Origin of the sequence: Cupriavidus laharis (genome assembly GCF_914271435.1) — a bacterium.
In the GTDB taxonomy this organism is placed as follows: domain Bacteria; phylum Pseudomonadota; class Gammaproteobacteria; order Burkholderiales; family Burkholderiaceae; genus Cupriavidus; species Cupriavidus laharis.
This window is the reverse complement of sequence record NZ_CAJZAI010000001.1, coordinates 1-56,457: the sequence shown is the minus strand read 5'-3', so window position 1 is coordinate 56,457 and position 56,457 is coordinate 1. Positions and strand designations below refer to the sequence as shown.

The following is a 56,457-nucleotide window of genomic DNA, read 5'->3' as shown; positions in this document are numbered from 1 at the left end:
AGGACTTCATCGACCTGGACTGGACCACGCACGCCGTGCACCCCGGCACGCCGCTGCTCGTGATGTTCCATGGACTGGAAGGCGACTCCGGCAGCCACTACGCGCAGGCGCTCATGCATGCACTGCAGCCACGCGGCTGGCAGGGCGTGGTCCCGCATTTCCGCGGCTGCTCGGGCGAGCTCAATCGCGCGCCGCGCTTCTACCATTCCGGCGATTCCGCCGAGATCCGCTGGGTACTCGAACGCCTGCGGCGCGAACACTGCGCCGACGGCAGGCCGATGCTGGTGGTGGGTATTTCGCTGGGCGGCAACGCGTTGCTGCGCTACCTCGGCGAACAGGGCAGCGCGGCCGGCTTCGTCACCGCCGCCGCCGCGATCTCCGCGCCGCTGGACCTGGCCGCCGGCGGCGCAGCGCTGTCGGAGGGCTTCAACATGCTCTACACGCGCATGTTCCTGCAGACGCTCAAGCGCAAGTCGCTCGCCAAGCTCGAACAGTATCCGGGCCTGTTCAACCGCGATGCCATGCTGGCAAGCCGCGACCTCTATGCCTTCGACAACATCGTGACCGCGCCGCTGCACGGCTTTCGCGATACCGACGATTACTGGAAGCGCGCCGCAAGCAAACCCGTACTGGGCGAGATTGCCGTGCCCACGCTGGTGCTCAATGCGCGCAACGACCCGTTCCTGCCGGGCCGCCATCTGCCGGGCCCTGCCGACGTCAGCCCGCAGGTCTGGTTGGAGCAACCCGAGCACGGGGGGCACGTCGGCTTCATGACACCGCGTGCGGGTCTGCTGGGCCAACTGCCACTGCTGCCGTTCGGCGGCCATATCGATTGGCTGCCTGCACGGATCCTGCGCTTCTTCGACAGCATGTCCTGAAGCCTGCACGGCACGCAACGAGGAGACACGACCATGGATGAATCCGTCCGACAAGCGATAGCGCGCTGGCCCAATGTGCCCAACTGCTACGGATGGCTGGCGCTCGACCGCCGTGGCCAATGGCGCCTGCGCAACGAGTTCGCCCAGCAGCACGGCCTGTCGGGCGATCCGATCCGGCATGAAACGCTGGTCGCGTTCATTGAGCGCAACTACCTGCACGACGACCGCGGCGCGTGGTACTTCCAGAACGGGCCGCAGCGTGTCTTTGTGTCGCTGGCCTATGCGCCGTGGATCGTACGGCTGCATGAAGGCAACCTGCGCACGACTACGCAGCGTGCGTTTGCCGTGCAGGCCTGCTACGCGGACGAACAGGGCAATGTGGTGCTGGCTGGCAAGATTGAAGGCGAGGACGGCGATTCGCACGCAGCGCTGCTGCATGACCACGACCTGGACCTTTTCAGCGGCGCATGCGAATGGCATGGCGACGCGTGCGGCACGGAACTCGGCGTGTTCCGCCATGATGGCCGCGACATCCCGATCGAACCGATTGCCGCCGGCGAAGTGCCGAAGCGCTTCGGCTTCGTGCGAGATCCCCAGCCGCCGGCCCCCTGACCAAGCCGGTCAGTTCGGCATGCCCTTGTTGTCCTGCCGTTCCTCGCGGTACTGGCGCTGGAGCTGGTGCAGCCGCGCGTCGACCTCGGACAGCGCATAGAAATCGCCGTCGCCGGCTTTGCGCGCGATCTGGAGCTGTTCGATGGCAGCCTGGAAAGCGCCGTCCATCGCATACTTTTCCGCCAGTGCCTGGTGCTGCTGCACGCGCTTGCCCTGGCCGGCATAGGCGCGGGCCAGCATCTCCCACCACTCGCTGCGCCCGGTTTCCTCCCGGGTGCGTTCGCGCAGGAACTTCACCGCCGCATCGTACTGGCCGGTACCCAGCAGCGTATCCGCATAGGCCAGCGCCACCGCGTGCGACAACGGGAACGCCTTCATTGATGCCGTGGCCTGGCTCATCGCCTCCGGCACGCGACCCTGCGCGCGTGCGAGTTCGATCGCCATCACGTCGAGCATCGGGCTGCCCGACGTGGCGCCGGGAATATTGCCATACAGGCGGCGCGCTTCGGCCAGTTCCTGCTCGGCAGCTGGGTAGCGGCCAAGGCGCTGCTCGACAAAGGCCAGGCCATAGTGCAGGGCCGGCAGGCGCAGCGCGGATGCACCGGCCAGCTGCGCACGCAACGCGGCGCGCAGGTTCTGCAAGTCACTGGGCGAGCTCTCCTGGATCACGCGGGCCCGCATGCGCGCAAACTCGTATTCCGGCGTGTTGGGGACCTTGCGCGCCGTCACGTGGCTGACGCGGTCCTGCATGTCGGCAATCCGCTCGGAGGTAAGCGGGTGGGTCCGTACATAGGAAGGCACCGAGTTCTCCGCCGTGCCCGAGGCACGCTGCAGCCGCTGGAAGAAATCGGGCATGCCTTGCGGATCGAACCCGGCCGCGGTCATGATCTGGAAGCCGACGCGATCGGCCTCGCGCTCGGCGCCACGCGAGAAGGACAGCTGGTTGGCGATCGCCGCGCCCTGCCCGCCCATCGCGAGCGCAGCGGCGGCATCGGGGCTGCGCGTGGCCGCCAGGCCGGCGAGCACCATGGAGGCCAGCGCGATCCACATCGACTGGTCCTGCTGGGTAATGCCGCGCGCGATATGACGCTGCATCACGTGGCCGATTTCGTGGCCGAGCACCGAAGCGAGCTCCGATTCGGTCTCCGACTGCACCAGCAGGCCCGTATGTACGCCGATGTAGCCACCCGGCAAGGCGAAGGCGTTGATGCTGCGGTCACGCACGGCAAAGAGGTCGAAGCCGGTGGCAAAGGTGCCGGCACCGGTCGAGCCCGAGATGTTCTGGCGCCGCGCGGCCTGCACCAGCCGGTAGCCGAGTGCATTGAGGTAATCCGACAGCAGCGGATCGGGCACGTACAGCGGATCGCGCCGGATATCGCGGATGATGCGGTCGCCCAGGCGCTTTTCCATGTCCGGCGACAGCGCCGCCGTGGACGGGTCGCCCATGTCCGGCAGCTGGACTCCGCCGACATCCACCACCGCGTTGTTGGTGCGCAGGCCAAATTCGGACTTCTGCCCCGCCTTCACGCTGCGGTTGAGGTTGTCGTAGACCTGGTCGCTGGTTTCTGCAGGCACGGTGGCGGCGGGCCTGGCCGCGGCACCGGATGCCGCAGCGGGCGCCGTGCCCTGCGGCCACGCAGGCGTCACCATGGTCAGCGCGATCAGCGCCACCAGCGAACGCCGCCACGGCCCCGCGTTCCGCGCAGGCGCATGTGATGCCAGGCCGGCAGGCGTGGCGCCTTGCCGCCCCGAAAGGCCGGCAGCGCCTGGCCTGCGAAGCAATGGAGTCTTGGGCATGTTGCTATGATAGCGGCCTCTGCAACCCGTTCCCATTGGCGGTTGCCGCACAGGATCTTGCCATGACCCAGCTCACCCATTTCGACACCGCCGGACAGGCCCACATGGTCGATGTCGGCGACAAGGCCAGCACCCATCGCGTGGCCGTGGCCACCGGCACCATCACCATGCTGCCCGATACCTTTGCGCTCGTGCGCGACGGCAGCGCGAAGAAGGGCGACGTGCTCGGCATCGCCCGCGTGGCCGCCATCATGGCGACCAAACGTACCGCCGACCTGATCCCGCTGTGCCACCCGATCGGCCTGACCAAGGTTGCGGTGGACTTCGCGCTGGACGAGGCCGGCGCCAGCATCACTTGCACGGTGCGCACCGAGACGCGCGGCCAGACGGGGGTGGAGATGGAAGCGCTGACGGGTGTACAAGTTGCGCTGCTGACGATCTACGACATGTGCAAGGCAGTGGATCGGGGGATGGTCATCGGCGGTGTGCGCCTGCTGGAGAAGCATGGCGGGAAGTCGGGAGATTGGGTGGCTGATTCGGGCAAGTAGTTCTTTTATAAGCCTGGCTATACCTATTCCGAAAAAATACTTGTACACCACTGGGACTCACAAGGAATGCCGTCACGGTCACCGTCCATCTCAGTGTCTGGACAGCTCTTCAGGAAATACTTGGCCTCCTTGCAAGAGGTCATCTGAGAACAATATTTCCGTCCGTCGCATTGAAATGGGCTAGACGCCGCCGATACTGGCGCCTGAGTCGAGACAGAAGCCAATGTTTCAAGCCCACCGAATTTCGGGGCAATGTACTTGTATCCGGCGCCAAAGAGGACGGCAACAGCGATCAATCCAGCCAGACGGGGGCCGAGCGTTCTCTCGTTCCGCACAGGCACCTGTTCGCGCCTTCTACGTGATACTGCCGGATTGACGCCGGGCCGTTGGACAAGGATGGCCTTCTTCTTGCCATCCTTGTTGAGCATGACAAGGAACGTCAATGACTCGCCAACCTTTGGCTGACCGCCCTGCCTAGGGTAGTCCGAAATATGAACGAAGATGTCCTGGCCACCATTCGACGGGGTAATAAACCCGAACCCTTTATCCTTGTTCCAGGTCTTGAGCGTGCCGCTGATACGCGTGTTCATGGATGATGATGAGCCAAAAATAACGACGTGTTCTCGCACGGTGGGGTTTACAAAGGCGATGGACCTTCCGCCACCCTGAGTCATCGCGTAAACCTGTCCGTCGGGGTCAACTGCCTCACTGGCTTGCCCGTCTCACGATCTGCGCCACTCTGATCAACGGTCTGACGACGAAGCAATAACCCGATGTCGCGGTCATCGATACTGGATCAGCGGCGCCTCTGCCCAATCGGCATCAAGCGGATGTCTGTCGGGCGACGCCGAATCGTAGATCGTCAGTGGAAGAGAGATGCCCGCACGCCCGACTGCTGCATCGGACCATTCGCTACACCGGATACTGTTGCGGCCAGCTTCCTTGGCTTCGTAAAGCAGGGCATCGGCAGCGGCAATCAAAGACTTTTCGGTTGCACCTTGCTTCGCAGCCGAAAAATCGACGGACAACACGCCAAAGCTGGCCGTGGTCGGGATGCTCCCGCTGGCGGCGTCGGCTGTCGGATGGTCCACAATCGCCGCACGCAGGCGCTCCGCAACGGACAAAGCACCGTCAAGGTCCGTCTGTGACAGGATCAGCAAGAACTCTTCGCCACCGTAGCGCACCACACTATCCACATGCTTGCGCGTCATTGCCTGGAGCAAGGCTGCAACATGTTGAAGCACGGCGTCACCAGCCTGGTGCCCGAAGGTATCGTTGATCCGTTTGAAGTGATCTATATCGCAAACCACGAGGGTCAACCAATGCTTGTACCGCTCTGCCCTCGCTATTTCCATCGGCAGCAGCGTTTCGTGCAAATGGCGTCGGTTGTAACAGCCGGTGAGATGGTCCCGGATCGACTGGTGCTTCAGTTCCGTCAGCGCCCGGTACTCGTCGCGCCATAGCCGATGGTAGCGACGGGCCGCCACCAGGCCGAAGCTGTTGGCAAGCAGCAAGAGCATCGACATGGTCAGGGCATCTGACCGGGTCAGCATGCCCTTCTCCACCGCGATCAGGATGAACCCCGCCGTGGAGGCGATAGCGATACCCTTTGCGATGATCAGCCGGTTAGGGATGAAGACATAGACGACGATCAGCATGATGCACAGTGACATCGCATGCCATGGAATTTCACTCGGACGGAACCAGACGATGAGCATGAAGGTTGCCATTCCCACGACCTCAGCGGCGCTTGCCACGAACCACTGGGCAACGATGGACTCCGACTCCGACTGGTCGCGCAAGAGATACAAACCCATGACTGCCGTGATCGCGACCAGCACGCGGGCAACAAAAAGGACCAAAGTCACGCGCCCATAGCCCAGAGCAGCCACATCCGTCATGGCAAAGGCCAGATAGAAGGCAGAACAGAACAGCAGTGTCAGGTGAAGGGACGACCGGCTGCGCATCAAATGATGGCGCTGGAATGCGAGTTCCGTTTCTGCATGGCGGAACTCCACACGCACCGGGTCAATGGCAAATTCGGATGGGGATTCGAGGTTCACGGCCTAGTGTGCCTGATTGCTTCGAAACACTTTATTACAATTTCCGCGACCGCGCCGTAAAGCTGAAAATGAAACAGGATTTTCTACTGGCGGACGAAAAAGAACACAGTGCCCCGAGTGATCGCAGCTAGTCGCCGTTCCCGACGATCCCTGTTTCTGTTCGCTGCGCGCTTCGAACGTCTGCTTCACAATACATAGTGCAACCAGTCTCTTCGGTCTGATCGCGGTCGCCCATGGCGCAAACGATGGGGTGTCTCTGGCAGTCGATCCGGCACTTCGATTCTTGCCGCCCATCCCCGCGCGTACGGTCGACGCACCGCGCCGTAATAAAGGTAACGCTGCATTTCACGACGCCGTGCGCCGCCGCCGGCAGGCGTAAATTGGTATTCAATACCAATCAGGCCGGCATGGCCGGACAGGCTGCGGCACCCCCAGTGCCGGCGCGGCCGGGCGCATTTGCATAGGGTGAGTTCCATGAACGGGCGCAAGCTTTGCCAGTTGGCGCTGGCGCTGGCGGCGGTCACCGCCAGCGGCGCGGCATTCGCCGGCCGGGCCTATTATCACGGCGGGTACTATCACGGCGGCTATTACCATGCGCGCGTCGGCGTGGGCGTGTATATCGGCCCGGGCTTCGTGTACGGCGGCTATCCCTATGGCTACTATCCGTACCCGTATTACTATCCGCCCGCCGTCATGACCGCACCGGCGTCACCCCCGCAATACATCGAACAGGGGCCCAACGGACCGGTTCCTGCGCCCGGACCTGAAGGCGCCGCGCCAGAAGCCCCGGGCCAGGCCTGGTGGTACCACTGCAACCAGCCCGAGGGCTATTACCCATATATCCAGGCGTGCCCTGGCGGCTGGCAGAAGGTGCCGGCACAGCCGCCGTCCGGTTCCGAAACGTCACCGACGAGGATGTCGTCATGAAGGTACATGCTCATCCGATCGGTCGTCCGCTCGTTATCGCCCTGGCTGCCACAACGCTGGCATTGGGCGCCTGCGCCGTCATGCCATCGGGGCCGTCGGTGATGGTGCTGCCTGGCACCGGCAAGACCTTCGACCAGTTCCGTGCCGATGACGGCAATTGCCGCCAGTACGCATTCGGCCAGGTGGGCGGCGTCACGTCCGCGCAAGCGGCCAACAATGCCGCCGTCGGCAGTGCGGTCGTTGGCACGGCCTTGGGCGCGGCGGCCGGTGCCGCATTCAATGGGGGCTCGGGCGCGGCAGTGGGTGCTGGCGTTGGCCTGCTGACTGGTGCAGCAGTCGGCGCCGGCAACGCGCAATACTCGGGCTATGGCACGCAGCGGCAGTATGACGCGGCCTACCTGCAATGCATGTATGCGAGCGGCCACCGCGTGCCGGTCTACGGAAGCATGGCAGTGGCACCGCGGCCGGCGCCGTACTATTACTATCCGCCGCCTCCGCCTCCGGGGTACGTGGTGCCATATTAAGCTGTCTACCTCATTCCGGCATGCGCTGCGCTTGGCTATTAATCCAGGCACAGAAGGCACGCGGCCGAGCGGCGTCCGCAACGTCGTGGCAAGCCTGATCCAGCGTCGCGTATTGCGCGGGCTCGTCGCCAAGGTAGTAGTAATGCAGGCGCTCCAGCCACGCGCGACCCCGTGTGGCATCGCCCGTGAGCGCCATCAGCCATGCCGTGCGTGCGATCATCGTCGGCGTCGGCAGCAGATGCACTGCTGCGACATGCGATGGCAGCAACTGCGCGGCATTGGCGGGCGTGATGACGGCACGCTCGGCGAGATCGGCCGCCGCATACTGGTGGAACCAGTACGCCGGCATCGGCAGCGTGGCACGACGCTCGCGGGTTGCGTATTCTCGCGCTTCGGCACGCCGGTAGTCTTGCCACATCGAAGCCAGCACGATCGCGCTGACACAGGCAAAACCCGCTAGCAGTCCCAGCGAGAGCCTGTGCGGCAGGCGCCAGTTCCCAAAACCAACCGGCTCCAGCCAGCCCAGCATGAAGCAGAATGGCAGAAAGAAGTACAGGTAGTGCAGCGGGTACTCTAGCATCGAGTGCGCACACAGCATGGCTAGCCACGCCAGCACGACGGTAGTCTGCGCCCTCTCCTCGCCCGCCCCCTGCCAAAGCCGGACACGCACCACACGCCACAGCCATCCCGCTAGCACCAGCGCCACGCCGGCCGTGCCGACGATACCTGTCTTGGCCAGCAGGTCGAGCACGGCGTTGTGCGCATGAAAGGCCATCTCGACCTTTACGCCAACCTGCGGCAATTGCTGGAACTGGACCCAGCCGAATTCACCCCAGCCCACGCCCAGCCATGGGTGGGCACGGAACATGGCCCAGGCGTGGGCCCACAGCGCACTGCGCGCCGACATTTGGTCTTCAGCCTGCAGTTGTGCGATGGTGTCGAACAGTCGCCAGTCGAATGCGTGCCCCGCCGCCTTGATGGCCTGCTGCAGGACCAGGAGCACGGCGACCATGGCGACCGCCGCGACCAGCAAGCCAATTGGGCGCTGCATCGGATCGGCATCGCGGCGCGTACCGCGCGCGAGCCATGCGGCAACTAGAGCGTACGCCGCAGCGAGTCCCACGTGCAGCACGCCAGTGCGCGACCCCGACAACACGATTCCACTTTCCAACAGCGCTGCGGCGACCAGCCACATCGGGAAACGCAGCTTGCCGCGCGACGCCAGCCACGTTGCCGCAACCAGTGCCATGCCCTCTACCGTGGCCTGATGGTTGGGCTGGTTCAGGTTGCCCCAGAGGCGTCGGTTGTCGTCGTAGAAATAAGACGAAACGAGGCCGAAGGTGCGGGGTTCGAGGTGGAAGAGCTGGATCCACTGAGCGAGGGTACCTAAGAGGCCCGCGAGGAGTAGTGCAGTGCCCAAGGGGGTGCTGCTAGACCACGAGCGAGTCAGCGTGGCAGCGTTGCGGCAAAACCAACCGGCAAGTATTAATGTCGCACCAAGTGCCAGCGACAAAAGTGTAATAACCCGGCTTCCAGTCTGATCGCTCAAACCAGCTAACGTTTGCATATTGCCGATTGCAATGAGCCAGAGAGGCATCATCGCGACCCAGGGGATCCATCCGGATTGCCGACCGCTGGTGGCGATTTGCTTTCCACCCAATAGCGATATGAGCCCAACGATGGCAAATAGCAAACCAGCCGCCCACTCGCCATAAAAGGTCGCCAATGGCAACGTATGCTTCGATACCAGCAAAGGGATCGCAGTCGCTATCAACAATAAAACTGCAATGAATCCAGCCAATGACATACACGCGCCCGAGAGCAAAGACCGGAAATCATGCCTTGCAAACTGACAAAAGAAAAGCGCCCATACGGGCGCTTTTTCATAGCAGAAAAATATGAGCCTTAGCCGCGGCATTCAGCCGGGGCATATTTCGATGGCAACGTAGCAGCTGCAGGTGCACTGGCAACGCCAGCTGTATAGCAGGTCCACTTCAGCGGTGCGCTCGGCGGCGTGCCGGCAGCAATTGCGGCGCCACCATCCGTCGGCACAAGCGAGATCGTATTGGTGGCAGCCGGAGCGACGTTCGTATTGTAAGAAATGTCAATTTGGCCGGTGGCAGCGGTAACTGCGATGGAGTTCACATTTTTCAGCGTACCAACACCCGGCGGGACATAGCCGTTTGCAAGTGATGCAGCACCATTTGCAGCGTTTTCCGCCACAGTCACTTTGGCTGCCGAAGCCAAGTTCAAGCCTTCCGTTACGCGAGCGCGGATCACGTAGTCTTGGTACGCAGGAATCGCAATCGCCGCCAAAATACCAATGATCGCCACCACGATCATCAGTTCGATCAGCGTAAAGCCCTTCTGAACCCGACGGCCCAGCTTCTTGATTTGTTGTACCCGTTGCATGAGATGACCCCTCGAAGAGATTTTAGGTTGATGCACTGCACGTCTTCGATTTGTGAAGTGCGGGGAGGATAGAGCAGATACTGTGCCAGGCTGCGATACCCCATGAGTAGGGGGTAACGCGACAAATTTCGTCACTCCAGCAAAGGCTGCGCGACGTGGGCGAACCAAAATTTGTCAGTTGTCTACATATGTCTCATGCTTCACCGACAAAATGTGCGATAACTCACATAAGTTAGTGGCCCTGCGGATTGCCCCCACTGCGCCAAAACAACAAGAGCGGCTCTCTCGGAGCCGCTCTTGCTTGACCACCACCTTGTCGTTCCCGCGAAGGCGGGAACCCAGCGTCTTTTGAGTGTGGCGCGCCCTAAAGACGCTGGATCCCCGCCTTCGCGGGGATGACGAAGATTGAAGGCATGGAGCCCGATCAAGCGCGTTCAGTGCACGCCAATCAGTAAGACGCCCTTCTTCAGGCCGTCTGCGCCGCCCGACGGCTCATCAGCTTGCCGATGATGATCACCAGGATCGCCCCAGCTGCGCCAAACACCAGGTGCGCGTGCGGGACGTGGACTTCGAACCAGGCGGCGTCGACCGGGTCACTCACCAGCATTTCGCCAGCCAGATAGCCCAGCAGTGCAGCGCCCAGCACGATGATGACCGGGAAGCGCTCCATGACCTTGAGCAGGATGGTGCTGCCGAACACGATCAGCGGGATCGACAGGCCCAGGCCCAGGATGAGCAGCATCAGCTGGCTGCCTTCCGGGCCCTTCTGGGCCGCTGCGGCAACTGCCACCACGTTGTCCAGCGACATCACCAGGTCGGCGATCAGGATGGTGCGGATGGCCGCCCAGATGTTGTCCTTGGCGTCGTGGCCTTCCTCATCGTCGTCGCCATTGAGCAGTTGCACGCCGATATAGACGAGCAGCACGGCGCCGATGATCTTGAGGTACGGCAGGCTCAGCAGCTTGACGGCCGCCACGGTCAGCACCACGCGCATGATGATGGCGGCGGCGCTGCCCCAGAAAATGGCTTTCTTCTGCTGCGATGGCGGCAGATTGCGCGAGGCGAGCGCGATGACCACCGCATTGTCGCCGGACAGGACGATGTTGGTCAGGATGATCGATCCCAACGCAATCCAGAACGTGGTGGAAGACAGCAGTTCCACGGCAAGGCTCCTCGAGGTTTCTATCTATTTGTCCGACCCCGCCCGATTGCGGCAGTTCGGATGTCTGAGAAAACAGACATGTATATCGCGCGAACCTTTCGATTCGGTTTCAAATCACGGGCAATTGACTCCGGAGATACCCTAGGAAGCGCCTCGCCACAATGACATTGCCCCCGCACGGCGGGGGCAGCGTTTGACTCGTCCTTCCCGCGTAGGCGGGAATCCAGCGTCTTTCACGTCCCCTTCGGGGAGAAGTCACTGGGTTCCCGCCTGCGCGGGAACGACAAGCGTAGTTACAGCATTGCCTTCAGCAGGCGCCCCATCTCGGACGGGTTCTTGGTCACCTTGATACCGCAGGCTTCCATGATTTCCAGCTTGGCCTGGGCGGTGTCGGCACCGCCCGAGATCAGCGCACCGGCGTGGCCCATGCGCTTGCCCGGAGGCGCAGTCACGCCAGCGATGAAGCCAACCACCGGCTTCTTCATGTTTTCCTTGATCCAGTAAGCCGCGTTGGCTTCGTCCGGACCACCGATCTCACCGATCATGACCACGGCGTCCGTCTCCGGATCGTCGTTGAACATCTTCATGACGTCGATGTGCTTCAGGCCGTTGATCGGGTCGCCGCCGATACCGACAGCCGACGACTGGCCCAGGCCCAGCGCGGTCAGCTGGCCCACGGCTTCGTACGTCAGCGTGCCCGAGCGCGACACCACGCCGATGCGGCCCTTGCGGTGGATGTGGCCCGGCATGATGCCGATCTTGATTTCGTCCGGCGTGATCAGGCCCGGGCAGTTCGGCCCCAGCAGCAGGGTCTTCTTGTTCTCGCGGCGCATGCGGTCCTTGACTTCCATCATGTCGCGCACGGGAATGCCTTCGGTGATGCAGACCACCAGGTCCAGGTCGGCGTCAACGGCTTCCCAGATGGCGGCGGCAGCGCCTGCGGGCGGCACGTAGATGACGGAAACGGTGGCGCCGGTCTGGGCCTTGGCATCCTTCACGCTGGCGTAGATGGGAATGCCTTCGAAGTCTTCGCCGGCCTTCTTCGGGTTCACGCCGGCGACGAAGCAGTTCTTGCCGTTGGCGTAGTCGCGGCAGCCACGGGTGTGGAACTGGCCGGTCTTGCCAGTGATGCCCTGGGTGATGACCTTGGTGTCTTTGTTGATCAGAATGCTCATTTGCTTTTCCTTTCCGTTCCTGTCGTTCCCGCGCAGGCGGGAACCCAGTGTCTTTAAACGGCTATCGTCGGATAGAGGTCGTTCCAGTAAGGGTCCATGCCTTCAATCAGCTTGATCTTCCAGCCCCGGTTCCATTTCTTGATCTGCTTTTCCCGCGTGATGGCCGCTTCGGCGGACTCATGCGTTTCGAACCAAACCAACTGATGGACGCCGTACTTCTGGCTAAATCCCTTCACAAATTCGTTCTTGTGTTCCCACACTCGCCTAACCAGATCGGACGTTACTCCCAAATAGAGTGTGCCGTTCCGGGCGCTTGCCAACAGGTAGACATAGAACGTCTTGCGCACTGACTAAAGTCGCTGGGTTCCCGCCTTCGCGGGAACGACGAGCGAGTTACGAACTCCTTGCCAAAATCGGTCTGATTACTTCTTGCCGGCGGCAGCAGCCACGACCTTCTGGGCGGCTTCTTCCATCGTGTCCGCCGAGATGATCGGCAGGCCCGAGTCGGCCAGCATCTTCTTGCCCAGGTCTTCGTTGGTGCCCTTCATGCGGACGACCAGCGGCACCGTCAGGTTGACGGCCTTCGACGCCGAGATCACGCCTTCGGCGATCACGTCGCAGCGCATGATGCCGCCGAAGATGTTCACCAGGATGGCCTGCACGTGCGGGTTCTTCAGCATCAGCTTGAAGGCTTCGGTCACCTTCTCGGTGGTGGCGCCGCCGCCCACGTCGAGGAAGTTGGCCGGCTCGCCGCCGAACAGCTTGATGGTGTCCATGGTGGCCATGGCCAGGCCGGCGCCGTTCACCAGGCAGCCGATGTTGCCGTCCAGCGAGATGTAGGCCAGGTCGAACTTCGAAGCTTCGATTTCGTTGGCGTCTTCTTCATCCAGGTCGCGGTAAGCGACGATTTCCGGGTGACGGAACAGCGCGTTCGAGTCGAAGTTGAACTTGGCGTCCAGCGCGATGACCTTGCCTTCGCCGGTCAGGATCAGCGGGTTGATTTCAGCCAGCGACGCGTCGGTTTCGTAGAACGCCTTGTACAGGCCTTGCAAGGCCTGGCGGGCTTGCGCCACGCTCGCGTCGGGCACGCCGATCTTGCGGGCGATGTCGTCGGCGTCAGCGTCGGTCAGGCCGGTCGACGGTTCGATGATCAGGGTGTGGATCTTTTCCGGGGTGTGGGCAGCGACTTCCTCGATGTCCATGCCGCCTTCGCTCGAAGCCATCAGCGCGATCTTCTGCGAAACACGGTCCACCACCAGCGAAACGTACAGTTCCTTCTTGATGTCGGCGCCTTCTTCGATCAGCAGGCGATTGACCTTCTTGCCCTCCGGACCGGTCTGGTGCGTGACCAGCTGCATGCCCAGGATGTTGGTGGCGTAGGTCTTGACCTCGTCCATGCTCTTGGCAACCTTCACGCCGCCGCCCTTGCCGCGGCCACCCGCGTGGATCTGCGCCTTGACCACCCAAACCGGGCCGCCAAGCTCTTCTGCGGCCTTCAGGGCCTCAGCAACCGAGAACGCGGGAATGCCGCGCGGAACCGGCACATTGTATTTGCGCAGGATTTCCTTGCCTTGGTACTCATGGATATTCATGCGTGTTTCCTTTCGGGTAGGCGTAAAAGGTAGAAGGGAAGAATCTGAAAGAAGACGAACTCTCTCGTCCGTGGCCGATCCTGAGGATCAGCCGGAAGTGCCGGTTGGCCGGTCGTACGGAACATTGCCGTTGCCGGCTACCGCTTGCGCCTGAGGCGTGTTCGCAGCGGCCTGCTCCGCCTCGGCCCGAACCTTGGGCTTCGGCTGGTGACCATACCAGCGTGGGTAAAACTCTCGGACCACCTCGCCGTCGAAGCGCAGCGCGTGGCAGCCGTTCAACTGGTAAGGGGGTTCGGGATTGGGATCATCGTCGCTGCCATCGCGAATGCTGATGACTTCGCCGGCAAATGCCTGGATCGCGGCGCTCGGCAATACGCCAGCCGCTTCGGTGAGGTGCGAGCAACCCTGGATACCGGAAAGGCGGTCACGCACCGCCTTACGGAAACCCTTGCGCAGATTCAGCCCGATCAGCTTGCGGTAAGCCGGACCAATCTGATCGCAGTGAGTCGGATAAGGCACCCAGTCGGAGCAAGCCTCCGCATCCAGCACGTTCAGCTGCTCGTCGATCGTGACGCGCAGCCACAGGTCATGCAGCGGCTGTCCGACCGGACGGATACGGCCGCCCGCCAGGGCAATGTCACGGGGCTTGGTGTCGGTCAGGCGCACCTCGATGTCCCACAAGCCGTCTTCCCTGAGGTAAGCCTGGGCCGTAATGGCGCGGGTATGGCGCAGGGAGCGGTTGACGGGCTGGGAAAGAGGCATGACCAGGCTGGAAATACGGGGGCAAGATACGGCGCAAAGGCGACGGCGCCGAAGAACCTGAAGAGTTTAACATGCCGGGGCGGTTTGCCCGGGAACATCCGCAGGCGCCAACTGTCCGCGCCAGATTGTCGGCCAACCGGGGCGGAAAACCGGCGCTTACACGGCATAGATATCCCCGCCCTGTGCTGTACTCGCCTCGCAGCGCCGGCAGCATACGGCCGAATACACCTGTAGCCAGTGCAGGTATTCGCGCAAAAAACCCGGCTCAGTCGATATCGCCGGGCATATCGTCCTCGGCACCCTGGATCACCTTGCCGATCACCGAACGCGAAAAGCCGCGCGCCATCATGAAGCGGATCTGCCGGGCCCGCTCCTCCGGCGTGGCGGGCGGGGTGCCGAAGCGCTTGCGCCAGACCGCGCGCGCGCGTTCGGGTTCGGTTTCGCGCAGACGTTCCTGCAGTTCGCCCAGTTGCTCGCTGCCAAGCTGGTGCGTCTTGGCCTCCTGCATGACGCGCGCAGCGCCATAGCGGCTGCCGCGCCGGTGCAGCAGGCTGTCGGCAAAGCGCTGGTTGGACAGCCAGTTCTCGCGCTCGAGGGCGTCGAGCACCTGCTCGAGTTGCTCGGGCGATTCCGCATGCGGCGCGAGCTTGCGCGCCAGTTCGGTCCGGCTGTGCTCGCGCCGAGACAGGTAGCCCACGGCGCGGGCCTTCAGGGATAGCGGGGGACGGGGGGCCATGAGGGTCGTGATATTTCCACCGTCATTCCCGCGCAGGCGGGAATCCAGCGTCTTTTGAAAGTCACTGGGTTCCCGCCTGCGCGGGAACGACGTTCTGCGCCTAAACAAAAAAGGCTGGCGCATCGGCGATGCGCCAGCCTCGGGAGCGTGCCTGCCAGCCGGCGCTCAGCCTTCTACGACCTCGGCCGCCGGCACACCGTTCATCGGCGCGACGCCCAGCGCGGCGCGAACCTTGTTCTCGATGTCCTGGGCGATGTCCGGGTTCTCGCGCAGGAACTCGCGCGCGTTGTCCTTGCCCTGGCCGATCTTCTCGCCGTTGTAGCTATACCACGCGCCGGACTTCTCGACGATCTTCGCATCCACGCCCAGGTCGATGATCTCGCCCTGGCGCGAGATGCCCTGGCCGTAGAGGATGTCGAAGAAGGCCTCGCGGAACGGCGGCGACACCTTGTTCTTGACCACCTTGACCTTGGTCTCGTTGCCGATCACGTCATCGCCCTTCTTGATCGAGCCGATGCGGCGGATATCCAGGCGCACGGAGGCGTAGAACTTCAGCGCGTTGCCGCCAGTGGTGGTCTCCGGCGAACCGAACATCACGCCGATCTTCATGCGGATCTGGTTGATGAAAATCACCAGGCAGTTGGTGCGCTTGATGGTGCCGGTCAGCTTGCGCAGCGCCTGGCTCATCAGGCGGGCCTGCAGGCCGGGCAGCGCATCGCCCATTTCACCTTCGATTTCGGCCTTCGGCACCAGCGCGGCCACCGAGTCGATGACGATCAGGTCGACCGAGCCCGAGCGCACCAGCGCGTCGGTAATTTCCAGCGCCTGCTCGCCGGTGTCCGGCTGGGAGATCAGCAGGTCGCCCACGTCCACACCCAGCTTGGAGGCGTAGTTGACGTCAAGCGCGTGCTCGGCATCGATAAAGGCGCAGGTACCGCCGAGCTTCTGCATCTCGGCCACCACCTGCAGCGTCAGCGTGGTCTTGCCCGAGGATTCGGGGCCATAGATCTCGACCACGCGGCCGCGCGGCAGGCCGCCCACGCCGAGCGCGATGTCCAGGCCGAGCGAGCCGGTGGACACCACCTGGATATCCTTCTCGACCTCGCCATCACCCATGCGCATGATCGAGCCCTTGCCGAACTGCTTCTCGATCTGCGAGAGCGCGGCGGCAAGCGCCTTCTGCTTCTCGGCGCTCAGGCCGGCACCTGCCTTCTTGTCGTCCATGGTCGTCCTTGAGTCAAATGTTGAGTCAATGGTGGTATAAATAGGTCGAATGTGGCGCGGCACCGGCTTTTTCCGATTGACTTCCCGATCGGCGCGCCTCAACTACAAAATCACCCGACTGCCTGCACAGCCGCCTTCTGCGGCGGCCTGCGCGGAATGTGCGGGTACTGTATAAAAAAACAGTATGCTTGGCAAGCCCTGTCCGCATCGTTTGCGTGGCGGCTGGCAATGCCGGCCGTGGTGGAGACAACCATGCGCATTCTGATCGCTGAAGATGACGATGTGCTTGCCGACGGCCTGACGCGCTCGCTGCGTCACTCGGGCTATGCGGTCGACCATGTCGCGAATGGCCTGGAGGCCGATTCCGCGCTGTCGACCCAGAATTTCGACCTGCTGATCCTGGACCTGGGCCTGCCGCGCATGCCGGGCCTGGAAGTGCTCAAGCGCCTGCGCGGGCGCGGCGCCATGCTGCCGGTGCTGATCCTGACAGCCGCCGACAGCGTGGACGAACGCGTCAAGGGCCTGGACCTGGGTGCCGACGACTACATGGCCAAGCCGTTCGCGCTGTCCGAGCTCGAAGCCCGGGTGCGCGCGCTGGTGCGCCGCGGCGCCGGCGGCGGCGCCACGCTGATGCGCCACGGGCCGCTGGCGTTCGACCAGGTCGGGCGCATTGCCTACATGAACGACCAGATGCTGGACCTGTCGGCGCGCGAGGTCGGGCTGCTGGAAATCCTGCTCACGCGCTGCGGACGCCTGGTCTCCAAGGAACAGCTCGTGGACCACCTCTGCGAATGGGGCGAAGAAGTCAGCAACAACGCGATCGAGGTCTACGTGCACCGGCTGCGCAAGAAGATCGAGGTCGGCGGCATCCGCATCGCCACGGTGCGCGGCCTGGGCTACTGCCTGGAGAAGTTCCAGCCGGCCGTGGCCGCCCATAGCTGAGGCGCATCCGCGCCCGCCGTTCCTGCCCGCGCAGCCGATCACTCGACCTAAGCCGCCACACACCATTTGCCGAGATGAGCCTGCTGCGACTGCCATGGCGGCATCCGCCCGCCAAGGACCCTGCGCCTCCCGCTGGCACCGACGCTGGCACCGACGACCCGGACGACCTGGCCGACGCCCTGCCCCACCTGGAGGAGAGCGCCGCCCACCCTGCCCCGCGCTCGCTGTTCGGGGAGATCCTGGACTGGATGCTGGCGCCGCTGCTGCTGCTCTGGCCGATGAGCATCGCCGTCACCTACCTGGTGGCCAAGTCCATCGCCAACGGGCCGTTCGACCGCTCGCTCGAGGCCAGCGCCATCGTGCTGTCGCAGCAGGTCCGCGAAGTGAATGGCCGGGTCACGCTGCAGTTGCCCTTGTCGGCGCGCGAGATCCTGCGCGCGGACGAAACCGACAACGTCTACTACCAGGTCGTCGGCAAGCGCGGCGAGTATGTCGCTGGCGACCATGACTTGCCGCTGCCCTCCGAGGATGACCAGGGCCATCCCGGCCTGGTATCGCTGCGCGACGACCGGGTGTCCGGCAACGACGTGCGGGTGGCCTATACCTACATCGATCTCAAGAACGTCAGCGGCACCCAGCCCGTGCTGGTGCAGGTGGCCGAAACCCTCGACAAGCGCGCGCGCCTGGCCAACGAGATCATCAAGGGCGTGATCCTTCCGCAGTTCGTGATCCTGCCGCTGGCCGTGGTGCTGGTGTGGTTCGGGCTCACGCGCGGGCTGGCGCCGCTCACGGCGATCCAGCAGCGCATCCGCGCGCGCAACCCCGGCGACACCAGCCCCATCGACGAGCGCGCCGCGCCGCAGGAAATCACGCCGCTGGTCGCGTCGTTCAACGAACTGCTTGCACGGCTGGACCAGTCGGTGCAGACGCAGAAGCGCTTCATCGCCGATGCCGCGCATCAGATGAAGACGCCGCTCGCCGGGCTGCGCATGCAGGCCGAACTGGCGCAGCGCGAGCAGTCGCCGGAGGAGTTGCGCCGATCGCTCGCGCAGATCGCGGGCAGCTCGGAACGCACGGCGCACCTGGTCACGCAGTTGTTGTCGCTCGCCCGCATGGAGAACCTGGCCGGCGCCGGCAGCATGGCCGCGCTGGATCTGGCCGCGCTCGCGCGCGAGGTAGTGAAGGACTGGCTGCCGCGCGCCTGGGCCCGGCAGATCGACCTGGGGCTCGATGCCGACGACCACCCGGTCATGGTCCAGGGCAACCGCCTGATGCTCACGGAAATGCTCAACAACCTGATCGACAATGCCATCCGCTACACGCCGCCCGGCGGCCATGCCACCGTGCGCGTCACCGCCGATGCCTTCGAGCCGTTCGCGTATCTCGACGTCGAAGACACGGGGCCCGGGATTGCCTCGGCAGACCGCGAGCGCGTGATGGAGCGCTTCTACCGCGTGCTTGGCACCAACACCGAAGGCAGTGGCCTGGGCCTGGCGATCGTGCGCGAGATCGTGCAGCAGCATGGCGGCGAAGTCAGCATCGACGACCACGTCTACCAGCAGGAACCACGGTTGGCCGGCGCGCGATTCCGCATCACGCTTCGGCGGCCCGCACCGGAGCTGTCAGCGTGAGCGCGCGTCCGCCTGTCGATCCGGCGCTCAAGCGCTCGTGGCAGCGCAACCGGCGCTGGATCTGCGCGCTGCTCGCGGTCTGGTTCGTCGTCACCTTTGTCGTGAGCTGGTTCGCGCGCGACCTGCGCTTCGATTTCTTCGGCTGGCCATTCTCGTTCTGGATGGGCGCTCAGGGCGCGCTGGTGATCTACGTCCTGATGACAGCGCTCTACGCATGGCGCATGAACCGGGCCGATGACGAAGCTGACGAGGGCTCCGCCAGTGTCACCCCACCTTCGCAGGGCACGCCAGGCGGCAACAGCAGGAATGCTGCGTAGCACCAAGACCGCATCGCACCGCTGCACAGTGCTCGCCACACATTGCCCTTCGCAATGCAGCAATCCGGGTGCCGGTTCAGGCGCTGCACGGGCTAGCGTATACCCCGACGTTTTGCGCGCCAGACAGCGGAAATCTGTCAGAACTCAGTAAGTTTCGCCTCCCAAAATCCTTGCAGCTCCGGTGCCCATGGCTCCGCAGCGCGCCATGTCTTGCGGTGCGTCCGCGGCCTCACCGGTGACCCATTCCAGACGGAGGAGACAACATGGCAAACGCACAGAACGTAGCGATGCCCGGCGGCGGTGCACAGAACGCACCGATGACAGCCGAGGAGAAGAAGGTCATCCTGGCCTCGTCGCTCGGCACGGTGTTCGAGTGGTACGACTTTTACCTGTATGGCTCGCTGGCGGCCATCATCGCCAAGCAGTTCTTCGCCGGCCTTGACCCGACCTCCGCCTTCATCTTCGCGCTGCTGGCATTCGCCGCCGGCTTCATCGTGCGCCCGTTCGGCGCGCTGGTGTTTGGCCGCCTCGGCGACATGATCGGCCGCAAGTACACCTTCCTGGTGACGATCCTGATCATGGGCCTGTCGACCTTCCTCGTCGGCCTGCTGCCCGGCTTCGCCACGATCGGCTGGGCTGCCCCGATCATCCTGATCGCACTGCGCATGCTGCAGGGCCTGGCGCTCGGCGGCGAGTACGGCGGTGCCGCCACGTACGTGGCCGAGCACGCGCCGCACGGCAAGCGCGGTGCCTATACGGCCTGGATCCAGACCACGGCGACGCTGGGCCTGTTCCTGTCGCTGATCGTGATCCTGCTGTGCCGCGAGCTGACCGGCGCCAGCTTTGACGCCTGGGGCTGGCGCATTCCGTTCCTGGTCTCTATCCTGCTGCTGGCCATGTCGGTGTACATCCGCCTGTCGATGAGCGAATCGCCGGCGTTCCAGCGCATGAAGGCCGAGGGCAAGACCTCGAAGGCTCCGCTGACTGAATCCTTCGGCCAGTGGCGCAACCTGAAGATCGTGATCCTGGCGCTGCTGGGCCTGACTGCCGGTCAGGCCGTGGTCTGGTACACCGGCCAGTTCTACTCGCTGTTCTTCCTGACGCAGGTGCTGAAGGTCGATGCCAAGACGGCCAACCTGCTGATCGCCGGCGCGCTGGTGATCGGTACGCCGTTCTTTATCTTCTTTGGCTCGCTGTCGGACAAGATCGGCCGCAAGTGGATCATCATGCTGGGCTGCGCGCTCGCCGTGCTGACCTACTTCCCGCTGTTCAAGGCGATGACGCACTATGCCAACCCGGCGCTGGAACGCGCCCAGCAGTCGGCACAGATCGTGGTCACTGCCGACCCGGCAAGCTGCTCGTTCCAGGGCAGCCCGATCGCCCGCGAAATCGACTTCCACAGCTCGTGCGACATCGTCAAGCGCACGCTGGCCCAGGCATCGGCCAGCTATGAAGTGGTGACGGCGCCGGCAGGCACCGTAGCGTCGGTGAAGATTGGTGACAAGGAAATCAAGGCCTTCGACGCCACGGTGGCCAAGGGCGCGTTCGACGACGCCAGCAAGAAGCAGATCGCCGACTTCAAGAAGGCCGTCGGCGCCGAGATGAGCGCCCACGGCTACCCGACCAAGGCCGATCCGGCCCAGATGAACACGATCATGGTGCTGGTGATCCTGGTCATCCTGGTGATCTACGTGACCATGGTCTACGGCCCGATCGCCGCGATGCTGGTGGAGCTGTTCCCGACGCGCATCCGCTACACCTCGATGTCGCTGCCCTACCATATCGGCAACGGCTGGTTCGGCGGCCTGCTGCCCACCATCTCGTTCGCACTGGTGGCACAGAACGGCAACATCTACTACGGCCTCTGGTACCCGATCATCATCGCCGCCGTCACCTTCGTGATCGGCGCCCTGTTCGTGCGCGAAACTAAGGACGTTGACATCTACGCCCACGACTGAGCAGGCCAGGTTCAGGCAAGACCGATCCGGTAATCGGTCGCTCCAGCCGGCAGGCCGCAAGGCTTGCCGGCTTTCTTTTCAGATCCCTGCCCGCATCTTCTCAACTAGGTGTTGACAGGTCGGAAATTCCCGGTACAATAGCGGTCTTCGTTGGCGAATTAGCTCAGTCGGTTAGAGCGACGGAATCATAATCCGCAGGTCCGGGGTTCGAGTCCCTGATTCGCCACCATCTATTTGAAAAGCCGCGATCCCGCAAGGGTTCGCGGCTTTTTGCTTTGCTGGCCGCCGATCGACGTTTCCGGCCGGAGACCATCACAACAGCTGGTGCTGGCGCGCATAGTCGACCATCTCCACCACGGACCCCACGCTGAGCTTGCGCATGATGTTGGTCTTGTGGGTGCTCACGGTCTTGCCGCTGATCAGCAGCCGCGCGGCAATGGCCTTGTTGGAATGGCCACGCGCCAGGTACTGGAGCACCGTGAGTTCGCGCGCCGTCAGGCGCGAAAGCTTGCCGGCCGACGGCAAGTGCAACTGGCGTGCGGCTTCCAGGGTCTGTGTGGGAAAGACCAGGTAGCCCGACATCACGCCGCGCGCCGCGTGGACCATTTCCGCCAGGCCCCGTTGCCGGGGCACGAAGCCATGGGCGCCCGCACGCAACACCTGCACGGGCGCCATCGTCGCATCGCTGTCGGACAGCGCCAGCAGCCGCACCGCAGGATGGCTGGCGGCCAGCCGCTTGATCAGCGTGATTCCGGCCCGGCCGAGCGTATCCAGCTCGATCACCACCAGTCCGGGCTGGTGCTCCCGCACCATCTGCTGGGCCAGCCGCACGTTGCCGGCCAGCAGTGTCCGGCGCGCGCCGAGCGCGTGCGCGATCTGCCACGATGCCTCGCTGGGCGGCGCGGGCCGCGCATCGACGATCAGGGCTTCATCGAACGGGGTGGGGTCCAACTCGCGGCTCCTTGGTGAAGGGATACCGCGAAGATTAGGTGGTGTACCTCATGCCGGATCGCCGAATCGGCTGCATTCAGAATGCGTGGTTGCCGCAACGAGGCTGGAAAATTTCCTCGCCGCGGCCCTTGCCGACGCGTGTCCGGAGTTGGAAGTCAGTTGCCTCAAGGCCTCAGGCCGGCTTCGCCGGCGAGAAGCGCGGCGCCGGCGTGGAGCGCGCCACTTCGCGATCGCCCTGACGGTACAGGCGGTAGGTGCCGCGCGCCTGGTTGTGCGGGTGGCGCGCCGCCTCGTCCAGCGTCAGCACGCGGGCAAAGCAGACATCGGTACCGCCGAGCAGCGATTCCCAATGCGTACTGGGCCGCGAGGCAATGAGCTCGGTGATGCGTGCCTTCACCGCCGGCCACTGGGCGCGGTCGTATTGCGCGGCAGGATCGATATCCGTGAGTTCAAGCCGTTCGAGCAGCTCGCGGTAGAACTGCGGCTCGAGCGCGCCGAGCGTGATGGCACGGCCGTCGGAACACGCATAGACGTCATAGAACGGGGAGTCGTGGAACGGGCTGGGCTGCGGCCCGCCCAGCGTGCCCGCCGCGCGCGACACCTGCACCAGAGAGCCGAGCATGGCGACGATATCGGTGATCGCGGCATCCACCACGCAGCCCTGCCCGCTCGAACGCGCGTGCAGGATGGCGCTGGTGATGCCGAATGCCAGGCCGAGCGCACCGGTGGCATCGCCGACCACTGTGGGCGGCACCATCGGCAGCGCGCCGTCGCGCGCGGCCATCGACAACAGGCCGGTCAGCGCAATGTAGTTGAGGTCATGCCCGGCGCTCTGCGCCAGCGGGCCGGTCTGGCCCCAGCCGGTCATGCGGCCGTACACGAGGCGCGGGTTGCGCGCATGGCATTCCGCCGGGCCGAGGCCCAGGCGTTCCATGGCGCCGGGGCGCAGCCCCTCGATCAGCGCGTCGGCGCCGGCCACCAGGTCCAGCGCGGCCGCCACGCCTTCTGCGGACTTCAGGTTGAGCTGTACCACGGTCTTGCCGTGCTCGAGCTCCATCTCGGCGGGCACGCCCTGGCCGCGCAGGATGCGCCGCGCGTCCGGCGCAACCGGGCGCGTCACCAGAGTGACGTCCGCGCCCAGGCCGGCGAGCATGGCGCCGCACAGCGGCCCCGGCCCGATGCCTTCGAATTCCACTACCTTGACGCCACGCAGGGGCAGGAGGTTGCCGCGCTCGCTCATGTTTGCTGTCTCCGTCGAGGCGTCCGGCCGGCCGCGCCGGGCGGGATCGCCTGATGTTCTGGGATGGAAAGGCCGGGCGCCATGTCGTGGCGACGCCAGCCGGGCTGGGCACATGCTAAGCGGGCCTGCCGGTGGGCGGCAATGGCCAAATGTGTCAGGTGCCTTGACATATCCGCCAGAGGCACCGCAACGGCCCCGGCAAAGGAAATTTCCGAGTCACTTGATCTATATCTGATTGTGGCAGGAGACTTGCTGCCATCATGACTATGGACGGCTCGCCGCCGCGCCCGCGTTCCGCGGCGCCGATCGTGTGCCTATCCTATAACCTGGCGTCTCAGTACAGCGCCCCCACCCAGGAGATTCCCGCCATGACCAATATCGTGCTCGCAACCGACGGATCGGCTTTCAGCGACGCTGCCGCCCGCTTCATCGCCGAGGGCAAGCTGCTGCAAAGCGGCTTCACCGTGCATGTGGTGCACGTCGCGCCCGAAGTCAGCGGACAGGTCCGCGCCTTTGTCAGCAAGGAAACCATCGACGCCTGGCACCAGGAGGCGAGCGACAAGGCCATGGCCGGCGTGTGCGAGATCCTCACCGCTGCCGGCGTGCCGTTCGAGCGCCATGCACTGCACGGGTTTGCGCCGGAGCGCATCGTCGCCTACGCGCGCACGACGGATGCGCAGGCCATCGTCATGGGCACGCACGGCCGTGGCTCGTTCTTCGATGCAGTGATCGGATCCGTGGCGGGCCGCGTGCTGGCGCAGGCGCCCTGCCCTGTCCTGCTGGTCAAGGCGCCCGAAAAGGCCTGAGCGGGCGCGGGCTGACCGCTCCGCCGCACCGTTCCAGTCAGTCCCTCAGGCGCCCCACAGGGGCGCTTCTTCCATCAGCGCGACTTGTTCGCGCAATTCCAGGATGCGGTCCTGCCAGTAGCGCGCCGTGCCGAACCACGGGAATGCCGCCGGAAACGCGGGATCGCGCCAGCGGCTCGCCAGCCAGGCGCTGTAGTGAAGCAGCCGCAGCGTGCGCAGCGCTTCCACGAGCCAGAGTTCGCGCGGCACGAACTCGGCAAAGTCCTCGTAGCCCGCAACGATATCGGCGAGCTGGTCCTGCATCGCCGCGCGGTCGCCTTCGAGCAGCATCCACAGGTCCTGCACGGCCGGGGCCATGCGGCTGTCGTCGAAGTCCACGAAATGCGGGCCCGCTGCGGCCAGGCCCGTGGCCCGGGCGTCGTCGCCGTCGATCCACAGCACGTTGCCGCGATGGCAGTCGCCATGCACGCGCAGCAGGCGCACATCGCCGGCGCGGTCGTAGCAGCGGCGCACACCGTCCAGCGCCAGGTCCGCGACCGCCTGCCAGGGTTCGCGCAGATCGGCGGGAATGCAGTCGTGCGCGAGCAGCCAGTCGCGCGATGCCACGCCGAACGTCTGTGCGTCCAGCACCGGGCGTGCCTGGTAGGCGTTCGTGGCGCCCACCGCGTGGATGCGGCCGATGAAGCGGCCCAACCAGGTCAGCGTGTCGGCGCGGTCCAGCGCCGGTTCGCGGCCACCGCAGCGGGCAAAGACAGCAAAGCGGAAGTCCGCGTGGTAGTGCAGCGTGCTGCCGCCCGGTCCGGCCAGCGCCGGCACCGCGGGGATCTCGGCATCGGCGAGCTGCTGCACGAAAGCATGCTCCTCGAGGATGGCCGCATCGGTCCAGCGGCCAGGCCGGTAGAACTTGGCCACCACGGGCGCGGCGTCCTCGATGCCGGCTTGCCAGACCCGGTTCTCGTAGCTGTTGAGCGCGAGCAGCCGGCCGTCAGGGCGCATGCCCGCCGACTCGAGCGCATCGAGGATCAGCTCGGGCGTCAGCCCCGCGAACGGGATGCCGCTGTCGCCGGATGCATGATGTGCGCTCATGGCTGCGGGGTTGAGCGGATCAGCGCGCGGGTTTGGCCCGCGCGCCACCAAGCAGCGCGGCCTGCGGCGCCGGGCGGCGGTTGCGTGCCGGGGCGCCGGCGCCTTCCTGCGTCGGCCGCGGCTGGCCGCCGCTGCGTTGCTGGCCGCGCGGCTGGGCCTGGCTGGCATTGCGGTTCGCACCACCCTGGCCACGGCCGGATTCGCCGCCGGCATGGTTGGCGCCGCCACGCGGTGCATTCTGGGCAGGACGCGGCTGACGCGGCTGGCCTTGCGCCGGCTTGGCTGCCGCCGGCGCAGCGGGCTTCGCCTGGGCACGACCACGTCCGCCGCCTTGTCCGCCGCCCTGGCCGCCGCCCTGGCCGCCACGCTGCTGGCGGCCCTTCTGGATCGGCTCCGGCGCAATGCTCGGGTCCACCTCAAACCCCGGGAGCACCGTCTGTTCGAGCTTGCGCTTGATCAGGCGTTCGATATCGCGCAACAGGCCGTGCTCGTCCACGCAGACCAGCGAGATCGCCTCGCCCTCGGCCCCGGCGCGGCCGGTACGGCCGATACGGTGCACGTAGTCCTCGGGCACGTTGGGCAGGTCGAAGTTGACCACGTGCGGCAGCTGGTCGATGTCGATGCCGCGTGCGGCGATATCGGTCGCCACCAGCAGGCGCAGCGTGCCGGCCTTGAACTCGGACAGCGCGCGCGTGCGTGCCGACTGGCTCTTGTTGCCATGGATCGCCAGCGCCGACAGGCCATCCTTGCTCAGTTGCTCGGCGAGCCGGTTGGCGCCGTGCTTGGTACGTGTGAATACCAGCACCTGATGCCAGTCATGCTGGCGCACCAGGTGCGCCAGCAGTTCACGCTTGCGTTCGCGGTCCACCGGGTAGACGCGCTGCGCCACGGTCTCGGCCGTGGTGTTGCGGCGCGCGACCTCGATCGAAGCCGGGTTGTTCAGCAGGCGGTCCGCCAGCGCGCGTATCTCGTCCGAGAACGTTGCCGAGAACAGCAGGTTCTGGCGCTTCGGCGGCAGGACGTTGAGGACCTTGCGGATGTCGTGGATGAAGCCCATGTCGAGCATGCGGTCGGCCTCGTCGAGCACCAGCAATTCCACATGCGCGAGGTCGATCGTGCGCTGGGCAACGTGGTCCAGCAGGCGGCCAGGCGTTGCCACGACGATTTCCACGCCGCGCCGCAACTGCTCGATCTGCGGGTTGATGCCAACCCCGCCGAACATGACCATGGAGCGCAGCCGCAGGTATTTGCCGTAGTTGCGCACGCTCTCTTCCACTTGTGCGGCAAGTTCACGCGTCGGGGTCAGCACCAGCGCGCGCACCACCGGCCGGCCCTGGCGCTGCGCGCCCGATTCGGACAGCAGTTGCAGCATCGGCAGGGTGAAACCGGCCGTCTTGCCGGTACCGGTCTGGGCGCCAGCAAGCAGGTCGCCACCTTTGAGGATGGCGGGAATTGCCTGGGCCTGGATGGGGGTCGGGGTGGTGTAGCCTTGTTCGGCCACGGCCCGCACAAGCTTGTCGGACAAGCCGAGTTCGGAGAAAGACATGAATGGATGCTTCGGCCGTCCGTTGCGCGCTGGGCGCGCCAGCCAACGGGCAGCCTGGGTGATCTGACACAAGACCGGTCGGGGGACCGGCGAAGCGGCGCAAGGCGACCGCTCACGAAACAAAGGCCCGTAGTGTAACAGCCAAGGACAAACCTATTGAGCACATGGGCATGGCGTGCTGGCCGGCGCACACGATCTGTGCGTGTGGTGCTGCGCTATCATGCGGCCACCATCTGTTCAGGAAGGCCGCGCCACAGCGCCGCCGACGCAAGCACCCATGCGGTTCCGTTTCCTCGAAGACCAGGAAGTCACGCTGTTCGCGGCAATCCCGGTCGGCATTCTTGCAGCCATTGCGACGACCCTGTTCAAGGAAGCGCTGGAGCAGGCAGGCGTCGTCATCTTCTCGAGCAACGCGGATATTGTCGCGGTCTTTGCCGGGCTGGCGCTGGCGTGGCGCATCGTGATACCGGCAGCCGGCGGCACGCTCGCCGGCCTGCTGCTCACGGCCGCCAACCGGTTCGCCGGCAGCGGCGGCGCGACCGACTACATGGAAGCCGTGGCCAACGGCAGCGGCCGCCTGCCGGTGCGGGTCACGCTGCTGCGCTCGCTGTCGTCGTTCTGCTCCATCGTCAGCGGCAGCTCGGTCGGCAAGGAAGGCGCCATGATCCAGCTCGCTGCGCTGTGCGGCTCGCTGTTTCCTTCCACACGCATCGGCCGGCCTGACGGCGCCTCGAACATGGGACGCATGCTGACGGCATGCGGTGCGGCCGCCGGCCTGGCCACGGTCTACCACACGCCGCTCTCCGCCGCCGTGTTCGTGGCGGAAGTGGTGTTCGGCGCGCTGGCGGTGCAACGTTTGATGCCGCTGTTCCTGGCTTCGGTGGCAGGTGCAATGGTCAGCCAATGGCACGGCGGCCTGCAACCTTTGTACCCTGGCCTGCACATTGCGCCCGACCTGCGTCCGCAACTGATGCTGGCCGCAGCCGGGCTCGGCGTGGCGGCAGGCATCGTCGGCGCGCTGTTCCTGCGCGCCGCGAGCAAGGCGCGCGGGCGTTTTGCGCAGGTGCCGGGCGGACCCATGGCACGCCTGGCGCTGGGCGGCGCACTGGTGGGCGTGCTGGCCATGGGCGTACCCGAAGTGGTCGGCAACGGCTACTCCACGATCCAGACCATCCTTCAGGAACAGCCGCTGACGGTCTCGGTGGGCCTGGTGCTGCTGGCCAAGCTGGCAGCCACGGTCATCAGCATGGGCTCCGGCGCGGTGGGCGGCGTGTTCACGCCTTCGCTGTTCGTCGGCGCCGCGCTGGGCCAACTGCTGGCGCTGGCGATGCAGGCCACGGTGCCCGGTGCACCGGCCTCTCCGGTGCTGCCGCTGGTCGGGATGAGCGCCTTCCTCGCGGCAACCAGCCAGGCGCCGCTGATGTCGGTGCTGATGGTGTTCGAGATGACCCTGGCGCCGGCGCTGCTGCTGCCCTCCATGATCGGTGCGGTGGCCGCGTACTACACGGCTTCGCGCTGCCAGACGCTGTCGCTCTACAACGTGATTGCCGAGCGCGTGCAGGCGTCTGCGGCAGAAGAGCACGCGCGCGCCATGACGCTGGCCGGGCTGTGCGATCCGACGGATACCACGCTGGCGCCGGACGCGTCGCTCGCCGCTGCCGCCGACAAGTTCGCCGAGGCGGGCACGCGGTACCTGTACCTCGTCGAGCCAGACGGCCGCCTGCTGGGCGCGTTGTCGATCCATGCCCTGCAACGCGCACAGCGCGAAAACACTGCCGCTGGCGTGCTGGCGCTGGCCGAACGCGACTTCCCGGCGCTGACGCCGGAGTCGCGGCTGCGCGATGCGCTGGAAGTCTTTGCCACCCACGGCATCAACCGCATTCCGCTCGTGCGCGATGCCGACAGCCGCGAGCTGATGGGCACCGTTTCCAAGCAGCGTGTGCTGCAGGAAGCATCCTGTCTGTTCTAGGTGACGCAGCATCCGCCACGCGCGCATTGCCGGGCACAGTGCCAATCGAACGGGTAAAATGATGGGTTACCCTTCAGCCCCCTTCTCAACCTGAGCTGCGCCCTTTCCGGAGCCAATATGCCCGCTGGCCGTTCCCTGCGTCGGAGTGCTTCACCGCGTTTCCTCAAGCCGCTGCTGGCCCTGTCGCTCGGTACGGCGCTATGGCTCGGCGCCACTGGCGCCAGGGCCCAGCCGATCCGCGTGATCCCGGTCGACGCGCCGCAGGCGAAGCTGGTTGTCGCCGCGCCGTCCGCCGGAGCGCCGCAGACGGTCACGCTCGACGGCAAGACCGTCGGCGCGGCGCCGGGCCTGCGCGTATTCGGCACGGACAACCAGTTGCAGAACATGGCTGCCATTGCGGGCCAGAAGCTGCCGGTGCGCTACAAGCTCGACCTGTACGGCCAGCTCCTGACCGCATGGGTGCTCAGCGAGCAGGAACAGAAGGCGCTGAAGGCAAAATCCTGACCCACCGAAGTACGGAGGCGCATGCGCCCTCCGTGTTGTTGCAACACCCTGATGCCCCCAGGTGAACCACTGAGACCGGCACCATGAAGAAAGTATTTGTGAAGACGTACGGCTGTCAGATGAACGAGTATGACTCGGACAAGATGGTCGACGTCCTGAACGCCAGCCAGGGGCTGGAACCCACAGACAACGTCGAAGACGCCGACGTGATCCTGTTCAACACCTGCTCGGTGCGCGAAAAGGCGCAGGAGAAGGTGTTCTCCGAACTCGGCCGCATGAAGGCGCTCAAGGCCGTGAAACCCGACCTCGTGATCGGCGTGGGCGGCTGCGTGGCTAGCCAGGAAGGCGCCAGCATCGTTTCGCGCGCGCCGTATGTCGACGTGGTGTTCGGCCCGCAGACGCTGCACCGCCTGCCCGACCTGATCGCGCGCCGCCAGCGCACCGGCCAGTCGCAGGTCGATATCTCCTTCCCCGAGATCGAGAAGTTCGACCACCTGCCGCCGGCACGCGTGGACGGCCCGAGCGCGTTCGTCTCCATCATGGAAGGCTGTTCGAAGTACTGCAGCTACTGCGTGGTGCCCTACACGCGCGGCGAGGAAGTCTCGCGCCCGTTCGAGGACGTGCTGGCCGAAGTGGCCGGCCTGGCCGAGCAGGGCGTGCGTGAAGTCACGCTGCTGGGCCAGAACGTCAACGCCTACCGCGGCAAGATGGGCGACACCAGCGAGATCGCCGACTTTGCGCTGCTGATCGAGTACGTGGCCGAGATCCCCGGCATCGAACGCATCCGCTACACCACCAGCCACCCGAAGGAATTCACGAGCCGCCTGGTCGAGCTGTACGGCCGCTGCGACAAGCTCGTCAACCACCTGCACCTGCCGGTGCAGCACGCGTCCGACCGCGTCCTGATGGCGATGAAGCGCGGCTACAGCGTGCTCGAGTACAAGAGCATCATCCGCAGGCTGCGCGCGCTGCGCCCGGAAATGTCGATGTCGTCGGACTTCATCGTCGGCTTCCCCGGCGAAACCGATGCCGACTTCGACAAGCTGATGGCGATGATCGAGGAGATCGGCTACGACACCTCGTTCTCGTTCATCTTCAGCCCGCGCCCCGGCACGCCTGCGGCCAACCTGCACGACGACACGCCGCACGAGGTGAAGCTGCGCCGCCTGCAGCATCTGCAGGCCACCATCGAGGAGAACGTGCAGCGCATCAGCCGCAACATGGTCGGCACGGTGCAGCGCATCCTGGTCGAAGGCCCGGCGCGCAAGGACCCGACCGAACTGCACGGCCGCACCGAGAACAACCGCGTGGTCAACTTCGCGCTGCCGGGCGTGCCCCAGGCGCAGCGCGACCGCATGGTCGGCCAGATGGTCGATGTGTCGATCACGCAGGCTTTCCCTCACTCGCTGCGCGGTGAAATCGTGGTGCGGCAATGAGCGAAGGCACCAGACGCGCCAGGATGAAGACCGCTACCGCCGAATTCGTTGCCCCCCGCGATGACAATACGCGGCTGCAGAACCTGTGCGGCCCGCTCGACGAGAACCTGCGCCAGATCGAGCAGGCGCTCGACGTGACTATCCAGCGCCGCGGCCACCGCATGACGGTGCGCGGCAACAACGCACAAGATGCTGCTACCGCGCTGGAGCGTTTCTACAACCAGGCGCGCACCGCGCTGTCGGTCGACGACGTGCAGCTCGGCCTGGTCGAAACGCGCCAGATTTCCGCGCACGGCAGCTACCTGCCGCTGGCCGACGACGCGGAAGGCCCGCCCGAGTTCGAGGACGAGTCCCCGGTGCTGCACACCCGGCGCTCCGGCCTGCAGGGCCGCACCGCCATGCAGCGCGAGTACCTGCGCCATATCCTGTCGCACGACCTGACGCTCGGCGTCGGCCCGGCGGGTACCGGCAAGACCTACCTGGCCGTGGCCTGCGCGGTGGACGCGCTCGAGCGCGACGCGGTCAAGCGCATCGTGCTGACGCGCCCGGCCGTGGAAGCCGGCGAGCGCCTGGGCTTCCTGCCGGGCGACCTGGCGCAGAAGGTGGACCCGTACCTGCGCCCGCTGTATGACGCGCTGTACGACCTGCTCGGCTTCGACCGCACGCAGAAGATGTTCGAACGCCAGATGATCGAGATCGCGCCACTCGCGTACATGCGCGGACGCACGCTCAACCACGCCTTCATCATCCTGGACGAGGCGCAGAACACCACGCCCGAGCAGATGAAGATGTTCCTCACGCGCATCGGCTTCGGCTCCAAGGCGGTGATCACCGGCGACACCACGCAGATCGACCTGCCGCGCGGACAGAAGAGCGGCCTGGTCGAGGCCCAGCACGTGCTGCGCGATGTGCGCGGCGTTGCATTCACGCGCTTTTCCAGCATCGACGTCGTACGGCACCCGCTGGTGGCCCGCATCGTCGACGCCTATGACGAATACCACGCCCAGCACAAGGACGCGTAAGTGAAATCCAAGAAAGCCCAGTCTTCCGGCATCAGCCTGACCCTGTTCGACGGCGAAGGCCGTGCCCGCAAGAGCGCAGCCCATGCCGTACGCGTGCAACTCCCCGATGGCCGCAGCCTGACCGTCGACCTGTCGCAGGCCGCCGACGGGGTCGTGGCCCTCCTGGCCGAACATACCGACACCCGCCAGCAGGCCGGCCTGCTGGTGCGCCCGGACAATAGTGATGCGCTGTCGGTGGCCGTCACCGCCACGCCGGTCGTCACCACGACGGGCACCCCGGCCACGCCGCCCGCGCTGGAACTGGAAGTGCAGCAAGGCGACGGCGTCGGCAAGCGCGCCGGCCTGCCTTCGCGCAAGCAGATCGATGCCTGGGTCAAGTCGGCGCTGTATGCCGACGCGGCCCTGACCGTTCGCTTCGTCGGCGAAGACGAAGGCCGCACGCTCAATCGCACCTACCGTGGCAAGGACTACGCCACCAATGTGCTGACCTTTGCCTACGCGGAAAGCGAGGACGATCCGGTGACCGGCGATATCGTGCTGTGCTGCCCGGTGGTCGAAGCCGAAGCCCGCGAGCAGCGCAAGCCGCTGGAAGCGCACTATGCGCACCTGATTGTGCATGGCGTGCTGCACGCGCAAGGCTACGAGCACGAGGACGATGCCGAGGCCGAGGAAATGGAAGCGATCGAGACCGAGACGCTCCAGACCCTGGGCTATGACGATCCGTACCGCGACGACCGCAGGCCGGTCGCGCACTGAACGCCTGCCGCTTCGCGCCTGAAGTGAGTCCGCCCGCACACAGCCGGCCGCACTGGCCGGCTGTGTCACGAGAGTCGACGGGCTTTTAGTGTATCCTTCAGACGATCTCCACCACGCGCTTGCCGCGAAATGAACGACCCCTATCCCAGTTCGAAGCCTGCCCATTTCAGGCAGTCCGATCGTCCCCGATCGCTTCTCGAACGCCTGACGGACCTGATTTCCCCCGAGCCCGAATCCCGCGCGGAGTTGCTTGCCGTGCTCCAGGAGGCGCACGAGCGCAACCTGATCGACGCCGATTCGCTCTCCATGATCGAGGGCGTGTTCCAGGTCTCCGAACTGACCGCGCGCGACATCATGGTGCCGAGCGCGCAGATGGATATGGTCAATATCGCGGACGTACCGCAGACTTTCATCCCCTTCATGCAGCAGACGGCGCACTCGCGCTTTCCGGTGTATGAAGGCAGCCGCGACAACATCATCGGCATCCTGCTGGCCAAGGACCTGCTGCGCTACTACACCGACGAGCAGTTCGACCTGCGCGAGACGCTGCGCCCGGCGGTGTTCATTCCCGAGTCCAAGCGCCTGAACATCCTGCTGCGCGAGTTCCGCAACAACCGCAACCACATCGCCATGGTCGTCGACGAGTACGGCGGCGTGGCCGGACTGGTCACCATCGAAGACGTGCTGGAGCAGATCGTCGGCGACATCGAGGACGAATTCGACCTTGATGAAGACCAGGACCACATCCTGCCGCTGCCCGACGGTGGCTGGCGTGTGCGCGGCCTGACCGAGATCGGGCAGTTCAACGAGGTGTTCGGCACGGCATTCTCCGACCATGACGTCGATACCGTGGGCGGATTGCTGTCGAACCATCTCGGCCATGTGCCGCACCGCGGCGAGATCATCACGCTGCCGCCGGTCCGCTTCGAAGTGCTGCGCGCCGATGCGCGCCAGGTCCACCTGCTGCTCGTGCACCGCGAGTCGCCCGCGAACCGCCTGGCCGACGCATGAAGCGCCAGGCCCCTGTGCTGGCCGGCGCGCCCGGCACCGCGCGCGAGCGCGTCTCCGCCGCAACCGTCACACGCCTGCTGGTAGCCGGCATGCTCGGCATTGCGCACACCCAGGCCTTTGCCCCGCATGACTGGTGGTGGCTGCAGATCCTGTCCCTGGCCGGCCTGGCCGCGCTGCTCGCCGACGCGCCGCGCGCCCGCGTAGCCGCCGCCACCGGCTATGCCTTCGGCGTGGGCTGGTTCCTGTCCGGCATCTGGTGGCTCTACATCAGCATGCATGTCTACGGCGAGATGCCGGCCTGGATGGCCGCGCTTGCCGTGGTGCTGTTCAGCGCCTACCTCTCGCTCTACCCTGCGCTGGCCGGCGCGGCATGGCATCGCCTGGCCGCGCGCCTGCCGCGCCTGTCGATCTGGACCCCACTGGCGTTCGGCGCCGCGTGGGGGCTGTCGGAGTGGTTGCGCGGCGTGGTCTTTACCGGATTCCCGTGGCTGTCGGGCGGCTATGCGCATACCGACGGTCCGCTGGCCGGCTTCGCGCCGCTGTTCGGCGTGTATGGCATCGGCGCACTGGCCGCCACCGGGGCCGCGCTGCTCGTGCTGGCCGTGCGTGCATTCGGGCAGCGCGCCCGGAGCCGCGGATGGATCGCCGCCGTGCTCGTGGCGGCCCTGCCAGTCACCGGAGCGGTGCTGGCACCGCTGGCGTGGACCACGCCGGCGGGCAGCCCGATCGCCGTCAGGCTGCTGCAGGGCAATGTCCCGCAGGACATCAAGTTCGAGCAGGCGGGCGTGCAGCGTTCGATCGAGCTCTACCGGGACATGATCACGGCGACGCCGGCCGACCTGGTCGTGACGCCGGAAACGGCGTTCCCGGTCATCCTGCAGGACCTGCCAGTCGAAGCCGCGCTGGCCATGCGCGACTTCATGGAGAAGACCGGCACCACCGTGCTGTTCGGCGCCGCCGGCGCCGATTCGCCGGTCGACTTCACCAACAGCGTGTTCGGCATCGGCCCGCAGACACGCGGGCTCTACCGCTACAACAAGCACCACCTGGTGCCGTTTGGCGAATTCATCCCGCTTGGCTTCCACTGGTTCGTCGACATGATGAAGATGCCGCTTGGCGATTTCCGGCGCGGCGGGCTGGAACAGCCGCCGATGCCGGTGCGCGGCATCCGCGTCGCACCCAATATCTGCTACGAGGATCTGTTCGGCGAGGAAATCGCCCAGACGCTGCGGCACCAGGCCGCGCCCGCAAACATCATGGCGAACCTGACCAACCTGGCATGGTTCGGCGACACGATCGCGCTGGACCAGCATCTGCAGATCTCACGCATGCGTGCGCTGGAAATGCGCCGCCCGATGCTGCGTGCCACCAATACCGGCATGACGGCCGTCGTGGCGCCGGACGGCAAGGTGCAGGCGCGCCTGCCGACCTTCACCGTCGATACGCTGACGGCCTCGGTGCAGGGCATGCAGGGGCTGACGCCCTATATTCGCTGGGGAAATGTGCCGGTGCTGGCCTGGTTCGCCGCGGTGCTGGCGCTGGCCGCCTGGCGCGCGCGGCGCACAGGCTGAGAAAGCGGCCCGATCACGGGCAGCAAGTTTGCCGGGGCGCGTCCGTCACGGGTAGTGCGGTGCGCGACCAGGCCCGGCATTGCCACGGTGTTGCCCGGCAATGCCGTTTTCTGTTTTGCAGCCGCCTGGCGAGTCAGCCAAGCAGGCTCGTCACAGCCGAGACGGCTGCCGCGGCGATCATGACCGCGATGGCGAGCAGGTAAGGTTTGCGAGAAAGAATTGCCATGACCCATGTCCCCATTTGGTAACTGACAGCGGAACCCCAATCGGACATACTGCGTGCGCCGCATACGCGGCACCGGTGCCCACTGCCCTTCGCAACTCTGACGGCCGGTTGCTTACTCATACTGTATACAAAAACGTTGTCGGCAAGGGTACGGCAAGCCTGAAACCCCCGTTGGTGTTTTCCCCATGCGTTGCGAAAGACCGACATGCTGCCGCGGCCCGCAAACGCAGGCCAGCGCGAAAAAAACCGATAGAATTCAGGGTTTGGCACCAACCCTATGCGTCGCCCGCCGCACTTTATCCGCGGCCCGCGCCAGTGATGGCGTGGCATTGGGGCGGGACCCCCGATCTAGTCTCCCTATGCTGACCTTCCAACAAATGATTCTGACCCTGCAGGCCTACTGGGACCGGCAGGGCTGCGCACTCCTGCAACCCATCGATCTGGAGGTCGGCGCCGGGACTTCGCACGTGCACACATTCCTGCGCGCGATCGGGCCGGAGCCATGGCGCGCCGCCTACGTACAGCCGTCACGCCGGCCCAAGGACGGCCGCTATGGCGAGAACCCCAACCGCCTGCAGCACTACTACCAGTACCAGGTCGTGCTCAAGCCTGCGCCCGAAAACATCCTCGAGCTGTACCTCGGCTCGCTCGAAGCGCTGGGACTGGACCTGAAGCAGAACGACATCCGCTTCGTCGAGGACGACTGGGAGAACCCCACCCTGGGTGCATGGGGCCTGGGCTGGGAAGTGTGGCTCAACGGCATGGAAGTGACGCAGTTCACCTACTTCCAGCAGGTCGGCGGCATTGACTGCAAGCCCATCACGGGCGAGATCACCTACGGCATCGAACGCCTGGCCATGTACCTGCAGAAGGTAGAGAACGTCTACGACCTGGTGTGGACCGAGTGGGAAGAGAACGGCGAAACGCGCCGCCTGACCTATGGCGATGTCTACCATCAGAACGAAGTCGAGCAGTCCACGTACAACTTCGAGCAGAGCAACACCGAGATCCTGTTCCGCCATTTCGCCGAGCATGAAGGCGAAGCGAAGCGCCTGATGGGCGATGCCGGCACGGAAGGACAAACCACCACCGGCCCGCGCCTGGCCCTGCCCGCCTACGAGCAGGTACTCAAGGCCGCCCACACGTTCAACCTGCTGGACGCACGCGGCGCGATCTCCGTGACCGAGCGCGCCGCCTATATCGGCCGCATCCGCAACCTCTCGCGCCAGGTGGCGCAGGCCTATTACGATTCGCGCGAAGCGCTGGGCTTCCCGATGTGCGGCGGGGCCAAGGCATGACGATGCTCGCGCGCAGCGCGCTATGCTGCGCCATGGCAATGGCCGTGCTGGCAGCCTCCGGCGGTGCCGCGGCTGCGCGCACCACCCAGGCTGCACCGAGCCCGCAGGCGCTGCTGCTGCCGGCCGAGCTGTCCAATGTGTGCGAAGCCGATCCGCAGGCGCTCCAGCTCGCCATGGCGCGGCACTGGCGGCCGTCGCTGAACGCGCTCGACCAGTGGACGCAGCTGGTGCGGTCGTTTGCGTGCGACCTGTCCGGTTCGCGCGATCTCGGCTGGCACCGCGTGCCGCTGCGCGCGTACGAAAGCGCGATCCGCTATCCGCTGACCTGGGTCGAGATGGAAACCCGCAACGGCCGGCCGCGCCGCGTCGTGCGTACCTATTACTCGGCTGCGCAGCTGCCGGCGAAGATCGATTTCTGGGTGGGCGGGCGCATCGACGAGATCCGCTACGACAAGCGCCTGCGCCGCATCGAAGCGCGCTTCCCGGCCGCGGGCAGCCGCGCTGTGGGCAACGGCTCGGCCAGTGCCGTCGCCGTGGCGCAATGCGCTTCCACCACGCTGCAATTCCGGCAACAGAACGGCCTCTGGCTGCTCTCCGGTGTAGAACCTAATCTTGCGCCGCACTGCTGATTGCAGTGCGCGCCACAACCTGTTGGAAACGATTCATGTCGCAACCCATGACCGACTCGCTGCTGATCGAACTGTTCACCGAAGAGCTGCCCCCCAAGGCCCTGGCGCGCCTGGGCGACGCCTTCGCGCAGGGCCTGTTCGCCGGCCTGCGCGAGCGCGACCTGCTTGAAGCCGATGCCGCCGTCACGCCCTATGCCTCGCCGCGCCGCCTGGCCGCGCTGGTTTCCGGCGTGCGGCGCAGCGCGCCCGACCGCGAGCAGCGCGAGAAGGTCCTGCCGCTGTCGGTGGCGCTGGGCGCCAACGGCGAGCCGACCGCGCCGCTGGCCAAGAAGCTCGCCGCGCTGGCCAAGTCCGTCGGCGTGGCCGAGATCGACTGGCAGACGCTGGAACGCGCCTCCGACGGCAAGGCCGACGCCTTCTTCTATCGCTACACCGCCAAGGGCGCTGAACTCGCAGCTGGCCTGCAAGCCGCGCTGGACGACACCATCGGCAAGCTGCCGATCCCAAAGGTGATGAGCTACCAGCGCCCGGGCGGCGACACGGTGCACTTCGTGCGCCCGGCGCACCGCCTGGTGGCGCTGTTCGGCAGCGAGATCGTGCCGGTTTCCCTGCTGGGCCTGCAGGCAAGCAACCTGACACAGGGGCACCGCTTCCTGTCGCACGGCGCGATCGAGATCGCGCATGCGACGCAGTACGCCGACACGCTGCTCCAGCAAGGCAAGGTGATCGCCAGCTATGCGCAGCGCCGCGAGTCGATCCGCGAGCAGCTGCTGAAGGCCGCCGGCGCCGACCAGGTCGTCATGCCGGACGCGCTGCTCGACGAAGTGAACTCGCTGGTGGAATGGCCGGTGGTCTACGCCTGCCATTTCGAGGAGGCCTTCCTGGCCGTGCCGCAGGAATGCCTGATCCTGACGATGCAGACCAACCAGAAGTACTTCGCGCTGACCGACGCCGAAGGCCACCTGCGCAACCGCTTCCTGATCGTTTCCAACCTCGCCACGGAAACGCCGCAGTCGATCATCACGGGCAACGAGCGCGTGGTGCGTCCGCGCCTGGCCGATGCCAAGTTCTTCTTCGACCAGGACCGCAAGAAGACGCTGGCCTCGCGCGTGCCACAGCTCGCGAGCGTGGTCTACCACAACAAGATCGGCACCCAGCTTGACCGCGTGCAGCGCCTGCAGCAGATCGCCGGCCATATCGCCGATGCGCTCAATGCGTCCGGCGTCGCCGTGGACAAGGCCGCCGCCATGCGTGGCGCCGAACTGGCCAAGGCCGACCTGCTGACCGACATGGTTGGCGAATTCCCCGAGCTGCAGGGCACCATGGGCACATACTACGCGCGCCATGACGACGAAGCCGAGGACGTGGCGCTGGCCTGCTCCGAGCACTACCGCCCGCGCTTTGCCGGCGACGCGCTGCCCGAAGGCGCGGTCAGCACCGCCGTAGCGCTGGCAGACAAGCTGGAAACGCTGGTCGGCATCTGGGGCATCGGCCTGCAGCCCACCGGCGAAAAGGATCCGTTCGCGCTGCGCCGCCACGCGCTGGGCATCCTGCGCATGCTGATCGAGAAGCCTCTGTCTCTGTCGATCGGCGCGCTGCTCACGCTGACCCAGCAGGCCTTTGCCGGCGTGCCGGCTGTCAAGCCCGCACCCGAAGCCATTGCCGACTTCCTCTATGACCGCGTGCGCGGCTATCTGAAGGACAAGGGCTACACCACGAACGAAGTCGAAGCCGTGGTCAGCCTGCGCCCGCAGCAACTGCACGACGTGCTCGGCCGCCTGGAAGCCGTGCGCACGTTTGCCGCGCTGCCCGAGGCCGAGGCGCTGGCCGCCGCCAACAAGCGCATCACCAACATCCTGAAGAAGAACGCCGAAGCCGCGCAGGACATCGCCGAGGTCAACCCGGCCCTGTTCCAGGAAGACGCCGAACGCGCGCTGCACGGCGCCATCGAACGCGTGCGCCCAGACGTGGAAGCCGCCTTCGCGCGCGGCGACTTCACCAGCGCCCTGCGCGACCTGGCCCAGCTGCGCGAAGCCGTGGACGGCTTCTTCGACAACGTGATGGTGATGGCCGAGGACGCGCAACTGCGCGCCAACCGCCTGGCACTGCTGGCCTCGCTGCACGCGCTGGCGAACCGCGTGGCCGACATCTCGAAGCTGGCGGCCTGACCGGCCAGAACCGCGCCACACGCAACACCGGAAACCAGACATGCCGCAGATACCGCCCAAATTCATCGTCCTCGACCGCGACGGGGTCATCAACCTCGACAGCGACCAGTTCGTGAAATCGGCCGACGAATGGGTGCCGATCGAAGGCAGCCTCGAAGCCATCGCCGCGATGAACCAGGCGGGCTACCGCGTGGTGATCGCCAGCAACCAGTCGGGCATTGGCCGCGGCCTGTTCGAGATGAGCGCGCTCAACGCCATGCACGAGAAGATGTACAAGGCCCTGGCCAACCTCGGCGGGCGCGTGGACGCCGTGTTCTTCTGCCCGCATACCGCCGCAGACGCCTGCGACTGCCGCAAGCCCAAGCCCGGCCTGCTCGACCAGATCAGCGAACGCTTCGGCATCGAGCTCAAGGGCGTGCCGGTCGTCGGCGACTCGCTGCGCGACCTCGAGGCCGGCGTGGCGGTCGGCTGCACGCCGCATCTGGTGCTGACCGGCAAGGGCCAGAAGACCCTCGACAAGGGTGGCCTGCCTCCGGGCACGCGCGTCCATGACGACCTGCGTGCGTTTGCCCGCTGGCTGACCGGTGGCGACGGCGCGCCACGCGCGACCCCTGCCTGATCCCCGCCGACCCCCCGCAGCTCCCATCAAGCGCCCCCCGATGATCTTCCTGCGTTCCTTTCTGTTCGCGTTGTACCTGCTGGTGCTGACGCCGCCCTACGCGTGCGCCTGCTTTATCGTGTTTCCGTTCCTGAACGCCGCGCGGCGCTTCGATTTCGTGCGCGGCTGGACCCGCCTGGTAATCGGCGCCGCGCGCGTGCTCTGTGGCATCCGCTACCGGATCGAAGGCCGCGAGCACCTCGAAGCCATGCTCGACAAGCCCGTGGTGCTGCTCTCCAAGCACCAGTCCGCGTGGGAAACCGTGGCCTACGTGGCGCTGATGCCCAAGCCGCTGTGCTATGTCTTCAAGCGCGAGCTGCTGCTGGTGCCGTTCTTCGGCTGGGCGCTCGGCATGCTGAAAATGGTGCACATCAACCGCAAGGAAGGCACCAAGGCGTTTTCGTCCGCCGCGCGGCAGGGCCGCGAGCGGCTGGCCGAAGGGGCATGGATCATCATGTTCCCCGAGGGCACGCGCACACCGTCCGGCCTGGAGAAGCCGCGCTACAAGAGCGGCGGCGCCCGGCTTGCGGTGGAAACCGGCGCCTGGGTGATCCCGATGGCGGTCAATTCGGGCCGCGTGTGGCCGCGCAATTCCTTCCTGAAGTACCCGGGCACGGTGACGATTTCGATCGGCCCGGCGATCCCGTCGGCCAACAAGACCGCGGATCAGCTCAATGTGGAAGTGCGCGACTGGATCGAACGCGACATGCGCCGCATTGACCCGCAAAGCTACCGGAACGCGGCCGCATGAGCTTGCTGCGCCCTGCCCCGGACGCCCCCGGCGCACAGCTGGAACTGCCACTGGCCGACAGCGGCCAGGGGATCGTCGCCGGGCTCGCGCCGCTGGCTCCGGAGCCGACTGCCGCCGCATGGCCGGTGCCGCAGCCCGATGCGCGCAGGCTCCTGGTCGGCGAACACACGCTGCACTACGCGCTCAAGCGCTCGTCGCGCCGTACGATTGGCTTCACGGTCGATGACCGCGGCCTGTCGATCACCGCGCCGCGCTGGGTCACGATCGCCGACGTCGAGTCCGCCATTTTCGAGAAGCAGCGCTGGATCTTCACCAAGCTCGCCGAGTGGCGCCAGCGCGAATCGCGGCGCGTGCTGCCGACCGTGCAATGGCGCGATGGCGCGAACCTGCCCTTCCTTGGGCAGACCATTACGCTGTCGCTCGAATCCCCGATCGGCGCGGTGCTGTTCAATGGCGAAACCCTGATGCTGCACCTCTCGCTGCCCGCGCATGCCGACGAGCAGCAAATCAAGGACCGCGTGCAGAGCTGGCTGCAGCAGCAGGCACGCCGGCTGCTGCCCCAACGGCTCGATATCTACGCCGAGCGCCTCGGCGTGCGCCACACCGGCTTCGCGCTGACCTCGGCCGCCACACGCTGGGGCAGCTGCACCGCGGACGGCAAGATCCGCCTGAACTGGCGGCTCATGCACTTCCCGATGTCGATGATCGACTATGTGGCGGCGCACGAGCTCGCGCATCTCAAGGAGATGAACCACGGCCCGCGCTTCTGGGAGACCGTGGAGTCGATCTTCCCGGAGTTCCGCGACGCACGTGCACAATTGCGCGCGCATCCGCCCGAGCTGCTGCCGACGTTCTGAGTCGTCACCGCGCGCACCGGCCACCCCGCCGGGCTCGCCGGTGCGTTTCGCGCAAACGCACTAAAATGACGCACTCCCTCCAAGAACGACCCGACCTATAGGGCATCTCAAATGCGACTCCTCCACACCATGCTGCGCGTCGGCGACCTGCAGCGCTCCATCGATTTCTACACCCGCGTGCTCGGCATGCAGCTGCTGCGCGAGAGCGACAACCCGGAATACAAGTACCGCCTGGCCTTCGTCGGCTATGGCCCGGAAAGCGAGACCGCGGTGCTGGAACTGACTTACAACTACGGCGTCGACAAGTACGAGCTCGGCACCGCCTACGGCCACATCGCGCTGGAAACCGACAATGCCGCCGCGGCCTGCGACCGCATCCGCGTGGCCGGCGGCAAGGTCACGCGCGAAGCCGGCCCGGTCAAGGGCGGCACCACGGTGATCGCCTTCGTCGAAGACCCGGACGGTTACAAGATCGAACTGATCGAGCGCCACTCCACGCGCGACACCAGCCGTCCCTGAGCGCGCCCGGCATGGACGCGCAAACCCTGAGCCGGCGCCCGCTCGATGGCGCCGCCGTCGGCCTGATGGTGGTGCTGTGCGCGGCCTGGGGGCTGCAGCAGGTGGTGATCAAGCTGACCGCGCCGCTGATGGGCGCGGTGCTGCAGGCGGGGGTGAGGTCGGCCATTGCGGCGCTGCTGGTGTTCGGCTTTGCCGCCTGGCGCGGCACGCCGATCTGGCGGCGCGACGGTACGCTCGGCGCGGGCCTGCTGGCGGGGCTGCTGTTCGGTGCCGAGTTCTTCTGCATCTTCGTCGGGCTCGGCCACACCACGGCGTCGCGCATGGCGGTGTTCCTGTACACCGCGCCGATCTTCACGGCGATCGGACTGCATTTCACCGTCGCCGGCGAACGGTTGCAGCGGGGGCAGTGGCTCGGCGTCGTGCTGGCCTTCTGCGGCATGGTGCTGGCCTTTGCCGATGGCATGACGGCAACGTCAGCACATGGCAGCACGCTGGCCGGCGATGCGCTGGGCGTGGCGGCCGGCCTGCTGTGGGCTGCGACTACCGTGGTCGTGCGCGCCACCGCGCTGGCCAGCGCACCGGCCAGCAAGACCCTGCTCTACCAGCTCGCGGTGTCGGGCGTGCTGCTGCTGGCCATGGCGCTGATGGCCGGCCAGGCCGAAGGTGTACAGCTCAACGGCATGGTGCTGGCCAGCCTGTTCTACCAGTCGGTGCTGATCGCCTTTGCCAGCTATCTGGCGTGGTTTTGGCTCCTGCGCCGCTACCTGGCCTCGCGGCTGTCGGTATTCTCGTTCCTGACACCGCTGTTCGGCGTCGCCTTCGGCGTAGTGCTGATGCATGACGCGGTGGGATCGCGCTTTGCCGTGGCGGCACTGCTGGTGTTGTCCGGCATCGTGCTGGTGAACCGCCGCGGCTGAGACGCATGATTCAGGCAACAAAAAACGCGCGGTGGACCCGCGCGTTTTTTGTTGGTCACTACCGCCTGAGCAGGGCTCAGCGGCTACCAAACGAGAACATACCCAGCGCCTCGCGCACTTCGTCCAGCGTCTGCTGGGTGATGGCCCTGGCCTTGCTGGTGCCCTCGCGCAGCAGGTCGAACACATAGTCCGGATCCTTGGCGAGTTGTTCACGGCGCTCGCGGATCGGGCCCAGCAACTCGTTCAGCACGCTTTCGACACGGCGCTTGAGCACCATGTCGCCCAGCCCGCCGCGGCGGTAGTGCGCCTTGAGTTCTTCCACTTCCACCGTATTCGGGTCGAAGGCGTCGAGGTAGGTGAACACCATATTGCCCTCGACCTGGCCCGGATCGGAGACCTTCAGGTGGTTCGGGTCGGTGTACATGCTATGCACGGCCGCCTTGATCTGCTCGGGGCTGGCGCCCAGCGCGATGGCGTTGCCCTGCGACTTGCTCATCTTGGCCTTGCCGTCCACGCCCGGCAGGCGGCCGAACTTCGGGATCAGCGCCTGGCATTCCTTCAGCACGTCGCGGCCGACCTGGTGGTTGATGCGGCGAACGATCTCGTTGGTCTGCTCGATCAGCGGGGCCTGGTCCTCGCCCACCGGCACGATATCGGCCTTGAACGCGGTGATGTCGGCGGCCTGGGCGGCCGGATAGCACATGAAGCCGGCCGGGATGTCGCGGCCGAACCCGCGCGCCTGGATCTCTTCCTTGATGGTCGGGTTGCGCTCCAGGCGCGATACCGTGACGAAGTTCAGGTACATCAGCGTCAGTTCGGCCAGCGCCGGCAGGTACGACTGCACGGTGATGGTCGTCTTGGCCGGGTCGATCCCGACGGCCAGGTAGTCCAGCGCCACCTCGAGCACATTGCGGCGGACCTTGTCGGGATCGTGCGCGTTGTCGGTCATGGCCTGCGTGTCGGCCAGCAGCAGGTACTGCTCGTGCGTGTCCTGCAGTTGCACGCGGGTCTTGAGCGAGCCAACGTAGTGGCCCAGGTGCAGCGGACCGGTGGGACGATCGCCAGTCAGGATGACCGGTCGCTTGTTGGTTTGCGTATTGGCTGTCATTACGGAAATTCGCGGAAATTTCGGGATGTAAGCGGTCTGGCCATCAGGCGGCGGCCGGCCTGTCGGACGGGTCGCCGCCCAGGCGGCGCGCCAGTTCGACGTACTCGCCGACCGGCACTTCTTCGGCGCGGCGGCCCAGGTCGAAGCCGATCGCCTCGAAATCGACCTGGTCCCGCAGGAACGATAGCGTATTGCGCAGCACCTTGCGCCGCTGCGAGAACGCGGCGGTGACCAGGTCGCCGAGCACGGTGATATCGCAATCCGCATGCGGCGAGCGCAGCCGGCCATTTTCCGAGCGCGGCCACGGGATCATGCGTACCACCGCGGAATCGACCTTGGGCGGCGGATTGAACGATCCGGGCGGCACGTCGAGCACGTGCTCCATGTGGTAGCGCACCTGAAGCATGATCGACAGGCGGCCGAATGCCTTGCTGCCGGGTTCGGCCACCATGCGGTCGACCACTTCCTTCTGCAGCATGAAATGCTGGTCCCGCACGTGGTCGGCGTACTCCATCAGGTGGAACAGCAGCGGGCTGGAAATGTTGTATGGCAGGTTGCCGACGATGCGCAGCGGGCGCCCGGGCACCTCCAGCCTGCCGAAGTCGAAGGCCAGCGCGTCGCCGGCGTGGACCTGCAGGCGGTCGCCGTAGCGGCGCCGCAGCCGCTCGACCAGATCGCGGTCCAGTTCGACCACCTGCATCTGCGGCACGCGCTCGAGCAGCGGATCGGTCAACGCGCCCAGGCCCGGGCCGATTTCCACGAGCACATCGTCAGCCAGCGGGTTGATGGCATTGACGATGCCGTGGATGATGGAATCGTCGACCAGGAAGTTCTGGCCGAATCGCTTGCGGGCCACATGGCCCTGGTGCATGTTTGAACGCATGGAGGGATAAGCCACTAGTGCTGAGGCCTGGCCGATGCGTGCCTGCCGTTGGCATGCCCGGCCATGGTGACCGCACTGCGGATGGCCTCGATCATGCTGCCGTGTTCGGCCTGGCCGCTGCCGGCCAGGTCGAGCGCGGTGCCGTGGTCGACCGAGGTGCGGATAAAGGGCAGGCCCAGCGTGATGTTCACGCCGTGCCCGAACGTGCCGTACTTCAGGGGCGCCAGTCCCTGATCATGGTACATCGCCAACACGCAGTCGGCGTCGCGAAGGTGGCGCGGCTGGAACAGCGTGTCGGCGGGGTACGGGCCGCGCGCGTCGATGCCGGCATCGCGCGCCAGCGCCAGTGCCGGTTCAATGACGTCGATCTCCTCGCGGCCCATGTGGCCGCTCTCGCCGGCGTGGGGATTGAGCCCGGTCACGAGGATGCGCGGCCGCGCGATGCCGAACCAGCGGCGCAGGTCGGCGTCGATGATCGAGAGCGTCTGCACCAGCAGCGGTACGGTCAGTGCATCCGGCACCGCGCGCAGCGGCAGGTGCGTCGTCGCCAGCGCCACGCGCAGCATGGCGTTGGCATGCGCCGGCTGGGGGCCGGCCAGCATCATCACCACGCGCGGCACGCCTGCCGCCTCGGCAAGGTATTCGGTGTGGCCGGTGAACGGCACGCCGGCATCGTTGATCGTGCTCTTCTGAACGGGAGCCGTGATCATGGCCGCGAAACGCGCGGGGACGCCGGCATGCGCGCGGCAGCCGGCAATGGCGGCGTCGAGCATGGACAGCACATACGGGCCATTGCGCGCATCCAGCCGGCCCGGCTCGCAGGCAACGGCCAGCGGAACGTGGTGGACAATGACGTCGCCCTCGGCAATGCGGCGCTCCCAGGCATGCGCCACGCCGAGCGCAGTGGCACGGGATGCCAGCAGGTGTGCATCGCCGAACACATGGTAGTGGCAATGTCCGTTCTCACCCGCGAGCTGCAGCAGCGCCCCGATGGTGATGTCGGGACCGATACCGGCGGGTTCACCGGTGGATATGGCTAGCGCAAGCGGGTCGGGCATGTCAGGGTCGTGCGGCGGGTGCCTCAGCGCTGTCGGTTGACGCGGTACTCGACGTACGCCTGCGAACGCAGCTGGCGCACCCAGTCATCATAGGCCGCGCGCAGCTTCTGTTCGCGGATTTCGGCGCGCGCGAAATCGCGCTGCTTCTCGGGCGACATCTCGGTTTCGCGGCGGTTCAGTACCTGGATCAGGTGCACGCCGAACTGCGTCACCACCGGTTCGGAGATCTCGCCGGGGCGCAGCCGGTTCATGGCCTGCTCGAATTCGGGCACCAGTTCGCCCGGCGAGACCCAGCCGAGATCGCCGCCGGCCTGGGCCGAGCCGTCCTGCGAGAAACGCTTGGCTGCGTCGGCAAAGTCACCGCCGTGCGTGATGCGGTCGCGCAGCGTGCCGAGCTGGCGGCGCGCCTCGGCTTCCGGCATGTTGGGACCGGTACGGATCAGGATGTGGCGGACCTGGGTCTGTGTGATGCGCGAAGCCGCGGCCGGGTTGGAGGCACCCGACGCCGGCGCCACGCGCTTGGCGGTCAGCTTCAGGACATGGAAACCGTTGGCGCTCTCCACCACCTCGGGTGCCACGGCGCCCGGCTGCAGGTCGACCACGGCGTTGGCGAACAGGGCCGGCAGGCGGCCGATTTCGCGAAAGCCCATGGCGCCGCCCTGGGCCGCTTCCGGCCCCTCGGAATTCGACTGCGCCAGCTGGGCGAAGTCGGCACCGCCCTGCGCCTGCTTGAGCAGCCCCTCGGCCTTGGCCTTCAGCGCCTGCTTCTGTGCGTCGGAGGCATCTTCCGGCACGCGCACGAGGATCTGCGCCACATTGAATTCGGCCGGGCCCGCGGCCGCCGCACCCTGGCCGCCGCGGGCAGCCAGGTAGTTGTCGATCTCGCCGTCGTAGACCTGTACCTTCGAGTCCACCTCGCGCTCGCGCAGGCGAATCACCTGCACCTGCTTGCGCAGTTCGTCCCGATACTTGGTCCAGGTCATGCCGCTGGCCTCAACGCGGCTGCGCAGTTCCGTGGCACTCAGGCGGTTCTGCTGCGCCACCGATTCAATGGCACGGTCCAGTTCCTGGTCAGTCACCTTGATGCCGGCATCCTGCGCGGCCTGGGTCTGCACGCGCTCCATGACGAGACGCTCGAGCACTTCGCCGAGCAGGTCCGCCCGCGGCGGCGCTGGCCGGTTGGCGGTGCGCAACTGGCTTTCGATCTCGTCGGCGCGGTCGAGCAGTTCGCGGCGCGTGATCACGCTGTTGTTGACCACCGCAACGACTTCATCGACGAGCTGCGAACGCTTGGCGCTGCTGCCGGGTTGCGGCACGCCAAGCTGCGGCTGGCTCGACGGCACAGCCACGTCAGAGGCCTGCGGCACGAAGATGCCAGTGGTGCGCGGCGCTTGCGAAGGCGCCTTGAGCTGGGCCAATGCAGGCCCGGCCACGGCAGCCAGCACGGCCGACAGCAGCACGCGGCGCCACGGCGACAACACCAGGGAAAACACGGCAAATTCTTGACGTTTCATCGTAATCCGTCATTCATAGTGATCGAACTGGGTCGTCGGCACCGGCTTGGCGGTGACCGGTTCATACCCAGGAACATTCAGGCGCAGGATATCCAGCGGATTCGAGCCGATCTTCGACAGCCCGCGGAACTCCACCTGCAGGAAGATGCGGCCCGTATAGCCCTGCGAGGTGTTGCGGAAGCGCTGGTAGACCACGCGGCCGACCCAGCAGTCGGCCGCATATTCCAGGCCGGCCAGTGCATCGACCATCTGGTTGGCGTTCCGGTCGAAGGCGAAGCGACCGATGCCATAGGCGCGCTGGGTAATGGGCCACTGGCCGGAAATCTCGAACTGGTCGATGGCCGTATTGTCCGTCACCGACGTGGCGCGCCGGTAGCGGTAGCCCATGTTGAGCAGCTTGCGCGGCTCCGGGCGCCAGGCAAATGCCAGGTTCGAGTAGTTGATGTGCTCCGAATCCGGATTGTATTGGATACCCGCGTCGAGATAGTAGCCGCGGAACAGCTGGATGGTGGTGGCCGCCAGCAGGTCTGAGCTGCCCGCCTTCGGATCCGGCAGCGTGCCGTTGATCTGCACGCGCTGGCCGCTGAAGTCGTAGCGCTGCGCGAGCGTGCCGCGGAAGCGCTCGACGCCGGTATCGGCTTCGATCAGGCGCGTGGTCAGGCCGGCCGTCAGCTTGTTGTTGTCGGCCACGCGGTCATAGCCGGTGAACGGGTTCTCGGAGAAGATCTGCCCGTAGCCGAAGTCCGACTGCACGGTATCGAACAGCGGGAACTGGCTCTGGTCGCGGAACGGCGTGTAGACGTAGAACAGCCGCGGTTCGAGCGTCTGCAGGTAGTTGACGCCGAAAAGCCGGCTCATGGTCGGCGCATTGCGCTCGAAGGTCATGCCGCTGTCGAAGCTGAAGGTCGGCAACGTGCGCGAGAAGTTGTTCTGCGCCGTCGGCGTGTTGCTTTCCGCCTCCATCTGGTACTGCGTCGCATTGAGGATGACCTTCGGCGTCACATACCAGCCCGGGCGCACGATCGGATAGCTGATCGTCGGCTGCACGAACATGCGCTCGCCCTGCGGCTGCTGGAAGCCAGTCGAGGTCAGCGGGATATGGAAGCGCGTGTAGTCCGCCTCCACCTGCACATCGAAACCGCCCAGGTCATAGCGGATGTACTTGCCGTTCAACTGCGGCACACGTTCGTATGACGGCTGGCTCGGCAGCAGCGTCTGGAACTTCTGCACGCGCGCCATCACCATGAAGTCCTGCCAGTTGTAGGTGACGCCGCCTTCCTGGGTGTATTGCCGCAGCGTCGATTGCGACACGGTGCGCGTCAGGTCGTCCGGATATTTGTCGTCCGATACGCGGTTCAGGTTCAGGTAGGCGTTGAGCCCCTTGGCAATGTTCTGGTTATGCTGGAACGAATAAGACCAGCGGTTGGTGCCGGTCTGGCGGTCGTCCGGCAGGATTTCCGCACGCAGGCGGCCCGAATAGCCTTGCCCCAGGTACCGGTAGTCGCCGCCGAGCATAAAGCCGCGCGACGTCATGATGCGCGGATAGAGCGTCAGGTCACGGTTCGGCGCGATGTTGAAATAGTACGGAAGCGTGACATCGAGGCCCGATTTGGACCCGTAGCCGAACAGCGGCGACAGGAAACCGCTGCGGCGCTCGTCGTTGAGCGGGAAACTGAACACCGGCGCGCCCGCGATCGGCACGTCGAAGAAATGCAGCACGCCGCCATAGGCCACGCCGACCTGGCGGTCGCTGTCCAGGTCAAGCTGGCGCGCACTGAAGTACCAGTCGGCATTGTCCGGCGAACACGTGGTGTATGTGGCCCGCTTGATCACGCTGCGGTCCTTGTCCACGAAATCGATGCGTTCGGCCTTGCCTGTGCCGCCGGTCTGCTGGAAATAGTAGTCGGGCGAGAGCATGTAGCCCTCGTTGGCCTCGACCTTCATGCGCGCCTCGGGGCCCACGGCCAGCGCGCCGCCGCGCGAGACGCGGGCGTTGCCGTGCGCGAAGGCCTCGTCGGTATCCTGGTCGTAGGTCAGCTTGTCGCCCTTGACCACGGCGCCGCCGCGACGCAGCTCGGCGTTGCCTTCGAGTTCCACGCCGCGCTCGTTATACCCGGTGAGCCGGTCACCCGAGACGAATGTCGGCGGATTCTCCTCGGCCTCGTCGGATTTGGCGGGCTCGGCCAGGCGCGGCACGAGCTCACCGGACACAGGTGGTGCCAGCGGCACCTCCGGGGCGGCTTCCACCACGGACTCGGTCTGGTCGATGTCGGGCACGGCGGAACCGGACATCTGCGCGTGCGCACCGACCGACAGGCCGGCCATGGCCAGCACCAGCGGCCGCAGGGCGCTGGCAGGCCGCCGGCCAGTGCGGCCGGAAAGGCCGGAAAGCGCAGGCGGCTTGGTGGCTCGGTTGTTCGGTGATCGTCGTTGTTCGGTCATGCGAGCGGGTTGTCAGTCACGTCGGCGGCGGCGGCTCGCCTGCTAGCCGCCAGCCCCCGCCGGAACAGGCTGCGGGGCAACGGATGGCCCCTCCCGGGGGCCGCCCGGCGCCCGGGTCTGGTCGGGTATTATACGGGGCAACCAATACTCCCTTTCCGGCATGGCAGCACTTCCCCACGACCCTCGCCTGGACCAGCTCAAATCCTGGGTGTCCGGACTCGGTCCGGACTGGTCCGTCGACCCCGATTCCTGCACCCCCGCTTCGTCCGACGCCAGCTTCCGGCGCTACTTCCGCGTCAGCACCGGCAATGCGGCGCACCCGACCGCCATCGTGATGGATGCGCCGCCGGCGCACGAGGACTGCAGGCCGTTCATCCACGTCGCGGCACTGTTCGGTGCCGCCGGCGTCACGGTGCCCACGGTCCTGGCGCAGGACCTGGCGCAGGGTTTCCTGCTGCTGGCCGACCTCGGCAGCCAGACCTACCTGTCCCGGCTCGACGACTCCTCCGCCAGCGGCATGTATGCCGACGCGGCAGTCGCGCTGGTGCGCATCCAGGCCGCCACCCGTGCCGGCGAACTGCCGGCCTACGACCGTGCCCTGCTGCAGCGCGAGCTGGACCTGTTCCCGCAGTGGTATATCGCGAAACACCTCGGCGCCACGCTCACGGACGCCCAGCAGGCAGACCTGTGCGAAGTGATGGATGCGCTGCTTGCCAACAACCTGGCGCAGCCGCAGGTCTATGTGCACCGCGACTACCACTCGCGCAACCTGATGGTGCTGCCCGGCGGAGCCAACCCCGGCGTGCTCGATTTCCAGGACGCCGTGATCGGCCCGATCACCTACGACGCGGTCTCGCTGTGGCGCGATGCCTACATCGAATGGGATGAGGAGCAGCAGCTCGACTGGCTGATCCGCTACTGGGAGCGCGCGCGCAAGGCCGGGCTGCCCGTCAATGCCGATTTCGGCGAGTTCTACTGCGACTTCGAGTGGATGGGCCTGCAGCGCCACCTGAAGGTACTCGGCATCTTCGCGCGCCTGTACCACCGCGACGGCAAGGACGGCTACCTCGCCAACCTGCCGCTCGTACTCAAGTACACGCGCCAGGTAGCGGGCCGCTACACAGAGCTGCGCAAGCTGGTCCGCCTGCTCGATGCGCTCGAGGGCGCCGAGAGCCCGGCCGGCTATACGTTCTGAACGGGGGCTGAGCAGTGCCCCCTCCAGACCTTTCCGAGCGCTCCGAGACCATCACACGCTCCGGCGAGTGGTGGGCCGGCATGCGAGCGCTCGCCCCCATGCTGCTGGGCGTGGTGCCGTTTGGTCTGATCTATGGCGTGCTGGCGGTCGGCGCAGGCATGCCCGCGTGGCTGGCCTGCGCGATGAGCGTCATCGTGTTCGGCGGCGCGTCGCAGATGATCCTGACGCAACTGTGGTCGGCCGGCACGCCGGCCCTGGTAATCGCCGTCACCGTGGCGATGGTGAACCTGCGCCATGCGCTCTACTCCGCCACCATCGCGCCCACGCTGGCACACCTGCCGCGCCGCTGGAAAGCGCTGATCGCCTACCTGCTGACCGATGAAGCGTTTGCCGCCATGACGCACCGGCTGGCCGACACCGGGCCGCGCCAGCGCTACCGCCACTGGTATTACGTCGGCGGCGGTTTCGCGCTGTGGGCAAGCTGGCAGGTGTCGACGCTGGCCGGCGTGCTGGTCGGGGCGCAGGTGCCGCGCGACTGGCCGCTGGACTTCTTCCTGCCGCTGACCTTCATCGGCATCATCGTGCCGGGCCTGAAGCACCGTGCGCAGGTCGCCGCGGCGCTGGTGGCCTCGGCCCTCGCCGTGGCCTGCTTCGGCATGCCGCACAAGCTCGGGCTAATGGTCGCGGCGCTGGGCGGCATTGCCGCCGGCATGCTGCTGCTCGGCCGCGGCAAGGCATCGGGCGAGCGTCCGGCCGGCAAGGCCACCATCGGCAAGGAGGCGGCATGAACTCGCTGACCTTGCTCGGGGTCTTCCTTGGCGCGGGACTGGCCACGTTCCTGATCCGCCTGTCGTTCATCGCCGTGGAAGGCCGCGTACGGCTGCCAGCGTGGTTCCGCACGGCGCTGCAGTTCGTGCCCGCGGCCATGCTGTCCGCGCTGATCGCCCCCGACCTGCTGATGCGCGGCGGCGAGCTCTACGTGAGCCCGCTCAATGCCAGGCTGGTCGCCGGCCTGGTCGCCATCGTGATCGCCGCGCGCACGCGCAGCATCGGCTGGACCATCATCGGCGGCATGGCCGCCCTGCTCGCCATGGAGACCCTGATTTGAAAACCATGATCTTTGCCGCCGGCCGCGGCGACCGCATGCGCCCGCTGACCGACACCTGCCCCAAGCCGCTGCTGCCCGTCGGCGGCAAGCCGCTGATCGTCTGGAAGATCGAGGCGCTGGTGCGCGCCGGGCTGCGCGACATCGTCATCAACCATGCGTGGCTCGGCGAGCAGATTGAAGCCGCGCTTGGCGACGGCAGCCGCTTCGGCGCGCGCATCGCCTACTCCGCCGAGGGTAGCGCGCTGGAGACCGCCGGCGGCATTGCCAAGGCGCTGCCGCTGCTGTCGCAAGCACCGGAACGCGGCGAGATCTTCCTGGCCGTTTCCGGCGACATCTTCTGCGAGTACGACTTCCGCGCGCTGCTGCCGCGTGCCCGCGAGATGGCCGGCGCGCCGGCGCCGCGCATGCACCTGGTGATGGTGCCGAACCCGCCCTTCCACCCGGCCGGCGACTTCGCGCTGCGGCCCGACGGGCTGCTGGCGCTGGATGCGGCACCTGGCGCCGAGCGCCTGACCTTCGGCAATATCGGGCTGTATGACACGCGCCTGTTTGCCGATATCGCTCCCGGCACCAAGGTCGCCATGACACCCTGCTACCGCGCCGCCATCGCGGCGGGCACGGCCAGCGGGGAGCGCTTCGACGGCATCTGGGAAAACGTCGGCACCCCGGCCCAGCTCGCCGCGCTCAACGACGCCGTCGCCGCGCGCGGCATCGCGATCGCAAGCGGCGCCTGAGCCGCTTGCCAGCGCCGCCGGGGCCTGTGCGCCGACGGCGTTAGAATCTGATGCATTCCCCCTATCCAGTTGGCGATCCTATGTCCGCACCCGATCCAGCCCTCCTGGCCTCTTGCCGTGACCGTCGCGCCCGCGTGCTGCAGCACCTGCGCGCAGGCGGCGGTGGCGTGGCCATCCTGCCCACGGCGCCGGAAGCCATGCGCAACCGCGACAGCGACTATCCGTACCGGCACGACAGCTATTTCTATTACCTGACCGGCTTCACCGAGCCCGAGTCCGTGCTGGTGCTGGTGGCCGGCCAGGGCGCCGAGGCCGACCGCAGCATCCTGTTCTGCCGCCCGAAGCACGAAGAGCGCGAAATCTGGGACGGCTTCCGCTACGGCCCGGAAGGCGCACGCGCGGCCTTCGGCTTCGATGAGGCGCATTCGGTCGAAGAGATCGACGCCATCCTGCCTGGCCTGCTCGCCAACCGCGCGCAGCTCGCGTACCCGCTGGCTGCCTCCACGCGCACCGACATGCAGGTGCGCCGCTGGCTCGACGCGGTGCGCATGCAGGGCCGCGCCGGTGTCGCGGCGCCGTCTGTGGCAGTCGACATCCGCACGCTGCTCGACGAGATGCGGCTGATCAAGGATGCCGGCGAACTGGCCACGATGCGCCGCGCCGGCGAAATCTCCGCGGGCGCCCATGTGCGCGCCATGCAGGCCACGCGGCACGGCCTGCGCGAGTACCACCTCGAAGCCGAGCTGCTGTACGAATTCCGCCGCCACGGCGCGCAGAGTGTGGCCTACAACTCGATCGTCGCAGCCGGCCCCAATGCCTGCGTGCTGCACTACCGTGCGGGTCCCGCCGAACTGCGCGACGGCGACCTGTGCCTGATCGACGCCGGCTGCGAGTTCGACGGCTACGCGTCCGACATCACGCGCACCTTCCCGGTGTCCGGCCGCTTCTCGCCGGCCCAGCGCGAGCTGTACGACCTCGTGCTGGCCGCGCAGGACGCCGCCGTTGCCGAAACGCGCGCCGGCGTGCCCTACAACGTGCCGCACGACGCCGCAGTGCGGGTGCTCGCGCAGGGCATGCTCGACACCGGCCTGCTCGACCGCAACAAGGAAGGCACGCTCGACGACGTGCTGGCCAGCGGCAGCTACCGGCGCTTCTACATGCACCGCACCGGGCACTGGCTCGGCATGGACGTCCACGACGTGGGCGAATACCGCGCAGCCGCGCCGGCAGCGGACGGCGAACGCCCGTGGCGGCCGTTGCAGCCGGGCATGGTGGTCACCGTGGAGCCGGGCATCTACGTGCGTCCGGCCGAAGACGTGCCGGAGCGCTACTGGCATATCGGCATCCGTATCGAGGACGATGCGGTGGTCACCAGCGGCGACTGCGAGATCATCACGCGCGGCGTGCCGGTCAGGGCCGACGAGATCGAAGCCCTGATGCGGGACCGGAGCACGGCAGGCGGAGGCAAGGCATGATCGGATGGCTGCGACGACTGTTTCCCGGCAGCGCCGGGGCGCCGCATAGCGCCCCCGTGAAGCGCCGTATCGATCCGAACGAGCCGTTCGTGATCAACCTCTACGACGACCGTGTGGTAGTACACCGCCCCGACGGCCAGCGCGAGGAAGTCGTGTGGGATTCGCTTGAGCGTGTGGTGGTGCGGGTTTCCAATGCTGCGCCCTGGGCCGGCAAGGCCTGGCTGATCCTGGTCGGCGCGCCCGACAGTGGCCAGGGCTGCGTGGCGCCGATGGACGCGGCCAACGCCACCGCACTGGTGGAGCGGCTGCAGGCCCTGCCTGGCTTCAGCCAGCAGAAGCTCGACAACGCGCTGCGCGATGCCGCGGCCGGCAAGTCGCGCTCCGACGCCAACTGCTGGAAGCGCGGTGCGCCGGCGGAGCCGGCTTCAGACCTGAGCACGGACGGGGGCACCGGCGATGACCCAGGCCGAGCCTGAAGTCCGCGACATCGCCATTGTCGGCGGCGGACCAGTGGGGCTGGCACTGGCCTGCCAGCTGCTGCTGGCCACGGACTGGCGCATCACGCTGATCGATGCCGCCACCCCGGCCCGGGCCGCACGCGACCCGCGCGCCATCGCGCTGTCCCATGGCAGCCGGCAGTTGCTGGAGCAGATCGGTGCATGGCCCGTGGCCGGCACGGCGATCGAGCACATCCATGTCTCGCAGCGCGGCCATCTCGGCCATGTGAAGCTGCACCACGAGGACTACGGCGTGCCCGCGCTGGGCTATGTGGTGCGCTATGGCGAGCTGTGCAACGTGCTCGAGCGCGCCTTGGGCCGCGCCGCCCAGCAGGCCGGCGAAGCGCGGCTGCAGCGCATATTCGAGACCCGCATCGACGACCTGCAGCAAGACCCGCTGATCGGCGGGGACTCGGACAGCCCGGATGGCACGGCCGGCGCGGTCCATCTTGCCGGCACGGCGGCGGACGGACAGGCGGTGCGCTTTACCGCTCGCATTGCCATACAGGCCGAAGGCGGGCTGTTCCACCAGCAAGCTGCCCATGCGGGCCAGGGCGCGCGACACCGCGACTACCGCCAGACTGCGGTGATCGGCCACGTTGCCTGCTCACGGCCGCAGCCCGGGTGGGCCTGGGAACGGTTCACCGGCGAAGGGCCGCTGGCGCTGCTGCCCTACGACGAACATGGCATCGACGGCTATGCGATGGTCTGGTGCTGCCCGCCCGAACAGGCGGCGCGGCGGCTGGCGCTGTCCGACGCGGATTTCGCGGCCGAACTCGGCGACGCATTCGGCGACCGCATGGGCCGCTTCACGCTGGCCGGCAAGCGCCATGCGTTCCCGCTGGGGCTCAACGCGGCGCCGGTGACGGTCGACGGCCGCATTGCGGCCGTGGGCAACGCCGCCCAGACGCTGCACCCGGTAGCGGGCCAAGGTCTCAACCTCGGGCTGCGCGATGCCTTCGCGCTGGCCGATTCGCTGCGCGCCGGCTGCACGCCACACGCACTGCAGGCGTTCGCGTCGCGGCACCGCCTGGACCGGGCCGTGACCATCGGCGTGACGGACCTGCTGCCGCGCGTGTTCGGCGTCTCCTACCCGCTGGCCGCGCACGCGCGCGGGGCGTCGCTGGCGGCGCTGGCATGCCTGCCGCCGCTCAAGCATGCGCTGGCACGGCACATGATGTTTGGCATGCGCCGCTGATACGCTCTGGCGGGGGCCGCCCCGGCGGGGGGCGCCCCCCCCGGCGGAAACAGGGTGGGGGCTT

General features: G+C 66.3%; 53 protein-coding genes and 1 tRNA gene (1 of these 54 only partly in view). 33 read left to right on the top strand and 21 right to left on the bottom strand.

Going from position 1 to position 56,457, the window contains the following annotated elements; genetic code table 11:
• Together LDO29_RS00270 and LDO29_RS00265 are read left to right on the top strand one after the other, a co-directional pair.
• Positions 1–878 carry the 3' portion of a YheT family hydrolase gene (locus LDO29_RS00270; RefSeq protein WP_224077795.1) on the top strand. The gene continues 190 nt to the left of window position 1, outside the view, so only the last 878 of its 1,068 coding nucleotides appear in the window; its start codon lies beyond the left edge, outside the window; it ends in the stop codon at positions 876–878.
• Between the two features lie 33 nt (positions 879–911).
• The gene (locus LDO29_RS00265; RefSeq protein WP_224077794.1) at positions 912–1,490 is read left to right on the top strand and encodes a DUF2946 family protein; all 579 of its coding nucleotides are present in this window, start codon (positions 912–914) and stop codon (positions 1,488–1,490) included.
• Positions 1,491–1,499: 9 nt separating this feature from the next.
• Here LDO29_RS00265 and LDO29_RS00260 read toward each other — a convergent pair whose 3' ends face one another.
• Positions 1,500–3,287 (bottom strand): beta-barrel assembly-enhancing protease, encoded by a 1,788-nt coding sequence (locus tag LDO29_RS00260; RefSeq protein WP_224077793.1) that lies wholly within the window; start codon positions 3,285–3,287, stop codon positions 1,500–1,502.
• 62 nt (positions 3,288–3,349) lie between these two features.
• Here LDO29_RS00260 and moaC point away from each other — a divergent pair, with 62 nt between their 5' ends.
• Complete coding sequence (moaC, locus tag LDO29_RS00255; RefSeq protein WP_224077792.1) at positions 3,350–3,835, top strand: cyclic pyranopterin monophosphate synthase MoaC; 486 nt, start codon at positions 3,350–3,352, stop codon at positions 3,833–3,835.
• A gap of 23 nt (positions 3,836–3,858) precedes the next feature.
• On the opposite strand, the gene LDO29_RS00250 is transcribed toward moaC, so the two are convergent.
• Together LDO29_RS00250 and LDO29_RS00245 are read right to left on the bottom strand one after the other, a co-directional pair.
• Positions 3,859–4,425, bottom strand: a complete 567-nt coding sequence (locus tag LDO29_RS00250) for a cold shock domain-containing protein (RefSeq protein ID WP_224077791.1) — start codon at positions 4,423–4,425, stop codon at positions 3,859–3,861.
• 192 nt (positions 4,426–4,617) lie between these two features.
• Positions 4,618–5,898 (bottom strand): GGDEF domain-containing protein, encoded by a 1,281-nt coding sequence (locus tag LDO29_RS00245; RefSeq protein ID WP_224077790.1) that lies wholly within the window; start codon positions 5,896–5,898, stop codon positions 4,618–4,620.
• Positions 5,899–6,372: 474 nt separating this feature from the next.
• Between LDO29_RS00245 and LDO29_RS00240 the strand changes: the two genes are divergently transcribed.
• On the top strand, positions 6,373–6,825 hold the full coding sequence (locus LDO29_RS00240; RefSeq protein WP_224077789.1) for a hypothetical protein: 453 nt from the start codon (positions 6,373–6,375) through the stop codon (positions 6,823–6,825).
• The gene (locus LDO29_RS00235) at positions 6,822–7,349 is read left to right on the top strand and encodes a hypothetical protein (RefSeq protein WP_224077788.1); all 528 of its coding nucleotides are present in this window, start codon (positions 6,822–6,824) and stop codon (positions 7,347–7,349) included. The genes LDO29_RS00240 and LDO29_RS00235 overlap by 4 nt, the downstream gene beginning before the upstream one ends.
• A 10-nt stretch (positions 7,350–7,359) precedes the next feature.
• On the opposite strand, the gene LDO29_RS00230 is transcribed toward LDO29_RS00235, so the two are convergent.
• From LDO29_RS00230 to recA, 9 genes are all read right to left on the bottom strand, one after another.
• Complete coding sequence (locus LDO29_RS00230; protein ID WP_224077787.1) at positions 7,360–9,156, bottom strand: PglL family O-oligosaccharyltransferase; 1,797 nt, start codon at positions 9,154–9,156, stop codon at positions 7,360–7,362.
• Between the two features lie 98 nt (positions 9,157–9,254).
• Positions 9,255–9,761 (bottom strand): pilin, encoded by a 507-nt coding sequence (locus LDO29_RS00225; RefSeq protein WP_224077786.1) that lies wholly within the window; start codon positions 9,759–9,761, stop codon positions 9,255–9,257.
• 466 nt (positions 9,762–10,227) lie between these two features.
• Entirely contained in the window at positions 10,228–10,923 is a 696-nt protein-coding gene (locus LDO29_RS00220) for a TerC family protein (protein ID WP_224077785.1), read from the bottom strand.
• Positions 10,924–11,216: 293 nt separating this feature from the next.
• Positions 11,217–12,098: a succinate--CoA ligase subunit alpha gene (sucD, locus tag LDO29_RS00215; RefSeq protein WP_224077784.1), complete on the bottom strand. Its 882-nt coding sequence runs from the start codon at positions 12,096–12,098 to the stop codon at positions 11,217–11,219.
• Between the two features lie 53 nt (positions 12,099–12,151).
• Positions 12,152–12,445 (bottom strand): GIY-YIG nuclease family protein, encoded by a 294-nt coding sequence (locus LDO29_RS00210; RefSeq protein WP_224077783.1) that lies wholly within the window; start codon positions 12,443–12,445, stop codon positions 12,152–12,154.
• Between the two features lie 75 nt (positions 12,446–12,520).
• Positions 12,521–13,690: an ADP-forming succinate--CoA ligase subunit beta gene (gene sucC / locus LDO29_RS00205; protein WP_224077782.1), complete on the bottom strand. Its 1,170-nt coding sequence runs from the start codon at positions 13,688–13,690 to the stop codon at positions 12,521–12,523.
• A gap of 87 nt (positions 13,691–13,777) precedes the next feature.
• Positions 13,778–14,452: a DUF2889 domain-containing protein gene (locus LDO29_RS00200; RefSeq protein ID WP_224077781.1), complete on the bottom strand. Its 675-nt coding sequence runs from the start codon at positions 14,450–14,452 to the stop codon at positions 13,778–13,780.
• A gap of 265 nt (positions 14,453–14,717) precedes the next feature.
• Positions 14,718–15,188, bottom strand: coding sequence for a recombination regulator RecX (gene recX, locus LDO29_RS00195; protein ID WP_224077780.1), 471 nt, complete (start codon positions 15,186–15,188; stop codon positions 14,718–14,720).
• Positions 15,189–15,353: 165 nt separating this feature from the next.
• A complete protein-coding gene (recA, locus tag LDO29_RS00190; protein ID WP_224077779.1) occupies positions 15,354–16,412 on the bottom strand; it encodes a recombinase RecA in 1,059 nt (352 codons plus the stop codon).
• 252 nt (positions 16,413–16,664) lie between these two features.
• Here recA and LDO29_RS00185 point away from each other — a divergent pair, with 252 nt between their 5' ends.
• From LDO29_RS00185 to LDO29_RS00165, 5 genes are all read left to right on the top strand, one after another.
• Complete coding sequence (locus LDO29_RS00185) at positions 16,665–17,354, top strand: response regulator (protein WP_224077778.1); 690 nt, start codon at positions 16,665–16,667, stop codon at positions 17,352–17,354.
• Positions 17,355–17,428: 74 nt separating this feature from the next.
• Positions 17,429–18,985 carry a sensor histidine kinase gene (locus LDO29_RS00180; RefSeq protein WP_224077777.1) on the top strand — a complete coding sequence of 519 codons (1,557 nt, stop codon included), beginning with the start codon at positions 17,429–17,431 and terminating at the stop codon, positions 18,983–18,985.
• On the top strand, positions 18,982–19,302 hold the full coding sequence (locus tag LDO29_RS00175; protein ID WP_224077776.1) for a DUF4212 domain-containing protein: 321 nt from the start codon (positions 18,982–18,984) through the stop codon (positions 19,300–19,302). The genes LDO29_RS00180 and LDO29_RS00175 overlap by 4 nt, the downstream gene beginning before the upstream one ends.
• Positions 19,303–19,565: 263 nt before the next feature.
• Positions 19,566–21,260 (top strand): MFS transporter, encoded by a 1,695-nt coding sequence (locus LDO29_RS00170; protein WP_224077775.1) that lies wholly within the window; start codon positions 19,566–19,568, stop codon positions 21,258–21,260.
• Positions 21,261–21,412: 152 nt separating this feature from the next.
• Positions 21,413–21,489, top strand: a tRNA-Met gene (locus LDO29_RS00165).
• A gap of 83 nt (positions 21,490–21,572) precedes the next feature.
• On the opposite strand, the gene LDO29_RS00160 is transcribed toward LDO29_RS00165, so the two are convergent.
• Both LDO29_RS00160 and LDO29_RS00155 read right to left on the bottom strand, forming a co-directional pair.
• Positions 21,573–22,211 carry a response regulator transcription factor gene (locus LDO29_RS00160; RefSeq protein ID WP_224077774.1) on the bottom strand — a complete coding sequence of 213 codons (639 nt, stop codon included), beginning with the start codon at positions 22,209–22,211 and terminating at the stop codon, positions 21,573–21,575.
• Positions 22,212–22,383: 172 nt separating this feature from the next.
• Entirely contained in the window at positions 22,384–23,451 is a 1,068-nt protein-coding gene (locus LDO29_RS00155) for a CaiB/BaiF CoA transferase family protein (protein ID WP_224077773.1), read from the bottom strand.
• Positions 23,452–23,819: 368 nt separating this feature from the next.
• Here LDO29_RS00155 and LDO29_RS00150 point away from each other — a divergent pair, with 368 nt between their 5' ends.
• The gene (locus LDO29_RS00150; RefSeq protein ID WP_224077772.1) at positions 23,820–24,257 is read left to right on the top strand and encodes a universal stress protein; all 438 of its coding nucleotides are present in this window, start codon (positions 23,820–23,822) and stop codon (positions 24,255–24,257) included.
• 45 nt (positions 24,258–24,302) lie between these two features.
• On the opposite strand, the gene LDO29_RS00145 is transcribed toward LDO29_RS00150, so the two are convergent.
• Both LDO29_RS00145 and LDO29_RS00140 read right to left on the bottom strand, forming a co-directional pair.
• Complete coding sequence (locus tag LDO29_RS00145) at positions 24,303–25,343, bottom strand: serine/threonine protein kinase (RefSeq protein WP_224077771.1); 1,041 nt, start codon at positions 25,341–25,343, stop codon at positions 24,303–24,305.
• A 19-nt stretch (positions 25,344–25,362) separates the two neighbouring features.
• The gene (locus LDO29_RS00140; RefSeq protein WP_224077770.1) at positions 25,363–26,889 is read right to left on the bottom strand and encodes a DEAD/DEAH box helicase; all 1,527 of its coding nucleotides are present in this window, start codon (positions 26,887–26,889) and stop codon (positions 25,363–25,365) included.
• Between the two features lie 277 nt (positions 26,890–27,166).
• On the opposite strand from LDO29_RS00140, the gene LDO29_RS00135 reads away from it, so the two are divergent.
• The 15 genes from LDO29_RS00135 to LDO29_RS00065 all read left to right on the top strand — a co-directional run bounded on the left by LDO29_RS00135 (position 27,167) and on the right by LDO29_RS00065 (position 43,181).
• Positions 27,167–28,858: a ClcB-like voltage-gated chloride channel protein gene (locus LDO29_RS00135; protein WP_224077769.1), complete on the top strand. Its 1,692-nt coding sequence runs from the start codon at positions 27,167–27,169 to the stop codon at positions 28,856–28,858.
• 117 nt (positions 28,859–28,975) lie between these two features.
• The gene (locus tag LDO29_RS00130) at positions 28,976–29,362 is read left to right on the top strand and encodes a hypothetical protein (protein WP_224077768.1); all 387 of its coding nucleotides are present in this window, start codon (positions 28,976–28,978) and stop codon (positions 29,360–29,362) included.
• Positions 29,363–29,445: 83 nt separating this feature from the next.
• A complete protein-coding gene (gene miaB, locus LDO29_RS00125; RefSeq protein ID WP_224077767.1) occupies positions 29,446–30,798 on the top strand; it encodes a tRNA (N6-isopentenyl adenosine(37)-C2)-methylthiotransferase MiaB in 1,353 nt (450 codons plus the stop codon).
• Positions 30,799–30,821: 23 nt separating this feature from the next.
• A complete protein-coding gene (locus tag LDO29_RS00120; protein WP_224077766.1) occupies positions 30,822–31,820 on the top strand; it encodes a PhoH family protein in 999 nt (332 codons plus the stop codon).
• The gene (ybeY, locus tag LDO29_RS00115; protein WP_224077765.1) at positions 31,821–32,576 is read left to right on the top strand and encodes an rRNA maturation RNase YbeY; all 756 of its coding nucleotides are present in this window, start codon (positions 31,821–31,823) and stop codon (positions 32,574–32,576) included.
• Positions 32,577–32,705: 129 nt separating this feature from the next.
• On the top strand, positions 32,706–33,587 hold the full coding sequence (locus tag LDO29_RS00110) for an HlyC/CorC family transporter (protein WP_224077764.1): 882 nt from the start codon (positions 32,706–32,708) through the stop codon (positions 33,585–33,587).
• Entirely contained in the window at positions 33,584–35,158 is a 1,575-nt protein-coding gene (gene lnt / locus LDO29_RS00105; protein ID WP_224077763.1) for an apolipoprotein N-acyltransferase, read from the top strand. The genes LDO29_RS00110 and lnt overlap by 4 nt, the downstream gene beginning before the upstream one ends.
• Positions 35,159–35,743: 585 nt before the next feature.
• Positions 35,744–36,682, top strand: coding sequence for a glycine--tRNA ligase subunit alpha (gene glyQ / locus LDO29_RS00100; protein WP_224077762.1), 939 nt, complete (start codon positions 35,744–35,746; stop codon positions 36,680–36,682).
• The gene (locus LDO29_RS00095) at positions 36,679–37,311 is read left to right on the top strand and encodes a hypothetical protein (protein WP_224077761.1); all 633 of its coding nucleotides are present in this window, start codon (positions 36,679–36,681) and stop codon (positions 37,309–37,311) included. Before glyQ ends, LDO29_RS00095 begins: the two co-directional genes overlap by 4 nt.
• A 35-nt stretch (positions 37,312–37,346) precedes the next feature.
• Positions 37,347–39,479 (top strand): glycine--tRNA ligase subunit beta, encoded by a 2,133-nt coding sequence (gene glyS / locus LDO29_RS00090; protein ID WP_224077760.1) that lies wholly within the window; start codon positions 37,347–37,349, stop codon positions 39,477–39,479.
• Between the two features lie 40 nt (positions 39,480–39,519).
• A complete protein-coding gene (gene gmhB / locus LDO29_RS00085; protein WP_224077759.1) occupies positions 39,520–40,098 on the top strand; it encodes a D-glycero-beta-D-manno-heptose 1,7-bisphosphate 7-phosphatase in 579 nt (192 codons plus the stop codon).
• Between the two features lie 40 nt (positions 40,099–40,138).
• A complete protein-coding gene (locus LDO29_RS00080) occupies positions 40,139–40,888 on the top strand; it encodes a lysophospholipid acyltransferase family protein (protein WP_224077758.1) in 750 nt (249 codons plus the stop codon).
• Positions 40,885–41,745 (top strand): M48 family metallopeptidase, encoded by an 861-nt coding sequence (locus LDO29_RS00075; RefSeq protein ID WP_224077757.1) that lies wholly within the window; start codon positions 40,885–40,887, stop codon positions 41,743–41,745. The genes LDO29_RS00080 and LDO29_RS00075 overlap by 4 nt, the downstream gene beginning before the upstream one ends.
• 111 nt (positions 41,746–41,856) lie before the next feature.
• Positions 41,857–42,264, top strand: coding sequence for a lactoylglutathione lyase (gene gloA, locus LDO29_RS00070; RefSeq protein WP_224077756.1), 408 nt, complete (start codon positions 41,857–41,859; stop codon positions 42,262–42,264).
• A gap of 11 nt (positions 42,265–42,275) precedes the next feature.
• On the top strand, positions 42,276–43,181 hold the full coding sequence (locus LDO29_RS00065) for a DMT family transporter (RefSeq protein WP_224077755.1): 906 nt from the start codon (positions 42,276–42,278) through the stop codon (positions 43,179–43,181).
• 76 nt (positions 43,182–43,257) lie between these two features.
• On the opposite strand, the gene trpS is transcribed toward LDO29_RS00065, so the two are convergent.
• Genes trpS through LDO29_RS00040 form a run of 5 tightly spaced genes read right to left on the bottom strand, consistent with a single transcriptional unit; the run spans position 43,258 to position 50,186 of the window.
• Positions 43,258–44,289: a tryptophan--tRNA ligase gene (gene trpS, locus LDO29_RS00060; protein WP_224077754.1), complete on the bottom strand. Its 1,032-nt coding sequence runs from the start codon at positions 44,287–44,289 to the stop codon at positions 43,258–43,260.
• A 43-nt stretch (positions 44,290–44,332) separates the two neighbouring features.
• A complete protein-coding gene (rsmA, locus tag LDO29_RS00055) occupies positions 44,333–45,172 on the bottom strand; it encodes a 16S rRNA (adenine(1518)-N(6)/adenine(1519)-N(6))-dimethyltransferase RsmA (RefSeq protein WP_224077753.1) in 840 nt (279 codons plus the stop codon).
• Between the two features lie 14 nt (positions 45,173–45,186).
• Complete coding sequence (gene pdxA, locus LDO29_RS00050) at positions 45,187–46,230, bottom strand: 4-hydroxythreonine-4-phosphate dehydrogenase PdxA (RefSeq protein ID WP_224077752.1); 1,044 nt, start codon at positions 46,228–46,230, stop codon at positions 45,187–45,189.
• A 23-nt stretch (positions 46,231–46,253) separates the two neighbouring features.
• Entirely contained in the window at positions 46,254–47,744 is a 1,491-nt protein-coding gene (locus tag LDO29_RS00045; protein WP_224077751.1) for a peptidylprolyl isomerase, read from the bottom strand.
• Positions 47,745–47,753: 9 nt separating this feature from the next.
• Complete coding sequence (locus LDO29_RS00040; protein WP_224077750.1) at positions 47,754–50,186, bottom strand: LPS-assembly protein LptD; 2,433 nt, start codon at positions 50,184–50,186, stop codon at positions 47,754–47,756.
• A 160-nt stretch (positions 50,187–50,346) separates the two neighbouring features.
• Here LDO29_RS00040 and LDO29_RS00035 point away from each other — a divergent pair, with 160 nt between their 5' ends.
• From LDO29_RS00035 to LDO29_RS00005, 7 genes are all read left to right on the top strand, one after another.
• A complete protein-coding gene (locus LDO29_RS00035; RefSeq protein ID WP_224077749.1) occupies positions 50,347–51,381 on the top strand; it encodes an aminoglycoside phosphotransferase family protein in 1,035 nt (344 codons plus the stop codon).
• 80 nt (positions 51,382–51,461) lie between these two features.
• Positions 51,462–52,169, top strand: a complete 708-nt coding sequence (locus LDO29_RS00030; RefSeq protein WP_224077748.1) for an AzlC family ABC transporter permease — start codon at positions 51,462–51,464, stop codon at positions 52,167–52,169.
• The gene (locus tag LDO29_RS00025) at positions 52,166–52,489 is read left to right on the top strand and encodes an AzlD domain-containing protein (protein WP_224077747.1); all 324 of its coding nucleotides are present in this window, start codon (positions 52,166–52,168) and stop codon (positions 52,487–52,489) included. The genes LDO29_RS00030 and LDO29_RS00025 overlap by 4 nt, the downstream gene beginning before the upstream one ends.
• Positions 52,486–53,223 (top strand): N-acetylmuramate alpha-1-phosphate uridylyltransferase MurU, encoded by a 738-nt coding sequence (gene murU, locus LDO29_RS00020; RefSeq protein WP_224077746.1) that lies wholly within the window; start codon positions 52,486–52,488, stop codon positions 53,221–53,223. Before LDO29_RS00025 ends, murU begins: the two co-directional genes overlap by 4 nt.
• 80 nt (positions 53,224–53,303) lie before the next feature.
• Positions 53,304–54,698 carry an aminopeptidase P N-terminal domain-containing protein gene (locus tag LDO29_RS00015; protein ID WP_224077745.1) on the top strand — a complete coding sequence of 465 codons (1,395 nt, stop codon included), beginning with the start codon at positions 53,304–53,306 and terminating at the stop codon, positions 54,696–54,698.
• The gene (locus LDO29_RS00010) at positions 54,695–55,174 is read left to right on the top strand and encodes a hypothetical protein (RefSeq protein WP_224077744.1); all 480 of its coding nucleotides are present in this window, start codon (positions 54,695–54,697) and stop codon (positions 55,172–55,174) included. Before LDO29_RS00015 ends, LDO29_RS00010 begins: the two co-directional genes overlap by 4 nt.
• Entirely contained in the window at positions 55,155–56,393 is a 1,239-nt protein-coding gene (locus LDO29_RS00005) for a UbiH/UbiF/VisC/COQ6 family ubiquinone biosynthesis hydroxylase (RefSeq protein WP_224077743.1), read from the top strand. Before LDO29_RS00010 ends, LDO29_RS00005 begins: the two co-directional genes overlap by 20 nt.
• The last annotated feature ends 64 nt before the right edge of the window (positions 56,394–56,457 follow it).

What these genes read in the sequence shown, in the direction of transcription:
- LDO29_RS00265 (WP_224077794.1), top strand. Translation starts at nt 912, where the DNA reads ATGGATGAATCCGTCCGACAAGCGATAGCGCGCTGGCCCAATGTGCCC.
- LDO29_RS00260 (WP_224077793.1), bottom strand. Translation starts at nt 3,287, where the DNA reads ATGCCCAAGACTCCATTGCTTCGCAGGCCAGGCGCTGCCGGCCTTTCG.
- moaC (WP_224077792.1), top strand. Translation starts at nt 3,350, where the DNA reads ATGACCCAGCTCACCCATTTCGACACCGCCGGACAGGCCCACATGGTC.
- LDO29_RS00250 (WP_224077791.1), bottom strand. Translation starts at nt 4,425, where the DNA reads ATGAACACGCGTATCAGCGGCACGCTCAAGACCTGGAACAAGGATAAA.
- LDO29_RS00240 (WP_224077789.1), top strand. Translation starts at nt 6,373, where the DNA reads ATGAACGGGCGCAAGCTTTGCCAGTTGGCGCTGGCGCTGGCGGCGGTC.
- LDO29_RS00235 (WP_224077788.1), top strand. Translation starts at nt 6,822, where the DNA reads ATGAAGGTACATGCTCATCCGATCGGTCGTCCGCTCGTTATCGCCCTG.
- LDO29_RS00230 (WP_224077787.1), bottom strand. Translation starts at nt 9,156, where the DNA reads ATGTCATTGGCTGGATTCATTGCAGTTTTATTGTTGATAGCGACTGCG.
- LDO29_RS00225 (WP_224077786.1), bottom strand. Translation starts at nt 9,761, where the DNA reads ATGCAACGGGTACAACAAATCAAGAAGCTGGGCCGTCGGGTTCAGAAG.
- sucD (WP_224077784.1), bottom strand. Translation starts at nt 12,098, where the DNA reads ATGAGCATTCTGATCAACAAAGACACCAAGGTCATCACCCAGGGCATC.
- sucC (WP_224077782.1), bottom strand. Translation starts at nt 13,690, where the DNA reads ATGAATATCCATGAGTACCAAGGCAAGGAAATCCTGCGCAAATACAAT.
- LDO29_RS00200 (WP_224077781.1), bottom strand. Translation starts at nt 14,452, where the DNA reads ATGCCTCTTTCCCAGCCCGTCAACCGCTCCCTGCGCCATACCCGCGCC.
- recX (WP_224077780.1), bottom strand. Translation starts at nt 15,188, where the DNA reads ATGGCCCCCCGTCCCCCGCTATCCCTGAAGGCCCGCGCCGTGGGCTAC.
- recA (WP_224077779.1), bottom strand. Translation starts at nt 16,412, where the DNA reads ATGGACGACAAGAAGGCAGGTGCCGGCCTGAGCGCCGAGAAGCAGAAG.
- LDO29_RS00185 (WP_224077778.1), top strand. Translation starts at nt 16,665, where the DNA reads ATGCGCATTCTGATCGCTGAAGATGACGATGTGCTTGCCGACGGCCTG.
- LDO29_RS00180 (WP_224077777.1), top strand. Translation starts at nt 17,429, where the DNA reads ATGAGCCTGCTGCGACTGCCATGGCGGCATCCGCCCGCCAAGGACCCT.
- LDO29_RS00170 (WP_224077775.1), top strand. Translation starts at nt 19,566, where the DNA reads ATGGCAAACGCACAGAACGTAGCGATGCCCGGCGGCGGTGCACAGAAC.
- LDO29_RS00155 (WP_224077773.1), bottom strand. Translation starts at nt 23,451, where the DNA reads ATGAGCGAGCGCGGCAACCTCCTGCCCCTGCGTGGCGTCAAGGTAGTG.
- LDO29_RS00150 (WP_224077772.1), top strand. Translation starts at nt 23,820, where the DNA reads ATGACCAATATCGTGCTCGCAACCGACGGATCGGCTTTCAGCGACGCT.
- LDO29_RS00145 (WP_224077771.1), bottom strand. Translation starts at nt 25,343, where the DNA reads ATGAGCGCACATCATGCATCCGGCGACAGCGGCATCCCGTTCGCGGGG.
- LDO29_RS00140 (WP_224077770.1), bottom strand. Translation starts at nt 26,889, where the DNA reads ATGTCTTTCTCCGAACTCGGCTTGTCCGACAAGCTTGTGCGGGCCGTG.
- LDO29_RS00135 (WP_224077769.1), top strand. Translation starts at nt 27,167, where the DNA reads ATGCGGTTCCGTTTCCTCGAAGACCAGGAAGTCACGCTGTTCGCGGCA.
- LDO29_RS00130 (WP_224077768.1), top strand. Translation starts at nt 28,976, where the DNA reads ATGCCCGCTGGCCGTTCCCTGCGTCGGAGTGCTTCACCGCGTTTCCTC.
- miaB (WP_224077767.1), top strand. Translation starts at nt 29,446, where the DNA reads ATGAAGAAAGTATTTGTGAAGACGTACGGCTGTCAGATGAACGAGTAT.
- LDO29_RS00120 (WP_224077766.1), top strand. Translation starts at nt 30,822, where the DNA reads ATGAAGACCGCTACCGCCGAATTCGTTGCCCCCCGCGATGACAATACG.
- LDO29_RS00110 (WP_224077764.1), top strand. Translation starts at nt 32,706, where the DNA reads ATGAACGACCCCTATCCCAGTTCGAAGCCTGCCCATTTCAGGCAGTCC.
- lnt (WP_224077763.1), top strand. Translation starts at nt 33,584, where the DNA reads ATGAAGCGCCAGGCCCCTGTGCTGGCCGGCGCGCCCGGCACCGCGCGC.
- glyQ (WP_224077762.1), top strand. Translation starts at nt 35,744, where the DNA reads ATGCTGACCTTCCAACAAATGATTCTGACCCTGCAGGCCTACTGGGAC.
- LDO29_RS00095 (WP_224077761.1), top strand. Translation starts at nt 36,679, where the DNA reads ATGACGATGCTCGCGCGCAGCGCGCTATGCTGCGCCATGGCAATGGCC.
- glyS (WP_224077760.1), top strand. Translation starts at nt 37,347, where the DNA reads ATGTCGCAACCCATGACCGACTCGCTGCTGATCGAACTGTTCACCGAA.
- gmhB (WP_224077759.1), top strand. Translation starts at nt 39,520, where the DNA reads ATGCCGCAGATACCGCCCAAATTCATCGTCCTCGACCGCGACGGGGTC.
- LDO29_RS00080 (WP_224077758.1), top strand. Translation starts at nt 40,139, where the DNA reads ATGATCTTCCTGCGTTCCTTTCTGTTCGCGTTGTACCTGCTGGTGCTG.
- LDO29_RS00075 (WP_224077757.1), top strand. Translation starts at nt 40,885, where the DNA reads ATGAGCTTGCTGCGCCCTGCCCCGGACGCCCCCGGCGCACAGCTGGAA.
- gloA (WP_224077756.1), top strand. Translation starts at nt 41,857, where the DNA reads ATGCGACTCCTCCACACCATGCTGCGCGTCGGCGACCTGCAGCGCTCC.
- LDO29_RS00065 (WP_224077755.1), top strand. Translation starts at nt 42,276, where the DNA reads ATGGACGCGCAAACCCTGAGCCGGCGCCCGCTCGATGGCGCCGCCGTC.
- trpS (WP_224077754.1), bottom strand. Translation starts at nt 44,289, where the DNA reads ATGACAGCCAATACGCAAACCAACAAGCGACCGGTCATCCTGACTGGC.
- rsmA (WP_224077753.1), bottom strand. Translation starts at nt 45,172, where the DNA reads ATGCGTTCAAACATGCACCAGGGCCATGTGGCCCGCAAGCGATTCGGC.
- pdxA (WP_224077752.1), bottom strand. Translation starts at nt 46,230, where the DNA reads ATGCCCGACCCGCTTGCGCTAGCCATATCCACCGGTGAACCCGCCGGT.
- LDO29_RS00045 (WP_224077751.1), bottom strand. Translation starts at nt 47,744, where the DNA reads ATGAAACGTCAAGAATTTGCCGTGTTTTCCCTGGTGTTGTCGCCGTGG.
- LDO29_RS00040 (WP_224077750.1), bottom strand. Translation starts at nt 50,186, where the DNA reads ATGACCGAACAACGACGATCACCGAACAACCGAGCCACCAAGCCGCCT.
- LDO29_RS00035 (WP_224077749.1), top strand. Translation starts at nt 50,347, where the DNA reads ATGGCAGCACTTCCCCACGACCCTCGCCTGGACCAGCTCAAATCCTGG.
- LDO29_RS00030 (WP_224077748.1), top strand. Translation starts at nt 51,462, where the DNA reads ATGCGAGCGCTCGCCCCCATGCTGCTGGGCGTGGTGCCGTTTGGTCTG.
- LDO29_RS00025 (WP_224077747.1), top strand. Translation starts at nt 52,166, where the DNA reads ATGAACTCGCTGACCTTGCTCGGGGTCTTCCTTGGCGCGGGACTGGCC.
- LDO29_RS00015 (WP_224077745.1), top strand. Translation starts at nt 53,304, where the DNA reads ATGTCCGCACCCGATCCAGCCCTCCTGGCCTCTTGCCGTGACCGTCGC.
- LDO29_RS00010 (WP_224077744.1), top strand. Translation starts at nt 54,695, where the DNA reads ATGATCGGATGGCTGCGACGACTGTTTCCCGGCAGCGCCGGGGCGCCG.
- LDO29_RS00005 (WP_224077743.1), top strand. Translation starts at nt 55,155, where the DNA reads ATGACCCAGGCCGAGCCTGAAGTCCGCGACATCGCCATTGTCGGCGGC.